A 57,671-nucleotide genomic window follows, 5' to 3' on the forward strand; every position below is an offset into this window, starting at 1 on the left:
TCCACTTCCTTCATTTCTTTCTGATAATAGGCTGTAAGTACTTCCAGCTCTTTCGCGCTCGGCGTCCGGCATACGATCTGCCTGAAAGCCTTGGTGATCTTTGCCTCCGTACTGGTCTTTTCCTGCAAAAGTTTAGTGGCCAATACCCGCGACGCTTCCAGTACCGCCGGATCGTTCATCATCACCAGTGCTTGCAGCGGTGTATTGGTTTTAAGTCGCTTCACTTCGCATAGGTCACGGTTACTGGCATCGAAAATCGCCATAGTAGGCGGTGGTACAGTACGTTTGATGAGCGTGTACATGCCCCGCCGGTACAAACTGGGCCCATGATCCTGGTTGTAGACAGAAAGCAGCCCGCGCCCCGAAGTTGCGCCTTCCCAGAGCCCGGCAGGTTGGTAAGGCTTCACACTAGGTCCTCCGATGGTTCTGTTCAGCAAGCCGCTGCTCGCCAGGACCAGGTCTTTGATAAACTCGGCATGAATGCGGTAACGCGGCCCGCGTGCCAGAAGAATGTTATCGGGATCAACGGCCAGCTTCTCCTTCGTCACCACGGCCGACTGCCGGTAGGTGGCCGATGTCACCATTTGTTTGACCAGCCGTTTGATATCCCAGTTATGTTCCATAAAATCGACCGCCAGCCAGTCAAGCAAAGCGGGATGGGAAGGCAATTCGCCCTGCATACCGAAGTCACCGGAAGTCTTGACAATGCCCTTTCCAAAGAACTCCTGCCACAGGATATTGACATACACCCGGGCTGTCAGCGGATTGCGCTTATCAAACAACCATTGCGAAAGTCCCAGCCTGTTTTTAGGGTATTTTTTATCAAAAGGAAGGATCGCATTGGGTGTGCCTGCCTGGACCTCGTCGCCCGGCGCATCGTATACTCCTCTTTTGAGCACATAAGTTTTACGCAAAGTATCCAGATCACCCATTACCGATACAATCAGCCGGTTGGTGTCGGGCTTATTGACAAACGTCAGGATATTCTTCACATCTTCACTGCTGATCTCCATCAATGGCTTCTTGGCGTAGGTCTCAGGCCCGCCGATTACCGATTCGATACCCACTTCACTGACATTATTGAAGAATGCGAACATCTGATAATATTCCTTCTGCGAGAACGGGTCATATTTATGGTCATGGCAATGCGCACATTCAAGCGTAACGCCGAGCAACCCCTTGCCAAAAAGGTCATTGCGATCCGTCACATACATAATGCGGTATTCCTCCGGGATCACACCGCCTTCTTCGGTGATTTTGTGATTCCGGTTAAAACCCGTCGCCAGCAGCTGCTCCTTTGTGGAATTCGGAAGCAGGTCACCAGCCATTTGCCAGGTCACGAAATCGTTGTAATGCATATTCTTGTTGAACGCATGGATCACCCAGTCGCGCCACGGCCATTGGGTCCGGTAACCATCGTCCTGGTAACCGTGCGAGTCTGCGTACCGGGCGAGATCGAGCCAGTGGATTGCCATCTTTTCGCCGTATGACGGGTTCGCCAGCAACTTGTCTACCATTTTCTCGTAGGCTTTGGGACTCTGGTCTGCGAGGAACTCGTCCATCATCTGCAAGGTTGGCGGCAGCCCGTTCAGGTCCAGGCTCAGGCGTTTGAGCAATCGCTCCTTATCTGCTTCGGCACTGGGTTCGAGACCTTTTTGCTCCTGCTTCTCGAGAATAAAATAGTCGATCTCGTTGCGGGGCCAATCCTTGTGGTCAATTTCCGGAAGCGCCGGCTTTCTGGGTGCGACAAACGCCCAGTGCTTTTCATATTTAGCGCCCTGTCTAATCCATTTGCCGATCAGATCGACTTCGCGCTGGGTAAGTTTAAGATTAGACGAAGGCGGCGGCATCCGCAGCGAGGTATCCTCGGTGGTAATCCGGAGATATGCCTGTGAAAGTTCGGGTTTGCCTGCAACCAATGCGTGCGCTTTGGGATTTTCCTGCAGGGCTTTGAACGCGCTTTGCGGGTCATCGAGCCGCAGACCTGCCTCGCGCTTGTTGGCATCGGGGCCGTGACAAGCCAGACATTTATCCGAAAGAATAGGTCTGATATCGAAATTATAACTGACCTGTTCCGGCAATTTCTCTTCGGCGGGGCTTCCCGGGCTGGTATTGCACGACTGGAACCCCGGTACAGAGGCAATAACCCCTGCCAGCAACAAAAAACAATTCCTGAAATTCATCATTTTGGGTTCAGAATACCTGGCACATTTTTTAATTAGCACATATTAATAACTAAAAAAATGTACATTTATTGAAGCAATAATGCCAATTACTGTATAGTTAACTATCCTGTTCTATACTGTTCCTGCCTTTTATTTTCTACAATGAAACAAAGAATAATTTTACCTATTCTACTGACAATAATTGTGTTGGCAAGTTTTGCGCCAGCGCAAATCGGCGTTTTTGAGCAAAGCAGGGACATAGGTAACCCAAAATTGCAGGGTTCATCCTCATTCGACACGCGAAGTAAGGTATATACGATGAAGGGGGGAGGCTACAATATCTGGTTTGAACGTGACGAATTCCAGTACCTTTTCAAGGAGCTCGAAGGCGATTTTACGGTTACCGCCGACTTTGAATTCGTCGGCGTCGGCAAGGATGCACACCGCAAAGTCGGCTGGATGGTGAGAGAATCGACCGACGACAGTGCGTCGCACCTGAGTGCCGTCATCCACGGCGACGGGCTTACCGTTTTGCAATGGCGCGTCAAAAAGGGCGATCAAATGCGCGACCCGGAAGATGAGATTTTCAGCAAGGAGAAAGACATCCGCACGATACAGATAGTGCGAAAAGGCGATGCCTACACCATGCTGACGGCAGCAAAAGGGGCACCGCTGCAACCCGTAGGTTCCCATGCGATGCCCCATTTCGGACCAAAAATCCTGGTAGGCCTTTTTGTTTGCTCACACAACCCCGATGTGATCGAGACTGCCCGCGTGAGCAATGTTAAAATTATTTCTTTGAAGCCATCCAGGCATTAATTTTATCTTCGAGCAACTTCAACGGAACGCAGCCCGATTCCAGTACCAGTTTGTAAAATTCCCGAATATCGAACTTCGCGGCCATTTCCTTTTCCGCTTTCGACCGCAGTTCCCTGATTTTCAACTGGCCGATTTTGTAAGATAAGGCTTGCCCTGCGCCGGCCATATATCTTTCGATTTCGGCGGTAATGCTTTCCTCCGACTCCGCTTCATGATCCAGCGAGTACTGAATGGCCTGCTCCCGGGTCCATCCTTTGGAATGGATGCCGGTATCCACGACCAACCGGATCGCCCGGTGCATCTCGGCGCTCAGCATTCCAAAATACTGGTAGGGATCCGTGTATAAGCCAAGTTCCTTGCCGAGGGATTCGGTGTACAACGCCCATCCCTCACCATAAGCACTGTACCACAGGTTTTTCCTGAATTCGGGTAGCGCCTTGTTTTCCTGTTGCAGCGAGATCTGGTAATGGTGCCCGGGAATGGCTTCGTGTAAAAACAGGCTTTCATCAGAAACGATATTGTATGCCTTCGCATCGGGCACAGGCACGTAGAACACGCCCGGCCGCGAGCCGTCGGGTAGCCCCGGATTGTATTCAGCCGATGCCGAAGCTTCGCGGAAGGCCTCGGTCCTTCGTACCTCGAACGGGGTTTTCGGTGTGAGTTCGAACAACTTTTTGAGATTAGGCTTCATCCGTTCGTGGATCTCGTTGAAATGCGTAATCACCTGCTCCGGTTTTGTAAAGGGCATCAGCTTTCGGTTCGTCCTGACGTCATTGAAGAACGATTTGAGGTCGCCCCGGTAGCCCACCTGCGCCTTCACCTTCTCCATTTCGGCCGAAATCCTGGCGACTTCTCTCAATCCCAGTTGATGAATTTCCTCCGCCGTCATTTCAGTGGTCGTAAAATACTTGATATAGTAGTTGTAGAGCGCCTTCCCGTTAGGCAACGCGTCGAAACCATTGGTGCTGCGACCAGCCGGTAAATATTCCTTTTCCATGAAAACATGCATTTTCCGGAATGCAGGAATGATCTTCGATTCGACCATCGCCGCGTACGCCTTTTCCAGCCTCGCTTTATCTTCGGGAGAAAAATCTTCCGGGAATTTTTTGGCAGGCGAATAAAACAAATGATCTGTCACAGGCCCATGGTCCAAGTCTGCCAACTGAGGGATCACCTTTTTAATGAGGGAGGTTGGTAAAACATAACCCGTTTTGATTCCTTTCCGCATATTTACGACGGCAGTATCGCACCATACCACAAAGCCATCCGCCCGTTTCAGCCAGTTTTCATAATCCTTGACCGTTTTAAAAGGCTGAACGCTTCCCCCGCTCGCCATTTGGCCGATCATGAGGTGGGTCGAAAAAATCTGGTTGATGGGCATCAGCTCTGTAGGGAATTTGAGTCCTTCCAGATTAATATCACATTCCCATTGGAGCAGGTCCCAGCTCACTTGCTCCTCACCGGTAAGCTTCTCCCGGTCGTACTTGGCCAGTTCGTCCTGATACTTCTTATAAAATGCAGTTGCCTTCGACTTCCCCGATTGGGTAAGGTCGTCGGACATCCGGTCGTTGTAACGGTTGTCGCCGTTCATCGTGGCTTCCAACGGGTACAGCGGGAGCCTTTCTTCATAGTAACGTGCAAATACTTCCTGGATCGGTGGCATTGTTTGGTCTGTTTTTTCTGATTTCTGCCCGCAGGACTGTATGAGCAGGCCAGCCATGGCAAAGGTATAATAGATCAGTTTTCTCATGGACGAAGCTGTTTGAAGGATCCGTAAAATAAATGAAATTTCCCGATAAGCTATGAATCCGTTACGTACGGCATTAATTTGCGCACACAACGTTTCGAAAAGCCATGGGATTAAGAACTTACATCAGAGATCATTTTATTGAAGACATCCGCCCTTACAAGCCCCGCCATCTCTACAAACCCGAAAAAATGCTGGAAGTGACTTCCGCCTGGAAGGGACTTGAAATGATTATCGGCGACATCATAACTCAATTTGGGCTCAATGGAGGCAAGTGCATTGAATTTGGTGTTGAATTCGGCTATTCTGCGGTTGTGTTCTCCAATTATTTCAAATCGGTGACCGGGGTCGATACTTTTGAAGGAGATATTCATACCCATAACAAACAGGAACATTTCCAGCAGACAAGCGAACGCCTGAGCGTCTATCCCAACATTCAGCTTTTTAAGTCCGATTACAGGGACTGGATCGTACAGGATCACAATCGCTACGACCTGGCCCATGTAGACATCGTGCATAATTACGAAGATACGTTCCAATGCGGGCTCTGGGCAGCGCAGCACAGCGACTGCACCATTTTTCACGACACCGAGAGCTTCCCGGACGTGAGAAGGGCCGTGAAAGATATTGCCAAGGCCACGGGGCAACACCTTTATAACTATCCCCACCATTTCGGCCTGGGCATTCTGGTGGATAAAAAAACCATCGCGAAACGAAAATGACACAGGCGGTCCTCGTTATCGGCAGTTCCAATACCGACATGGTGGTCAAAACCGACCAATTCCCCAAACCGGGCGAAACCGTGCTGGGTGGCACTTTCCTGATGAATCCGGGGGGGAAAGGTGCAAACCAGGCCGTGGCCGCGGCGCGCCTCGGCGCCAGGGTACGCTTTATCACCAAAACCGGGAGTGACATTTTTGGAAAGCAAGCCCGGGAAGGTTTTGAAAAGGAAGGTATCGACATTCAATTCTCGGGAGAATCTGCTGATCTGGCCTCGGGCGTGGCATTGATAACCGTGAACGAACGAGGTCAGAATCAGATCGTCGTCGCATCGGGTGCTAATATGGATCTCATGCCCGGAGATCTCCCCGACACCGCATTCAAAGAGGTGGCCATGGCGTTACTGCAACTTGAAATACCCATTGAAACGGTGCGCCGGGCCATCGGCAAGTGCGCCGAACTGGGCATTCCGGTCATCCTCAACCCTGCTCCTGGCAGGCCGCTTGAACGGAATTTACTACAAGGACTATTCCTTATCACACCCAACGAGACAGAAACCGAACTCATTACCGGCATCGCAGTCGAAAGCATGGAATCTCTGGAAGCAGCCGCCCGGCATCTGCTCGGTCTGGGTATCCAAAATGTAGTGATCACGCTGGGTAGTAAAGGTGTTTACCTCGCTGGCGACGGATTCACAGGCATTATTCCCGCTCCGGTCGTCGAAGCCGTCGACTCCACTGCGGCTGGCGATGTATTCAATGGCGCAATACTGAAATCCCTGGCCGGCGGTACGTCGCTTCCCGAGGCCTGCCGCTTCGCATGTCGCGCAGCCGCCCTATCCGTTACACGCATGGGCGCCCAGAGCTCAGCACCCTATCAACACGAACTAGCCTGATTTGAAATGGATAAAATACCCGTTATCATCGATTGCGATCCCGGACTCGACGACGCCCTGATGCTGATGCTCGCCCATGGAAGCGGACGATTTGATATCAAGGCGGTAACGGTTTCTGCCGGTAATCAAACCCAGGAGAAAACCTTACTGAATGCGCTGAAAATACTTACATTGATCGGAGCCACCAATATTCCGGTCTACCGCGGTGCCGAAAAGCCGCTTTTCCATGAACTTGTCATCTCGGACGAAGTACATGGCGAAACCGGGCTCGATGGCCCATCCCTGCCCATGCCGGTCATGCAACCGCAGCCTGTAAATGCAGTGGGGGGTATTGCCTCAATCCTTTTTGCTGCGGAATCCCCCATTACCATTGTTCCGACCGGCCCTTTGACGAACATCGCCACGGTCCTGCTTGCGTATCCGCATTTGAAAAGTAAAATTGAACGGATTTGCCTCATGGGCGGCGGCATTTTCAGGGGCAATATGACACCATTGGCCGAGTTCAACATTCATGCAGATCCGGAGGCTGCGGCCATTGTTTTCAATGCAGGGATCCCAATCACGATGTGCGGACTTGATGTCACCCACAAAGCGCTCATTTTCCAGAAGGATATCGACCTGTTCCGGGCGTTGGGCAACAAAACTGCTCTGGCAGCAGCGGATTTTATGGACTTCTTCTCGATTTTTTACCGGCAGAACCGGACTGAACTGGAAGGCGGAGCCGCCTTGCACGATCCATGCGCTATCGCGTGGCTGATGAATCCCGGGATTTTCAAGACCAAACCCTGCTATGTAGATGTGGAAACCAAAGGCGAACTGACGCGTGGCGCCACCGTAGTCGATTTTTACAATGTTCTGCAAAAAGAGCCCAATGCCATTGTTGCTTACGATATCGACCGCGAAGCATTTTTGGATATGCTTTTCAACGCGATCAAGCTATTACCGTAGTCGGGGTCAAAGCAGGACGGAAACCTCGTCTTCTACTTCGGAATGACTCGCCCGGTGACGAACCACCGTTTGCCCTGCGTGCAAAATCAGCAAGCCGCCGAACGAACAGAATGCCATCATGCCTACCATGGGCATCGGCGTATTGTTGTGCAGAAAGCTCACAATAGCAGAAATAACGGCACCCGCGCCCATGCGCCAGCTGCCCATCAGCGCGGACGCACTTCCGGTGTGTTTACGGAATGGTGCCAGCGAAAGTGCCGAGGCATTCGGACCTGTCAATCCCTGCCCGGTCAGGAAAACGAACATGATGGCGATCAGAGAAAACAGACCGAACCAGTTGTTGTAAACGCCGACAATCATCAATAATCCGACAATGCTTTGATAATAAAGCGTAAACCGGATGATCTGCTCGCTCGTAAATTTTTTGAGCAGGAAGTGGTTCAATTGGGTCGAACCGATCATGGCTACCGCAAGGAAAGCGAAAATCCATCCGTACTGCTGCTCGGACACCTTGTAGATATTCATGAAAACATCCGAAGAACCTGATATATACGCAAATGGAGCCGCGGTAGCCAGGCCGCCCGCCAGCGTGTAAATCAAAAACTGAGGCTGTGTGATGACAGTAAGATACCCATCCACAACCGCCGCTGGGCGCAGGGACACCGATTCATCTGCACTTTTGCCCGTTGGAAGGAAAAAATAGATCGCAGCGATGATAAGGCTCACAATGCCTGCCAGAATAATGAAAATCCAGTGCCATGCGATAGATGCCGTCACGTAACCGCCCACAGTCGGTGCGATCATCGGCGAAACCGCAATAACGAGCGTAATCAGCGAAAAAACTTCTGCACGCTTGTCGGCCGGAAAAAGGTCGCTGACCAATGCCTGCGAAGCAACCAAACCTACACAACCACCCATTGCCTGAAAAAAACGCATGGCGATCAATGCATCTACGGAAGAAGTCATCGCACAACCAAAAGAAGCAATCACATAGAGAATGAGACCGATGTAGAGCGGCTTCTTGCGGCCAAAGCGGTCCAGCAGAGGGCCATACACCAACTGACCGATACAAATACCAACGAGATAGCTCGTCAGGGAAAGCTGCACTTTATCGATCGTCGTTTGCAGGTCGGACGCGATCCGGGGAAATCCCGGCAGGTACATGTCAATAGAAAAAGGGCTGACGGTAGCCAGCGACCCGAGGATCAGGATAATAAAAAAATATTGCTTGCGACTCATGGACTAACATTCACATACTTATAAAATAACGGGTCTGTCGGGACATTAAGTTCCTGCTTTTCAATAAGTACAATATTTTCACCAATCATCCATAATTCACTGCGCAACCACTGGTTCCTGTTCAGCCGTATTTTGTCTATATTTAATATAACGTTCCTATTTGTTCACTTCTAATCCGCCATTATGAGAGCTCTTTTTATCCTGATTACCATTGTTCTTTTCAGAGTGAACCTGCCCGAGCCGGAATCGACACCGAACGCAATTCCAATCTGTCATACACCCGGCAATGCGATGTCCGACCTCGCTGCCAACCCCGATTTCGCAATGCTGCATGAAACTCCGCTGGGATTTACTTACCAGGGTGCGGGAGAAACCGTCAGTTTCCCCACACCCGATGGTAAAACCGCAACCGGCTTCTTACTGAAATCGCCGAAAAAATCGGACAAGTGGCTATTTGTCTATCAGGAATGGTGGGGTTTGAACGATTATATCAAACAGGAGGCCGCCAGGTTGCATAAGGACCTTGGTGATGTGAATGTACTGGCTTTGGATATGTATGACGGTAAAGTAGGCACCACACGTGAAGAAGCCGGCAAACTTATGCAGGGAGCCTCGGCGGAGCGGCTGGCAGCTATTACCAAAGGCGGCGTCACGTACGCGGGCAACAGTGCGAAGATCGCGAGCATCGGCTGGTGCTTCGGGGGTATGCTGTCCCTTCAGAACGCAATTGCGGGCGGCAAGCAGATTGTGGGATGCGTGATGTATTATGGGCGACCCGAAAGTGACATCGAAAAGCTCAAAATGCTGAATACGGATGTACTGGGTATTTTTGGCAGCCAGGATCAGGGAATCCCTCCCGCCACGGTAAATAAATTTGAGGAAGACATGAAAGCCGCCGGCAAAAAAGTGACGATCAAAATGTACGATGCCGTTCACGCATTCGCCAACCCCAGCAATCCCAAATACGACGCCACCGCGGCAGCCGACGCATACAAATCATCGCTGGATTATCTGAAAAAGAAACTGGGCTAATCCCCTTTAAGCAAAACAGCCCGGCGCTTGCCGGGCTGTTTTGCTTAAAAATCTTCTTTTGTGAGGAACTCCGTCAAACTCAAAATTTCGATTTCTCCGAACCTCCTTAGCGCCAGGAGGTCTATTTTGTTTCCGGTTATCAGATAACGCGAAGAACTATCCAGGCACAATGCCAATAAAAAGTCGTCCTTGGGATCAGGACTATAATGCACTTCTGATTTTGTCACAACTTGGATACATCTTTCCCTTAGCAGTAATAGAAAGGACTCAATTTGACCTTTTGACACCATACGAGCGAATTTCGGTCGATAGATCACTTCCTCAATCTCGGCAAAAAGCATAACATCCATCACAATTTCGTACCGCGAATCTTCCAAAATACGATTTAACCGAACCCTGGAATTTTCGTTGATCAAGGCACTCACGTACAAGTTTGTATCTATGACAATGCGGATCAATGAGGTTTTCGACTATTTCGGACAACAGCAATTTCGTCGAGAATATCCTCTTCAGTCACCTCATTTGAATCAGGAAGGGTTTTGGATAACTCTGCCCAACGGTCATTCCACGATTCTTTGGTTTCCTTAAGCGATATCAATCCCAGATCAACCAAATCGTCAATCAGACGCCTCGCTTTTGGATTAGTTATTTCAATAGTTAGTACTTCCATCGGATTGATCTTTTTAACTAAAGTACACCTGATAAAACTGAAAAACAAATACGACTGGCGCTTGGCGTAAGCAAAACAGCCCGGCAAGCGCCGGGCTGTTTTGTATTTTATCTACCTCTTAATATTACTTTGCTTTTCTATCCAACCTGTAAACTGGTACGGTCGAGCCGGCATTTTCGGCTAGCTGTTTGCTTGCGACCGACACTACTGTTTCCTGCCTGTCGATACTCCGGCTTCCCGTTTCGTGGTTTTTAACACTGATATGCGGTGCGATGACAAGAGAAACGATCGACATCAGCTTAATCAGGATATTCATGGATGGTCCTGACGTGTCCTTAAACGGGTCACCTACTGTGTCACCGGTTACCGCAGCCTTGTGCGGTTCAGACTTTTTGTAATAGGTCTGCCCGTTAATAACCGCTCCCTTTTCGAACGATTTTTTGGCATTATCCCAGGCCCCACCTGCATTGTTCTGAAAAATACCCATCAAAACACCAGAAACTGTAACCCCTGCCAGCGTTCCGCCAAGTACTTCCGGACCAAACAGAAAACCAACCAGCACCGGCACGATCAGCGCGATAAGGCCCGGAGCAACCATTTCCCGGATCGAAGCTTGTGTCGAAATCGCTACGCATTTGTCGTATTCGGGCTTGGTTGTGCCTTCCATAATGCCCGGCAGCTCGCGGAACTGGCGGCGTACTTCTTCCACCATCTTCATGGCGGCGCGGCCCACTGCCGCAATGGCGAGCGAAGAGAAAATAAACGGTATCATCGCACCTACGAAGAGGCCGGCCAGTACATTGGCTTTATAAATATCAATCGAATTGATGCCCGCAACGCCACAGAATGCCGCAAATAATGCGAGCGAAGTCAATGCTGCGGAAGCAATAGCAAAACCTTTGCCGGTGGCGGCTGTTGTGTTACCCACAGCATCCAGGATGTCGGTACGGCCACGAACTTCCTCCGGTAAGTGCGCCATTTCCGCAATACCTCCCGCGTTATCGGCAATGGGTCCGAATGCATCGATCGCCAGCTGCATGGCCGTTGTTGCCATCATACCTGCCGCGGCGATCGCCACGCCATACAGCCCTGCCACCTCGTAGCTCAGGAAAATACCCGCCGCCAACACCAGCGTCGGGATCACCGTCGATTCCATTCCTACCGAAAGACCTCCGATAATGTTCGTGGCGTGGCCTGTTGATGACTGGTTCACAATGGATTGCACAGGACGCTTGCCCATGGCGGTATAATACTCAGTAACCATCGACATAATCGCACCCACCACAGAGCCCAGCAGGATCGCCAGGTATACGTCCATTGCCGTGAAATCTACCCCGCGGATATTGAGTGTACCTTCGGGCAACATCCACATGGTCAATGGATAACTGATAATAAGTACCAAAATGATCGATCCCCAGTTACCACGGTTCAATGCTCCCTGCACGTTACCGTGATCGTCGCTGACGCGAACCAGCAGCATCCCGATAATGGAAGACACCAGGCCTATTCCCGCAATAACCATCGGCAACAGAATAGGTGCAATGCCTCCGAAATTATCTGTTCCCTGCGCCACGATCTCACGTCCCAATACCATGGTGGCCAGAATTGTGGCCACATACGAACCAAAAAGGTCGGCACCCATACCTGCCACGTCACCCACATTATCACCTACGTTATCCGCAATGGTGGCGGGGTTGCGCGGATCGTCCTCCGGAATACCGGCTTCCACCTTTCCCACGAGGTCGGCACCCACATCAGCAGCCTTGGTATAAATTCCTCCGCCTACGCGCGCAAACAATGCGATCGACTCGGCACCAAGCGAGAAACCCGCCAGCACTTCGAGGACCCGCTCCATGGGCAGGCCGTTGACGTCGGCGCTGTCACCGATAAAAACTGAATATAATACGATAAATAGCCCACCAAGTCCCAGCACCGCCAAACTCGCCACGCCGATTCCCATCACGGAGCCGCCGGTGAAAGACACTTCGAGGGCCTTGGTGAGACTGGTGCGCGCAGCCTGAGTGGTGCGTACATTGGATTTCGTGGCGATCGTCATCCCGATATAGCCCGCAAAAGCAGAGATAAACGCACCTACTAGGAACGAGATCCCGATAAAAGCACTTGAATTTTCAACCAGCGTGCCGGAGTAGCCCAACAAAACACTGACAATCAGACCAAAGACAATGAGTACACGCCATTCGGCTTTCAGAAAGGCCAGGGCGCCATCTGCTATCGCATCCGCTATGACTTTCATTTCAGGAGTCCCTGCATCCTGCCGGACAACCCAGCCTCTTTTGATGAACATAACCAGCAAGCCAAGAAGGCCTAATGCCGGCACTAAATAGGTAATGTTACTCATGCTCTGATCAATAATTAAGGTTAAATGGTTTTATAATTCTCGTAAATATAGAGAAAGGCACCACACTACAAAATCGCAAAACCCTTATTTTTGATCAATTCGTATAGATTTTATGAAAATTCTGAGAGTTTTATAGTTTTCAAGAATACTACTTCACGCTAACAAGCTGTCTCTCAAGGACTAATATAACCCCATCAAAGGAGCCCGATTCAGCCCCATTTATATTACTATAAAATGAATAAACTGTGATAATCCTTGAAAATAAGGCAAATGTCCGGGCTAGGCGTGTCTTGGACGGAGTATGGAAAGAAGTAGGAAACTGATGACAAAACCGGTTGCCCCGGCCACTAATGCAAGGAGTGTACCACCTAAAAAATATTGTACAAAGTTGACATGAATCGATTTAAATGTCAGGTTCTCGGCGGAGGTCAGCTGTACGCCATTCCTGTAAAACAGCCCTCCGAACCGGTAACTTGCGAAGATGATAAACGGGATCATCGGCGGAATGCTGATGTTTGCCGCCGTCAGGAACAGCACCTTGTTCATCCTAAAATACACGGATAACGGAATTCCTACGAGCAATTGAAATCCCCAGATCGGAACAATGCCCATGAAAAATCCGAAGCCTATCGACTTGGCCTTGCTGAAATTGCTTTCATCGGGCTTTACGGCCTCATCACGGATAATCTTCCATAATCCCTTCTCTTGAATATACCGGAAGAGCCGTTTAGGAAGATAATAAAGCAATGTAAGCGTGACCAGCCAGGTGTTGAGGATGCTGATACGCGTAAAATCGCGGAATGGCCGGAAATGCGTCACCCGCTCACTTTTATCATAAATAACCTGGATATTAATGGGTACAACCGGCACATCCTTCCAGGCCATTTTGACAATCACTTCAATTTCCGTCTCGAATTTGGTCGTAAACAGACTGATCTTTTTCAATGGCTCCAGCGGGTAGAGGCGAAAACCGGTTTGTGTATCGGGCAGCGTAAGGCCTGTTTCGAATTTAAACCAAAAATTGGAAAACTTATTACCAAAAGAACTCTTGCCAGGCACTCCCTCCTGTTCCATATTCCGTGAACCCATGAGCAATGCGCCCGGCATGCTGAGCGCTGCGTCGATAAAAAGGGGAATATCCGACGGTAGATGTTGGCCGTCGGAGTCGATGGTGATGGCATTTCGGAATCCCAATCGTATGGCCTCTGCAAAGCCCTTGCGGAGTGAAAAACCTTTCCCGCTGTTCCTAGCATTATGTAAAATCCGGATCTTGTCTTTATAGCCTGCCAGGATCGAGGGGGTGTCGTCGGTAGATCCGTCGTTCACCACAATGATTTCCTTGGCATTCGCATATTGCAAAACACCGTCGATCACCCGTTTGAGCGTATTCCTGTTGTTATACGTGGGTATGATGATGCAGCATTGAATGTCGGACAGGGCCATTGCAATATTCCTGGATTTAGGGTAAAATTTTAACGGTAACTGGCCCTGAGTTTGAAAAATGTACTGGCACCATCGCTGCCCGTGGCTGTGACATCGAGGGTCGTTTCCCCTTTGAAACGGATGTCGAGGGTCATTGCGGGACTTTCCACCGGGTTGAGGACTTCCAGAAATTTGCAGGTAGTCAGTTCCGCCATGGCCAGCTTCCTTCCCAGTGCATTCGAAACCGATTCTCTAACCATTTCGAGCTGGATGACACCCGGCAGTACCGGCGAACCCGGAAAATGTCCCTGGAATACAGGATGTGCAGGATCGATACGGACTTCTGAAACAATGCAGTCGGCACTTTGGTCCAGGATCGAGATCGTGTATAAATCTTTTACAGGCATATCGCAGCGTGATCAGAGGTCTTTGAAAAGGTTGTCAGCAATCGGCTGGTTGAATTTCTCCTGCTGGAACTTCATGATACTTTTGTCACCGCCTTTTTCCAAAAATGATAACTCTTTCAACCGGAGTGTGCTTTTTGAAAAATTCATGGAGATTTTAACATAAATGTTCTTCAAACGCCGGTTCAGCGGTGTCAGCACGATCTGGTACTGATCGTCATTTTCAAGACAAGCCATTGAAAAGCCCTTATTCTCCTGAAAATCACCATTGACCAGCCCGATCATCAGCTCTTTGATCTGCGCAGCCATGCGTCCGGCCTGGCCCACATTCTTCTCCTTCCCCCCTTCCTGAATACGGAGCTTGTCGCCATTGATAAGGATCACGTACCGGGCTGGCGTGCGTTGTTCCCAGCGCATTTTGTCCTGCTGCCGGTAATAGAACAGCCCGGATGATTTCTCCGGCTCTTTCAGCACCGCCAGGTATTTTTCTTCCGTAAATACGGCCTGAATAGATGTCGTCGCCCGCGACGTTTTTCGCAGATCGGCAAGCACCTTTTCCGGATTGGCAACCGGCTTGAAAGACTGTGCCTGTGCAAGGGTGAATCCCATTACAAGCCACAGGGTCATGAGAGATTTAATGCTTTTCATAAGGTTCCTTTACGATCAGTCGAGGGAGCGGTTCTATTTTGATACCCATTTCACGGCAATGGCCGATGATGTCCGCCAGCGAGTCGGCAGTAAGGGGCAGATGGTCGTGTAGTAAAACGATGTCCCTGGGTCGCAACTTCGAAATGATCTTCTGGATGATCTGGTACTTGTTGCGCGCGCGCGTATCCATGCTCCTGAGCGACCAACCTACCGAATGCATTTGCAGTTCCTTCAAAACCGCCGCATACCGCGGGTTCGTCACCCCGAACGGTGGCCTGAACAGCACAGGGGTCTTGCCTGTAATGTCACGGATCGTCTCATTGCAATGCGCGATATCCGATCGGAGCTTCTTTTTCGAGAACAATCCGATCAGGTAGTGGTGGCTGTAAGAATGATTGCCGATCACATGGCCTTCCTCCACCATCTGCTTCAAAAGATCCGGATACTTTGCAGCTTTTTTACCGATCACAAAGAAAGCCGCTTTCAGGTCGTTTTCCCGCAGTGTTTCCAGTATACGGGGCGTCGACTCCGGATCGGGGCCGTCGTCGAAAGTGAGTGCTATGGATTTGACACGCCCTTTATTAATTGATTTGACAAAATAGTTGGCCTGGATCTGAGAGGAGCCGTAGGCTGTTACCGCTACAAAAAACAAAGCGATTCCGGCTATGACGAGCCACAGATAGTCCGTCTCCCAGAAAATGATGGAGGAAAGGGCCGTCGCCGTAATGCAGAAAAATGTAAGAATGTTATGCTTCAACGGCTTGAATGAGCATCAGCCCCAGGTTATTTTTCAGCAGGGAATTACAAATCAAAACATTACGAACACTGCCGTCTGTCGTGAGCAAATCGACGGCATAATGCAATGCAAATGCGGAGGCCGTGGCATAGACGCCCGCCAGCGGCAGATAGTTAACATTCCGGCCTGCACCTTCCAGTTCACTTCCGGCATAGAGCACCAGATCGACGTCCTCTTCCTCCATTCCATTCCGGGCCAGAAATGCGCCCACCTCTTCATCGGTACCATCCGTTAGTCCGGCGGTATGTACGTCTATCAGTTGCGCCACCGTATTTCCTTTCTTTTCAGCTGACAAGATAAAAAACGAAGCAGCAGATGTCAGCGCAGCCGTTGCTTCGAATCCCAGCCGATCCGCTATGTTGTCCAGGATATCGATGTGTTCGTCCGCCGCTCCTACCAGCACATTTCCATGCCCTTCGGCTAAGAGCATCGTCGCGTCCAGCAATGCGTGTTCAAACGACAGCGTATTCTGGGTATGCGTCATGTTATAACCGTGGTTCCCGATACTCAGTGATATCTGGCCTGCCATGGTATTGTGTGTGGATTGTATAAATGAGGTCGGCGGCAGCAGGCCTTCCACCGTCAGTGAAGTATTCAAGAACTTTTCAGTATCCTGCAGGCATCCCAGTCCCGTGCCAACAATAATGGCATCCGGCTGCCGGCCGCCTGCCTGTTGGATGCAGTCTTTGGAGCATGCAACCGACATACGCAGAATCTTACTCATCCGTCGCAGCAGGCCAGAATCTATATATGCCTTGTAATCCGGACTGATCAGTGTATGTGCGGCATCAAGTGGTTCCAGAGACGCCGAGAAACCCGGATTACCGAAGGTGGGCTGGTGTGAAACGGTCGACGCAGCCTTGATATACCATGCAGGTTTACTCATAGCGTGTAAAAACCAGGGATGAATTATTTCCTCCAAAACCGAACGAATTGGAAAGCACCGCTGTAACCTCGCGCCCGGTTTCCAGGCTGGTCACGGGTTCCAGACCTGCCTCTGTAATCGGGGTGCGGTAATTCAGATTTGGGTAAATGAGGTTGTGTTGAATAGCCAGGATGGAAAAAACCGCTTCGATCGCCCCGGCAGCTGCCAGCGTATGACCTGTGAATGCTTTGGTAGAACTGAAAGGCGGCACTTCAACCCCGAAAACGTTTTTCAATGCGACAGATTCAGAAAGATCGTTGTTCTTCGTACCTGTCCCGTGCGCGTTCACATACGAGATCCGGTCGGCGGTCAGCCCCGAAACCCGGATCGCATGCTCGATCGCCATGGTCGCGCCCTTACCGTCGGGCGAAGAGGCTGTCTGATGGTAAGCGTCGGCCGCATTGGCCCAGCCACTTACCAGGCCGATTGGCCTGCGGCCCGTCAGCTCCATGCTCTTTTCATTTTCAAGCAACAGAAAACCCGCACCCTCTCCTAGATTGAGCCCGGCACGCGAGTCATCGAATGGCCTGCACCACTGGTCGTCGTAAATCATCAATGATCGGAAACCGTCGATGGTAAAGCCACTCAACGCGTCGGATCCGCCTACAAGCACACGATCAAGCCTGCCTTGAAGAATCAATCGTGCACCGAGCATGATGGCATTCGCACCGGATGAGCACGCGGTGGAAAGGGTATTGATATAACCCGAAATTCCCATTTCTCTGGCAATTCGCTCTGTCGTACTGCCGCTGTCATGGGTTCGGAGCAATTGATAATCCGGTCCGGTTTCGGCGAGGTAATCTCTATAAAAAACTTCACTCCGGTCCATCCCGCCCACCGAAGTAGCGGAGATGATCCCGGTTCGGATCACGCCCGACCGCTTGCTATCGCCCCAGGCTTCACGCGCGGCTTTCAAGCCGAGCAGTGCGGTCCTGGAAACATATTCCGTACCCACATTCAGCTGCGTCCTCAGCGCATCATTGGAAGCCTCCACTTCCCCAGCCAGAGAAGCTTTGGTACCCCTCAGGTGGTTCAACGGACCGATCCCGGACCTGCCCTCCCGCAAAGCCAGCAGATTTTCCTCCACCGACATTCCGATCGCCGAAACAACACCGATACCGGTAATGCAAACGCTCATCCAGTTTTGTGATTAGGCTGCTTTTCTTTTGCGGATATACTCAGCCATCGTGTCGATGGATTTAAACGCTTCCTTGCCCTCCTCGGGGTTTGTCAGCTGGATGCCGTGGTATTTTTCGAGCAGCACGATGAGTTCGAGCGCATCGATCGAATCCAGGCCCAGGCCCTGATCATTGAAAAGCAGCGCATCGTCGGCAATGTCTTCCACTGAAATTTCTTCCAGATTGAGCTGTTCGATAATCTGTTTTTTAAGGTCTTCTTTTAAACTATCCATGCGTTGTATTAATTGAGCTTCTGTTAAGCTGTCTGTTCCTGAATATTCCCCGACAGCGCGTAGAGGTTTTCTTCATTAAATTCCATGCCCTTCCCTTTTTCCTCTACCAAAAAAAGAAGCACGTCGATGCTGTCGTTTGTTACTTCCAGCCAGCCGCATAGTAATGCCTTAGAGCCGGTCGACAGCAGTATTTTACCATAGTCGAGATAAAAGCCAGGGGCGAATTTAGGCAAAACAGCAAACATATTTTCACCGTACCATTTGTTCAGAATGGCGATTTCCCCCAAAACGATATTGGGTAGTGTATATACGAAAAGCGAAGGGCTTGGCGCTCCGTTTTGTTCGTAAGACTGGATAAAGCGGCTGTCGGTTCCCGCACTCGAAGAGGCGTTCGCAAATACCAGCGCGATTTCATCATCCCCATAGACCTGTACCCATTCAGGGCTGGCCCTTTTGATCAGTTCGGAGGCCAGGTAACCTGCTTGCGACAGCATATCCATTTTGTAAAATTTCGGGTATCCCAGTTCATGCTGCTTGTAAATCTGTTTGAACCAGGAATCTTCCGAACCGGTATTACGACGCATTACTACCTCGCCATTGACCAGGCAAATATCGTCCAGTAACCTGCAATAACTTGTAATCACATTCATATATTCCTGATGATCAGGGATGCATTGCCTCCACCAAAGCCCGATGCCGTTTTCAGAACGGTCCGTAGCGCTTTCGGCGCATTTTCCCGTATGATATTTAGTGGCCGGGAGGTACCTTCATCGCGGTATCCCAGGCTTTTTACGAGCATTCCATGGCGCATCATCTGCATCGACACCGCCGTTTCGATCACGCCGGCGGCACCGAGCGTATGTCCGAAATAACCCTTCAGACTATTAAGCGGCACGTCCGCCATCGAGAGCCTGTCGAAAGCGATCGATTCCATTTCGTCATTAAACATCGTTCCGGTACCATGTGCCGAAACAAAGTCAATTTCCGTCGCGCCAACGCCGTGTGCAGTGAGCGTGCGATGTACGGTTCTGAAAAGCCCCTCGCCTGTGCGGGAAGGGCCCGAAATATGGTTGGCATCGTTGGCGCTGGTTCCCGGAAGCAGTTCCAATGGTTGTTCACGGTAACCCGAACGCCCGGCAGACACCAGCAAAGCTCCGCACCCCTCTCCCAGCGTAATACCGCTCCTGCCCGCGTCAAAAGGCGCACAAGGCTGATTACTTACGGCAAACAACGACTGGAAGCCAAACAGCACAAAGTCTGAAATGACGTCGCACCCTACTACGATCACGTGCTCAAACTGCCCCGCCTTGATCATGTTGCCCGCCGCATTGATCGCCAGCACACCCGAAATACAGGCATTTGATATCACCAACGGCCTGTGGACCAGCGCGAAATGCTGCATAACAGCAGCAGTAGTATCACCGAACTGATCGGGTAAATTATCATCCAGTTCACCTTTGGTAGAGCTGATCAGTACCATCGTCTTTGCAGACGACCATATTGCCATGTCGATCTTTGATGCGAGGGTAGTTAATGCCTGCAATACCAGCTGCTGGAATCGCCGTGCGCCCTTCAAACCGGCTATTTTAGATAAATGGATATCCTCACCTCCAAACCCGACCGCCTGCGTCAATGCAATGCCGCTGCGGTTCGAACTGAGTGCTTCCCAGTTGTCTTCCGCATCATTACCCAGCGGGCTGACGATCACCTCGGCACCAATGTAAATCATAGGTTGTGACGCTCTTTCCATTCCTTGTAAAAGTCCGGCGAGATCAGTTCCAGCTCACGGGAGTCCTTATCGAGAAACACCTGCATTGTTTTGCCCGTTGCGCAAAGCTGGCCGGTTGTCACATTGATCACCTCGTACTCAAACTGGATCTTCGCAGATTTGGCAGGAATGTATTTGGTAATTACTTTAATGACCTGTCCGTAGTAAACAGGCGCCTTATGGTCGATTTCCGATTTTACAATTGGCGTTACAAAACCCTTGTCGAATATAGTCAGATATTCCAGGCCGTAGGTCTTGCCAAACGCCTCACGTCCATCTTCAAAAAACTTAAGATAGTTACCATGCCAGACCACACCCATGGCATCGGTTTCACTGAATCGGATATCAATATCTATTTCGGAAGAAATCATTTACTCGGTCGTTAGGGGTTATTCGGTCACCACGATTTTCATTTCACAACCCAGCAATATACGCCCATCCAGGAAATTTTCGCCCTTTACAAGGTAAATATTTCCCAGCTGATGCAATGGGCTGACAACTGTTTGAATGGTAACCCCGACCGGAGGAAGCTCTGTTACAACCGCTTTGCTGACCGCTCCGATAAATCCTATTTTGGGTGCGCCGCCGGCTTCGCTATCAAGGTAGCCAAAAGACGCCGCGCAGGTCTGGGCGATATTTTCGATCAGTCCCGTCTCCCGAAAATAGCCGTCTTCCACCAGCATATTATCCGCGCGGATCAGGAAATCCGATTCAAACCGCTCTCTGGTAGCACTAATCAGGTTGTCGACCATCACAAATGGCTCGCGGTGGGGAATGTAGCTGGTAATAGCGTCTTTACCGACGATCATTATTGAAAGAAATTGAAATAATTAAACCATTGCTCCGGATATGCCCGGACTTTTCGTTCGAGTTCCTCCACGTACAGCTTTGCAATTTCTTCCGGTCGCATTTTGATATCGATCGGCTTAGTCGCGCTCAGGTGATAACTGTATTTTCCGTCCTTTGCCGCAAACACGAATGTGACAGGAGCATTGAACTTCGCAGCAATCACAAAAGGCCCATATGGAAATTTCGCTTTCCGGCCGAGAAAATCGAGCTCTATGAACTTGGCACCTTCGAGATAGCGATCGGCGTGAATGGCTACGAATTCATTATTAACCAATGCATTACGAATCGATATGATGTGTGAAAGGTCGTCCTTGATAGCAATTACCCGGAAACGCGAACCACCTGTGGAGAGGTCCATGTATTTTTTGATGTTCTCCACCTCGGCGTCGAGCATCACAATGTTGATAGTGGGTGTAATGCGCCCTTTCAGCAAATTGCCGGCGGTTTCCCAGTTTCCGACGTGGGCACTCAGCAAAATGCCCCCTTTTCCGGCATCCCGGATATCGATCAGGTACTGCTCGTTCTCAAAAACGTGCGAGAATTCCCGGTCCTTGCCTAGCAGGAACGCGGCCCTGTCGACGAGGGTCTGACCGAAAATATAAAAGTTCCTGCGCGCCAGTGACTTTGATTGGGCAGCGGAAATGTGAAGCGTATTCTGATAAAAATCCAGAAGCGCCCGTCTGGGCTTAGCAGCAAACAGATAGTAATAAAATGTCACTATCCGCAATAGGCCATATGCAAATTTCAGGCCTAGTGTATTGATGAAAAACAGGAAAATCTTGTAGCCCGTCAGCGATCCTTTGGTCTTACCGTCCCAACGGCCCATTCTTACAATGCCAGTTTCTTACCAACCAGCTGATAAAAATCGCCGAAGGTTACGATATCTTTAAAATCTTCGCCGGTGAGCTTGATATTTAGGTTTTCGTCGATCAAAACAACCAGATCGACATAGTCGAGACTGTCCAGATCCAAAGTATCTTTCAAACTATTTTCAGGAAGAATCAAATCCCGGTCCACCTCAAATTCCTCAGACAAAAAGTCTCTGGTCTCTTCAATAACTTCTTCCAAACTCATTTTAACATCGTTAGCATACATGGCTACAAAATTAGTTTATTCTTGCTGATAGTTTAAAAATATTCCCAAATTTTCAAATATAATCTCCTCCTTACACAATAATTTAAACTTCAAATCATTGTCAGTGCCGGATGGAATATCGGAGGTTAACAAAAATACGAAATTTCAATCGGCAGATAACCGCCGTTCACGAAGAAGTAGAAGTTGTTTGACCCCTGGTTTTCAGACTTTCCTGATAATCAGCGTGGAATTGGTGCCTCCGAAACCGAACGAATTCGAGAGAAAACAATTGATTTCCTGCTCTTTGGTTTCGGCGATAATGTTAATCCGGGCCGAGTCTTCGTCCGGGTTTTCGAAGTTGATATTTGGCGCAATGAACGAATTTTGCATCATGAGCATCGAGTAAACGATTTCACTGGCACCTGCCATCCAGCATTCGTGCCCGGTCATGGACTTGGTGGAGCTCACCGGAACGTCGCCCCCGAACACCTCGTATATCGCCCGCGCCTCGCTGCCGTCACCAACCGGCGTGGACGTGGCATGTGCATTGATATAATCGATATCGCTGGTAGAAATACCGGCCTGCTTCAATGCCATTTGCAGGGAGCGTATCTGCCCGTCAATGCTAGGATTTGAAATATGGTCACCATTAGAGGAAAATCCATAACCGATCAGCTCGGCCAGGATGGGCGCTCCTCTTTTGACGGCGGCTTCGTAGGATTCGAGGATGACCGTAGCTGCCCCTCCGCTGGGAATCAACCCGTCGCGATCCCGGTCGAACGGCCGGGAGGCTTTATCCGGCTCCGATTCCCGCACCGAAAACGTACCGAGGCCGTCGAAGCTGGCCATGGCGGCCGCGTTGATCTCCTGCGCGCCCCCACATATCACGCGCTCCTGCAACCCCTGGCTGATCATCAGGTAGCCCATGCCGATGGAATGCGAGCCTGACGCGCAAGCAGCGCTCAATGTAAAATTGATCCCTTTCAGCTTGAAGATCGTTGAAAGGTTCATGTTGACGGTGCTATTCATATTCTGGAAGATAGCACCACTTCCTATCAACGTCGTATCATGTTTTTCTTTGGCCTTGTCGACTGCTTCCATCACAGATGCCGCCGTGCTGTCGTTTCCATAAATAATGCCGGTTTCCGTCTTTTCCAGGAAATCGATATCCAGCCCCGACAGTTCCAATGCCTCGCGTGTGGCCATATAGGCGTAAACCGCGGGCTGATGCATTCCCAGGCGTTGCCTGCGGGAGAGGTAGTTTTTCAGGTCGGGCTCCTGTACCATTCCGGTCAGCGCGGATCGGAAACCAAAATCTTTCCTGACCTGATCGAAAATAATGCCACTTTTCCCGGCATACAATGACGTTGCAACCTCGCTCAGGTTCTGCCCCAGGCAAGAGTAAATGCCGATACCGGTGATGACAACCCTATGGCTCATGGATTATGAGTAAATTCCTCCGTTGATATTGATTACTTCGCCTGTAATGTACGCAGCTTTGTCGGAAACAAGGAAGCTCACCAGGTGTGCCACCTCCTCCGCTTTGCCAAAACGGTTCATCGGGATCATTTGTTTCAATTCGTCCTCGTTCAGTCCTTTCGTCATGTCGCTGGCGATAAAACCTGGTGCTACCGCATTGACAGTGATCTTCCGTTTAGCTACTTCCTGGGCCAGCGATTTCGTAGCGGCGATGATGGCACCTTTGGCTGCCGAATAATTTGTTTGCCCTGCCACGCCTTTCATCCCCGACACCGAGGCAATATTGACAATCCGGCCCGCACGCTTACGCAACATTTGCTGGATGGCATTCTGGGTCACATTGAAAAGACCCTTAGCCGAAATGTTCAGGACATCGTCCCAGTCTTTTTCAGGCATCCACATGAACAATCCATCTCGGGTAATGCCGGCATTATTCACCAGAACACCGATAAATTTATCTTCGTTCTTTTCCCGCCATCCGTTCAGCGCCTGATCCACCTCCGCTTTGTGCTGAACATTGAAATGCAGCACCTCCCCGTCCCCTCCCGCGGACCTGATCTCGGCCAGCGTTTCTTCTGCAGCCGCCTGATTGGACGCGTAATTCACTAATATATACAAACCATGGTCCTTGGCCAGCTGAACCGCAATGGCCCTGCCAAGTCCCCTGGACGCACCGGTCACCAATGCACAATTCATAAATGGAATGGGGTTTCTTTGATATACTCAAAAACGGCTGCAATGCTCTCGGACTGTGGCACATCTTCCGTTACAAAATGGGCTTTCCGGCGGATCTGCGCGTAAATGGATTGCGCGTTCGGCGACAGTTTCTCCTTTTCCTCAGGATGCAGCAGATCAATCGCCTGGCAAATTGCCATGATATGGATAGCCATCACCTGGAATGCATTTTCGAGCACCTGCTTGGCAATAACTGCGCTGTTGGTGCCCATGCTCACGATGTCCTGGTTATCATTGTTGTTCGGAATGCTATGCACGTAAACCGAGGTCGACAATGCCTGACTTTCCGCGGTGGTGGAGGTTGCGGTAAACTGCACACCCTGGAAACCGAAGTTAAGCCCCCAGGTACCTGCATTCAGAAACGGCGGAAATTTTCCGTTTAGCTTGCTGTTCATCAGGAAGTTCAGCTGACGCTCCATCAGCATGGTAAGCTTGGTCAGTACCAGTTTCACTTTATCCATTTCGAGCGAAATGTAGTCCCCGTGGAAGTTACCTCCGTGGAACACATTATCGTCATCAGGGCTGACGATCGGGTTATCATTTGTGGAATTCAACTCATTTTCAACGACTTCCTGCGCATAATGAATGGTATCGAGTACCGGACCCAGAATCTGCGGCACGCAGCGGATCGAATAGTACTCCTGTATTTTGCGCTCGAATTCCGTCTTCTGCATTGCCGTATCATCGCGAAAAAGCTCTTCGCGGCTACGGATCAGTCTGCTACCGGCTACAAAATCACGCATCAGCTGGGCGATCTGCTGCTGGCCTTTATGGTGCTTGACGGCATTCAACTGCTTGGAAAACGAATCGTCGAACGACTCGATCGCCTCGTTCAGCATTGACGATGCGGCAATGGCCCATTGAACGAGCCGCTTGGCATAAATCAGGTTGATCGCCGCCATTCCTGTCATGCAGGAAGTACCGTTGATCAGCCCCAGTCCATCACGCAATTCCATTTTCAGGGGCTTGATGTTCTTTTCCGCGAGTACTTCGGCCGTTTTCCGCCGTACGCCCTGCTGATACACATGTCCCTCCCCGATCAGGTTCAGGCCCAAATGCGAAAGTTGTACCAAATCACCACTCGCGCCTACGCTGCCGTGTTCGAATATTTCGGGCACAACTCCATGGTTCAGGAACGACACCAGCTGTTTGATCACGGCTGTACTTACACCGGAATTGGCCTGTAGAAAAGAGTTCAGGCGCGCAAGCATCACGCTACGTGCGTATACTTCATTAAGCGGCTTCCCTACCCCGCTCGAATGGCTGCGGATCAGGTTATATTGCAGATTATTGAGCTGGTCGGTTTCGATCCGGTATTGCGCCATCGGGCCAAAGCCGGTATTGATCCCGTATATGATTTTGTCTTTGGAGAAGTTCGTTAAAAAAGCAAAGGATTGGGATACTTGATGGAGGGCGTCTTCGGCTAAGATAAATTCCTTCTTTTCAAAAGCATACTGCTCGATCTGAGCTAATGAAATACGATTCATTTAGAGATGGCGAAATTAAATATGGTGTAAAATAAATCTTTTTTTGCGGTTTTGACAAACAGGAACCGGCCAACGGTAACCGGCACGGAAGTTGCCCGAGTGATACATTTCATTAATTTTGTCGGACATTCACGTTTCCCCTGCCAATGCTAGGAGATTTACTTTTAAGGCTAAACAAATTCCTTTCCAGTCACAAACCAGCGTTTTTTCTTAGCCTGCTTGTCATTGTCAGCTTCCTCCTGGCCGGAATCACACGGCTAAAAGTAACCGAAAGTATTTTCGCCACCTTACCGAAAGGTAAAAGCTTCGAAGAGTTCAACCGTTTGGTGGAAAGCAAAAATATCATCAACCAGGTTGTCTTTTCGCTGGAAATACCCGCTGAAACCAGTACCGATGATGCCAGGGAGCTGGCGGAGAGCTTTTCCGACTCGCTGGGCCGATATACCAACGGCTACATCCGCAATATCCGGGCCGAACGACCCAATGTACAGGAGGATGTATATCAATATATATATAGCCACTTTCCGCAGCTCATCGACACATCCTATTACGGGCACATCCGGGCGCGCATCGCTTCCGATTCGATCCGGGCCTCGGTGACGGCGACCTATCACCAGCTACTCACTCCAGGCGGCTCTTTCCTCAAACAGTTTGTACTTAACGATCCGCTGGGCATCACCGGGAAGTATTTCCGAGACCTGAATGCAGTGAATAGCAGCAACGGAATGGTCATGGACGACGGTGTCATGTTCACACCTGACCGCAAAAGCGTTCTCATTTTCGCATCCACCAGTTTCGATTCGGGGAGTTCAGATAAGAATGTCGAGCTTTTCGAGCTTATGGAATCTTTCCGTGTAAAATGGAACCGCCAGCACCGGTACAATAAATTCTCCTATTTCGGCACCTTCGAAATCGCGGCCCGCAATGCCATACAGGTCAAGCAGGACTCCTATTTCACCTCATTCCTGGCCCTGGCAGGGATTCTCGCATTGCTCATCGCCTATTACCGCAAGCTGCTCATTCCGATATACATAACTCTGCCGGGGATTTTCGGGGCTATTTTTGCATTGGGTATCACGGGGTACATTCGTCCGGAGATCTCGGGCATTTCCCTGGCTACCGGCGCGGTGATCTTTGGTATTCTACTCGATTACGCCTTTCACTTCTTTACCCACCTGCGGCATACGCATTCCATTCCGGTCGCCATCAGGGAGGTCAGCGGCCCGTTGCTCACCGGCAGTTTCACGACCGTCATGGCGTTCAGCGCATTGCACTTCGCCAACTCCACCGTCTTGCAGGATTTTGGCCTGTTCTCCTCGCTAAGCCTGTTCGGCGCCGCTTTGTTTACGCTCACTGCATTGCCGGTCATCCTCTCGTCCACCCGTTTTGACATCCAAAAAATACCCGGCGAACAAAGCGCATTCCGTATTCCAACGATCCCCGACCGCTGGCGCGGCGCTACGCTCGCAGGTATTGCCGTACTGACGATCATTTTCCTGTATTTCTCCCGCTACACCGAGTTCGATGCCGGCTTCGAAAACCTCAGTATCCAGGACCCCGAGCTCAGCGGGCGCGAGGAGGCATTGACGGGGATCAATCCCAGAAAACAAAAGAGGATTTATGTGTTTGCCTCAGACCCAAGCCGGGCAAAAGCGGAAAAAGTGAATTACGATGCTTATCAAAAGCTGGCCTCTTTACAGCGGGCAGGGCGCATCGATAACTTTGTGTCATCCGGTTCTTTGCTGATACCGCAAGACCTGAAACGGGAGCGCATGCGGCGGTGGCAGGCTTTCTGGACAGATGGCCGAAAAGATTCCACATTCAGCATCCTCAACCGTTCGGCCGCGCAAAATGGTTTTAATGCCTACGCATTCAACGATTTCAAAGGCTGGATCGCCGGACGCAGCCCCGCTACCCTATCACTGGACACCCTTTTTAATGAGCTGGGCATCGACAACCTGATCGACATCAAGGCTTCGGGTACCACATTCATTTCTACCGTCATCCTCAACCAGGAGCACCTGATGAGTGTCAAAGAAGAGTTGCGTGCGATACACGGACTCGAAATCTTCGACCGTGGTGAACTTGCGGGCGAGTTACTGACCATGGTCAAGGACGATTTCAATTACCTGCTGCTCATTTCAGCCTCCATCGTCTTCTTTACATTGCTGATCGTATATGGCAGGATCGAGCTCACCCTGCTATCCTTTTTGCCGATGGTGATCAGCTGGATCTGGATCCTGGGCATTGCGGCAATCCTCGGCATCAAGTTCAATTTTGTAAATGTGATCGTCACGACATTCATTTTCGGCCTGGGCGACGATTTCAGTATTTTCGTTACCGACGGTCTGCTCAGCAAATATAAATCGGGCAAAGACTCGCTCCGCTCCTACCAGGCCGCGATCGCATTGTCGGCCACCACCACGCTGATCGGCACCGGGGTGCTCATTTTTGCCAAACATCCCGCCATTCATTCCATTTCAGTGATCAGCGTGCTGGGCATCGTCTGCATCCTGTTCATCTCCTTTGTTTTCCAGCCGGTACTCTTCGATTTTTTTGTACAAAAACGCATTGCAAAGAAAAAGGCCCCGGTGACGATGCTGCCGTTCCTGATCAGCATTTCAAGTTTTACCTACTTTCTGTCGGGTTGCCTTTTCCTGCATTCAAAGCTGGTAACGATCTTGCTGATGCCAATTTCGCGAAAAAAGAAAAAGGCCGCCATCAACAACTCCCTGTCCTTCTACGCCAAAACGGTCATCTACTCCGGCCCGCATGTTAGAAAGAACTTTTCTGGCCTGGAAAACCTGGACATGAACAAGCCCGTGATTTTTATTGCCAACCATACGTCGTTCCTGGATATCCTGCTCGCCATTATGCTGCATCCTAAAATTGTACTGATGGTCAAAGGCTGGGTATATAAATCACCCTTCTTCGGACCGATCATTCGTTACGCAGGTTATGTGTACAGCGACGACGGCCCCGAGGAGAACATCGAAAAGGTAAGGGCGCTGGTCGCCGATGGCTATTCGGTTCTTATCTTTCCCGAAGGCACCCGGTCGCAGGACGGCACCATCGGCCGTTTTCACAAAGGTGCATTCTACCTGGCCGAGCAACTGGGGCTACCTATCCAGCCGATCCTCCTGCACGGGGCGCACGATGTGCTGCCGAAAAACGACTTTCTGATCCGTCCAGGCGCATTGAATGTCCGTGTATTGCCCCGCATCGACTATTCAGATTCCCGATGGGGCGCTACACTGCGCGACAAGACCAAGCAAATTGCAGCGTTTTTCAAAGAGGAGTTTACAGCATACCGGCTCGAAATGGAGGACACCAAATATCTTCAACACAAGATTTTCACCAACTATGTCTTTAAAGGGCCGGTATTGGAGTGGTATTTCAAAATCAAATGGCGGCTGGAGAGTAAAAATTACACCTATTATAATGATCAGATCGGTACACGGAAACGTATCCTGGATGTAGGGTGTGGTTATGGCTACCTCTCGTTTTACCTGCATTACAAAGACCCCGAGCGCGTTGTTACAGGTATCGATTATGACGAAGATAAGATTGCGATTGCGGAAAACAGCTATAACAAAACCGAACAGCTCCGGTTTTTGTATCAGGATATCATGGCCTCCGACCCCGGTATCCAGGATGTCATTTTTTTAAATGATGTCCTGCATTATTTATCCAGAGAAAAACAGCTTATTTTACTCGATCGTTGCGCTCTGGCCCTGCAACCCCGCGGTATACTTTTCATCCGCGACGGCATTACCGACCTGACCGCAAAACACCACAACACCCAAAAGACAGAGGCATTGTCAACAGGACTGTTCTCATTCAACCGAAAAACGGACGAATTCCATTTCTTCTCTTCGCAGGACATCCGGGATTTTGCCGCCCGGCACGGATTTGGATATGAAATGCAGGAACATTCCGAAAATACTTCCAATGTGCTGTTCGTATTGCGCAAACCCTAGCCAAACCTCCCGAGCCTGCACCGATTACTAACTAACCTGACCGATCATTTTTCCAATAGACATTTAAATGCAATCTTCCGCCGTGCAAAAGGAATATGATTTTGTGATTGTTGGGAGCGGACTCGGAGGTCTGGCTTGTGCCAATATTCTCGCCATGGAAGGTTTCAGTGTTGTCGTGCTGGAAAAGAACCACCAGATCGGCGGACATTTACAGGTTTATAGCCGGGATAAAAGCATTTTCGACACGGGTGTACATTATGTGGGAGGGCTGGATGAAGGCGAAAACCTGTATCAGTTCTTCAAGTACTTTGGCATTCTCGATAAACTTAAGATTAAACGCCTCGACGACGACCAATTCGACGTAATCCGGTTCGACGATGGCCGCGAGTATGGCTATGCACAGGGCATGGAGCATTTCGAGCAAAAGCTGATCTCGTATTTCCCCGACGAAGAAGCGGTGATCAAAGCCTATTGCAGACAGATCATCGACATCTGCAAGCGCTTCCCATTGTATAATCTGGAAATTTCCGGCGAGGGCTATCAGACCAACGGCGATATCCTCGCCCTGAATGCCTACGATTACATTGCGTCACTCACGGATAATGTCCGTTTACGCAATGTCTTAGCCGGAAACAACCTTTTATATGCCGGCGTGAAAGACAAAACGCCATTCTATGTACACGCACTGATCCTGAAAAGCTATCTGTCCGGCGCTTATAAGTTCATAGATGGCGGCTCACAGATTGCGATCCAGCTCAGCAAGTCGGTGAGGCAGCATGGCGGGGAAATTTATAAACACAAAAAGGTAGTATCCGCCCGGTATGACGACAAGGGCCATGTCACGGAAGTCGTACTCGAAAACGGGGATTCCTTCAAAGGAAAGCAATTCATCTCCAATGTTCATCCCGCCGTCTCTATCGACATTTTCGGAGCAGAAAGGTTTCTGAACATTTACAAGAACCGTGTACAGACCCTGGAAAACAGCATTTCTACATTCCTGGTGCACCTCTCATTCCTGGACAACACCTTCGAGTACCTGAATCACAATGTTTATCAACACCACATTGAGGACGTTTGGGGAGGTATCGATTATGATGCGGCAACCTGGCCTCAGACTTACTTTATTTGCACACCTTTTATCTCTAAAAAAGGCAAGTATGCGGATTCCATGTCGGTCATGACCTATATGAAAGCATCGGAAACAGCAGAATGGGCCGGGACATTCAGTACGGTCGCTGAACCAGGCAAGCGGAACGAGGCCTATACAAGGTTCAAAAAAGAAAAAGAAGCGCAGGTGATCCGAAAACTGGAAACCGTCTTTCCAGGTATTTCTTCCAAAATCAAGTCGATACACAGCGCCACACCGCTGACATTCCGCGACTACATAGGCAATCGCGACGGCTCTATGTATGGTATTGTCAAAGATTCCAATTCACCTGCGCGCACGCAGATCAATACGCGGACCAAAATACCCAATCTGCACCTGACCGGCCAGAATATATCCCTGCATGGAATTCTAGGGGTTACGGTCAGTGCATTTATAACGTGCTTCTCATTTGTAGATAAAGATAAACTCATTCAAAAAGTAAAAAACGCTTGATTATGCAAACTGTCGATGTGCTGGTCATTGGGGCCGGACCTGCCGGAACTGTCGCGGCTTCTTATTTAAAGAAACAGAGCTACGACGTCACGATACTCGAAAAAGAGAAATTCCCCCGTTTTCAGATCGGGGAAAGCCTTTTGCCTTGCTGTATGGAACATTTGACGGAATCCGGACTGCGTGAGGCGATCGAACCATTGAATTTCCAGAAAAAAACCGGTGCCGCCTTTATGCGCGGCGAGAAACGCTGCGAGTTCTTCTTTTCGGAACAGTTCACGAAAGGCTGGACCTGGACCTGGCAGGTGAAACGTGCGGATTTTGACAGCGCACTCGCGGAAGCGACCCGGGCCAAAGGCGTGGATGTTAATTTCGAATGCGAAGTGATTGCAGTAGAATGTGGTCCTGAAAAACAGCTCATCGATTACCGGGACGCCGAGGGTAACCAGCACAGGATCCAGGCCCGGTTTATCATCGATTCGAGCGGATACGGGCGTGTCCTGCCCCGTCTTTTCGACCTGAGCAAACCGTCGGCATTCACACCGCGCGGGGCGGTGTTCTCCCACCTGGAAGATAAAAAGCGTACGGAGGAGGCCAGCAACAACATATTTGTCCATTCGTTTGACAACAACAAGTCCTGGATATGGGCTATCCCGTTTTCAGACGGTTCGACGTCCGTTGGCATTGTCGGTGACAAGGAAAAAATCATCGCACTGGCCGGGAACGGCGGCGAACAATACAAGGAATTCGTTCGTAATTTTGAAGACCTGAACGGGCGTTTTGCCGACTCGGACTTCAAATTCGAACCACGGCACATCCTGGGCTATTCCATTGGTGTGAAAAAGATGTTTGGTGAAGGTTTTGTGCTCTCGGGCAACAGTACCGAGTTTCTCGACCCGATCTTTTCTTCTGGAGTCACATTTGCAACTGCCTCGGGTCTCCTCTCCGCAAAAATGACGCACAGGCACCTGCAGGGCGAAGCAGTGGACTGGACGAAGGATTATGAAGAAGTGATCCAGAAGGGGATCGACGTATTCAGAAGTTATGTAACAGGCTGGTACAGTGGCGATTTTCAGACCATAGTTTTTGCAAAGCACATCGATGAAGATATTAAAAACCAGATTTGCTCCGTATTAGCCGGCTATGTCTGGGATCAGTCCAATCCGTTTGTCAAAAAGCATGACACCATTCTGCCCACGCTGGCGAAGGTGATCCAAATGAAGGAAAAGGCAGCAAACGGGGATTCCTGACCCCAATCAGGAACTCAGCAGGATAAACCCGTGCTGTGAAGCTTTGTAATGGTTGTAGATCAGAATATGCTTCGCTGCACGGGTATTTTTTTGTTGATAAATGCAGGCTGCCGGCACCCGCTTTCCTCCGACAAGCTGTAAACCCATCCATGTAGCGAATGCGGATGCTGTCGGGTAATCGCCCACCATGTTTTTGTAGGTATAGCAATTACTCTCCTCAAACAATGCTTTTCGCAGGTTATAATACCAGTGATCGCTCCGGTTGTCTCCGCTGACGCCCAGTATTACTGTATCGACGTCCGAGGCGTTAAGATGATTGCGCCGCAGGAATGCCCTCAAAATGCTGGCAAGCTCATTTTCTTCCAGATTATTGCTCTGGAACACATCTCTGATCTGCCCGATAGCGTCCGGTTTCCTTTCTGCCCCGACTATAAACATCGCAGCGCCCTCTCCATTTGCAGAACCCGGAGAATCGAGTGTCAGCAGGTTTTCGGAAGTAAAATGGCCTGTTTTGAAAGCTCCGGAAAGCAGGTCGATATTATGGTTATAATCTGATATTTCTTCTATGCTTCCCACCAGGAACGTCTGCCCGCGCTTTTCTTCCAGCAACAGCATCGCATCCAACAGCGCTGCCTCAAAAGCCAGCCCCTTGTGAACGTGCGTGGTGTTATAGCCTGTAGTTTTGCTCATCAAAGCAAGGTTACCGGCCACGGCATTGGGAGTGCTTTGTACAAAATTGGTGGGAGTCAGTGTGCCCTCGCTGTAATCTACGATCTGGTTCAGGAATTTAAGGCAGTCTTCAAGCCCTCCGTTGGCCGTTCCCAGCACGATCCCCTCCACACTGGCTTTCTGAATAAGCGGCAGGCCCGCCCCTACACCCATTCGCACAGCTTTTCCCATTCTGCGGAGTAAACCCGCCGGGATCAGTTGCCCATAGGCTGGTTCAATGGCAATATACCTGTCGCCTTCATGTACCTTGATTCCGCCTTCAAAAAAAGTTTTGTCAAAGGTGTGCTGGGGCGATATGCAGGCTGAATCTATAATGTACATTCTTGAAAATAACTCTGAAAAAGTGGTGTCTCTTACCGGGCATCTGCAATAAAACTCCCGATTTCCGCGGCGTAGGCTTCTGTATGCTGTTGTTTTTGATCTTCGGTCCAGCCCAGTTCGCCCGCCATCAGCCCAGCAACAACGGTCAGACAATTTAAGGTTTCATTCCAATCCGTGATTTCAAAACGGATCCTTCTTGCCAGGAAGTCCCGCGGCGTCACCGCCATTTCGTTTCTGACGGTATAAACAACCTCTGCGCGAATGTAGGGATACCGGGCACTTAACCGCTGCGTCAGGGAGGGATCTTCCAAAGTCAGCGCACCGATTCGCATAGCCCGTGATCCGTATTTCCGCACGAGATGCCTGGCAATATCGTCCGGCAAGTTAAACTTTGAAACCAGTTCCTGCCACGCTTCGAAACGATACCCTTCTCCGCCGGCCAGAACGTGATCCGCTGTACTGCATACGTGCGTTTGTCCCAGCAACTGGTCCGCCTGGTCGATCGTATCTTTGGCCATCAGCCGGTAAGTCGTCCATTTGCCACCCAACAGACTGACCAGACCCGACGATTCATCCAGTTCTACCTCATGGTCGCGCACCAGACTTTTGGTTGACTTCGAAGGATCTGCCGCCAGCAATGGCCGGAGCCCGCCGAAACCGGCCCTGATTTCCCCCGTCGAAATCGGCTTGGCGAGGTAGGGGTTCAGGGTATTGGCCAGGTATTGCTTTTCCGCTCCATTCAAAGTTGGCTCATCATCAATATCGTCGCAATCCGTATCAGTGGTACCGATCATCGTTGCCCCCTCGAAAGGAATTGCAAATACCACGCGTCCATCCGATGTCTTGGGGATCAACATGGCATATTCGCTGTTCAGTGTGTTGAACGGAAGTACCAGATGCACCCCCTTACTCGGGCGGATCCGTTCGCTCAGCTCCGAATTGGCCATCTGCCGTACATGGTCGGCAAAGGGCCCGGTACAGTTGATCACCAGTTTGGTCCGGATCGTTATGGCGTTTCCGGTCAACGTGTCCGTTGCATTGACCGCATTCAGTTTCCCCGTGTTGTCTTTCTCAAATCCTTTCACTTCGATGTAATTGGCAACCGCCGCACCATTTTCTGATGCGGACTGAGCCAGGGCCAGACAATAACGGGCGTCGTCCAGTTGCCCGTCGTAATACAGAACCCCGCTATGCAGTTTCTTGCGGTCAAGGGTCGGGATTTTCTCGAGGACTTCCTTTTTATTCAGCCATTTGCTTTTAGGTAATGTATCATTGGTGGCAAACGTGTCGTAAATCTGCAAGCCGATTTTGAAGTACAGCCCTTCCAACCAGGAATTGACGGGGGTCATGAGCGCGAGCGGGCGGGCGAGATGCGGCGCATTTTTCAACACAATGTGTCGTTCTTCCAGTCCGTGCCGCACCTGCTTCAGTTGGGCGAAATCGAGCTTCTTAAATGCCTGTTCGAGGTAGCGGACGCCACCGTGGATGAGCTTTGTTGAGCGGGACGACGTTTCCGATGCAAAATCCTTTTTGTCGATCAAAGCGACCTTATATCCCCTTAAAACCGCATCGAGGGCACATCCGGCCCCGCTGGCACCTGCGCCGATGATACAGATATCGAAAGATTCATTTTGTAACCTGGCAAGCGATGTGGTGCGGTTCATTGATACTTAATGCAGAGTCAGAGTAGTTGAGACCAGCTGCAAAAGTACAAAGTTGATGCCGTAAAAAACCATATTATCAAATCAATATCCCTTGGTAAATTTGGCATAATAATTGCATCTTACCGGAAGGAAAGTTAACATTACCATTACCTTCCATTTACAACTCAAATCTTTATTAACCAAAACCTCAAAAACATGGGCTTATTATCTTTTATTAAAGGTGTAGGAGAAAAAGTATTCAAAAAGGAGGAAGTCGCTGCGGCTCCTACCCCCGAGGCGGCAGAGCCCCTGCGTGCCAGTGCATTGCTCGGACATGTAAAAGCACTCGGCCTCGCCTACAATAATCTTACAGTCAAAACATCCGGTGATAAAGTCATCCTGGAAGGCGAAGTGGCCAAGCAGGAAGATGCCGAAAAAATCGCGCTGGCAGTAGGTAATGTAGAAGGAGTGGAAGTCGTCGATAACCAGCTCAAAGTAGCAACTCCCGCGCCCGAAGCGACCTATCACACGGTTGTGAAGGGAGATACTCTTTCCAAGATCGCCCAGGTTGTGTACGGCGACATGATGAAATACCCGGTCATCTTCGAAGCCAACAAGCCCATGCTCAAAGACCCGGACCTGATTTACCCCGGGCAGGTTTTGCGTATTCCGGCGTTGTAGAGAGCAGCAGTAGGCCGTAGGCCGTAGGCTGTAATTGGCAAGACAATTGGCTTACCTATGGCCGACTGCCGAGGTTTTCCCAAAGCATAAAAAAGGCAACCCGAAAGGTTGCCTTTTTTATGCTTTTTAGAAACGATTAATCTTCCGCTGCTACTACGTTCAGCGTCAATTTGTGTTTCACTTCTTTATGAAGATCGATCAATGCGGCGTAAGTACCGATTGATTTCACGTCGTCAACCGTGATTTTCTTGCGATCGATATCGAAGCCTTTCGCTTTCAGAATGTCAGCCACTTGTGTATTGGTAACACGACCGAATATACGACCGCTTTCACCTACCACAGTTTTGATATCGATAGTCAGGTCGCCGATCGCAGTTGCGATATCTTCCGCGTCCTTTTTAAGCTTTTCAGCTTTGTGCGAAGCCTGACGCACGTTTTCAGCAACGATTTTGCGGTTGGAGGCATTTGCCAGCAATGCAAAACCTTGAGGGATCAGGTAGTTACGACCGTAACCTGCTTTCACAGTTACGATATCGTTCTTATAACCTACCCCTGCTATATCCGTTAAAAGTATGATTTCCATTGTTTGTAGCTCTTTACTGTATTATTTCAATTGGTCAGCAACAAAAGGCAACAGTGCCAGGTGGCGCGCTCTTTTGATCGCCTGTGACACTTTGCGCTGATATTTCAGGCTGGTACCGGTAAGGCGGCGCGGAAGGATTTTACCTTGCTCGTTCACAAGTTTCAGAAGGAAATCCGGATTCTTGTAATCGATGTATTTGATGCCTGCTTTTTTGAAACGGCAGTATTTTTTGCGGTTAATGTTTTTCTCAACCGGCTCATTTACGAGTGACATAGCTTATGCGTTTTCGGTTTTTGATTCAGTTGCTTCTTCTTTCTTTCTGCCTACCAGACCCTTACGTTTCTTCTCGTTGTAAGCAATCGAATGCTTATCCAGGGCGATAGTCATAAAACGCAAAACGCGCTCGTCACGACGGAACTCGGTTTCCAAAACATCCACCACGTTTCCTTCACTTGCAGTATATTCTACGATGTGATAAAAACCGGAGTTTTTCTTTTGGATGGGGTAGGCCAGCTTGCGCAATCCCCAATTTTCTTCATGTACAATCTTCGCACCGTTTGAGGTGATGATTGTCGTGAATTTTTCAACGGCGTCCTTTGCCTGGGCCTCAGACAAAATGGGAGTTAGAATGAACACCGTTTCATATTGCTTAGACATACGGTAATTGATTAATTATGATAAGTTTAAAATCCTCATCTTGACATAATCATCAAAATGAGGGTGCAAAAATAGGGCTTGGAATTTAAAATTCCAAGCCCTTCAATGACTTAGCTAAAAGTTATGACAGATTTACTTCACTGTAAAATCTCCCTGCCCGATCTTGAAACCTTCGCTATACAATTCGATGGCATACTTGCCGTCTTTCATCGCAATACCGCCACGTCCGTAGAAAATATCGATCGATTGCCCGGAGTTGGTAAAGCTAATGGTCTGTTTTGAGCTGTAAATCATCTCTTTACCGTTAAACATAAACGATCCAGAGCCTGTTGCCATATCGGAAAGTACCGCTCCGTCCGGATCCAGGATGCGCAGGTAAATGTCCTTTTCATTCTGTTTAGCGACCGCATTTTCACCCAGTTTAAAGTTCACTCTGAGTTTATCGATGCGCTTTGCTCTATACTTGCCGCCCTCCCGTTCTTTTCCTTTCGCAGAAACTGCATTCACAGTGACGCTTTCCGCACGAAGCGCAGATGCCAGCGTCACCTTGTCAGCCAATTCCTTGTTCTGAGCCGAATAGGTCGATACCGAATCCGCGAGCTGCTGCTTTTCCGTTTCCAGACCAGTCACTTTCTGGTTCAACTCTTCGTTCTTTGTAGTGGCGATACCAAGCTCCTGTTTCAAACGGGAGATTTCCCCGTCTTTCTCGGAAAGTACCAGTTCATAGGACTTGATCTTTTTATTGTAGTTGGCGGCCGAATACGTATTGGCGTTTTTCAGCTCACGTTTATCTTTCTCCAGTTGCGCCTTCAATGCCACCAGCGAATCGACACTCCCGCCGAGTTTCTGGATCTCTGCAATCTTAATGTCAAGTTCTGTGGAAATAGAGTCCAGCTTGGTTTTGATCGAAAGAACTTCCTCGGTTTTGGCGGTAATGATCTCGTCTTTGGCCAGGTTCTCCTGCTTTTCATGGTATATAAAATACACAAGCACCAAATTAAGCAATAGCAAAACGGCCAGAGCGGCCCATAGAAGTGTTTTCCTGTCTTGCTTTTGTTCCTGGTTATAGTCCATACAGAAGGTTAAATTTTGAATTTAGTTGGTAAAAGAAGTATGTTTTTTTCAATTTTGAAATACGCAAACATCTATTTATAGCGTCCGGTCGATAAATTCTTGCATTAACCGGCTAATTGTCAATTTTTTAGTCATTCTCCATGCCTTCCATAGCCGCCAACCTGGCCCAGATAGAACAACAGCTCATTCATGAAACACGGCTCGTAGCGGTGACCAAAACCAAGCCCGTTACCCTTCTGACGGAGGCTTACGATGCTGGCGCGAGACTGTTTGGAGAAAACAAGGTCCAGGAGATGGTTGCCAAGCACGAAGCCCTGCCTAAAGACATCCGTTGGCACATGATCGGGCATTTGCAGACCAATAAAGTGAAATACATGGCTTCTTTTGTGGCGTTGGTGCATTCGGTCGACAGTTTTAAGCTGCTTAAAGAAATCAATAAGGAAGCTCAGAAAAACGACCGCGTTATCGACTGTCTTTTGCAAATCTATATTGCCCGGGAGGAGACCAAATTCGGCTTATCCGAAGAAGAAGCTTTGGAAATCATCCAATCCCCGGAACTGAATGCATTGCAAAACGTGAGGATCACCGGCTTAATGGGGATGGCATCCAACACCGATGATACAAATGTGGTAAGGGCCGAATTCCGGAGCCTCAAAACCACTTTTGAATCCTTCAAGGCTTATCAGAACGCGCGGGTCATCATGCAGGAACTTTCGATGGGTATGAGCGGAGACTACCTGATCGCTATGGAAGAGGGCAGTACGCTGGTACGGGTCGGCAGCGCCATTTTTGGATCACGGTAATACCTGAAGTGCATTGTCGGTGTTTTTTTCCAATACCGATTGTACCTGATCTCTCACAAAATCAAAAGGCAATTGCGCGCAAGGCAACCCAGGTTGTTTGACGAACAACGCATTCTCTCGGCGTCCATATTTTCCGGAGTAGGGGTTGTAATTCTGAAAATTATTGAGCGCCCCCATCAGTATGACCCCAAATGTGCCGGTGGCATTGCCTAAATGGGAAGGCCCGCTGTCCAATCCAATGAAGAACGAGGCACGCCGGATCACTTCCGCCGTTTCAAGGATCGAAAGCTGGCCGCAGAGATTGCGGTATGCGTCGGTCTTCACGTTCAGGTTGCTTTCCAGTCCGATTTCGACCAACTGATAATCGTACCGCTCCGCTAACCATTCCACCAGCTGTTCCCATTTCGCGGCAGGCCAGTCTTTGGGTTCATAATTGGACCGGCAATGCATTACAATGTACTTTTTCGGCAAATTCAGTCCGTCAGCCTTTTTCTGATGTGATGGTTGCAGATATAAACGCGGCTCGTCGTCGGCAGGGAATGCGGTTTGGGCCGGTATCAGATCACCCGTCTGCGCAAACACTTCGAGCAGGTTTCCGTAATCGAAGTAGTTATAAATATTAATGTCCCGCTTTATGGCTACCGGGTTTTCCACAAAAACCTGGCATTGAGGACAGTGGTTGTTGTTCCTGAATTGCAGCTCAAAAACACGGTCGAATACCCCCGACTCCATCAGTACTTTCCGTTCCGTCACGCAAAACTCTTTAACAACTTCGTCCACATGGGGATTATGGTCTACCAGTTCATGAAAAACGGGCTTCACAAACCATACAATATATGCCTTGGGATAAAGCTCCCGCACATATCGGGAGATGGGTTCCGCGGCGACAATGTCCCCAAAGTGCTCGGTACGCACGATCCCTATCAGCTGTTGGTCTTTTTGCAAACGCCCTTTAACATTCCGGAAATGTGCTGCCGCGCGACGTCCCTTAAGATGCGCTTTGAAAATGTGTGTATACTTATGATAGCGGTGTGTCCAGAGCTGGATAAAGCGTTCTATGGTCATTGGTCAAATCTTTTCCACGATGAGCGGGACATCATTAAATGTCTCCTTCAAAGCGGGCAAGTTAATAAAATTGCCTCAAAGAGTTGGTGGCACCCCGCCGCGCACCTAACTTTACCGCTATGATTTCCGGTGATTCTATTAACCGGCAAAACCAGCTTCTTTTTCATTTCACAAATATCCAATACCTTTTAAATATGAAATTTATGATTCAGGCCGGCGGCATTCTTGGAGCACTTGCCGTAGCACTCGGCGCGTTCGGTGCGCATGCATTGAAAGGGATGCTGGAAGCCTCAGGCAGGTCAGAAACCTTTGAAACGGCTGTAAAATATCAGTTTTATCACGCGTTGGCACTCGTACTCGTAGGCATACTTATGCAGCGCGCTGGTGCAGATGCGGTTAAATTGCTTGGCTGGTCCGGAAATGCTTTTGCGGTCGGCGTGATCATTTTTTCCGGGTCGCTATACGCGATTTGCTTTACGGGAATCACCAAATTCGGGGCGACCGCGCCCATAGGCGGCGTTGCACTGATCGTGGGATGGGTGCTGCTGATCATGGCCGCGGGAAAGCTATAAACCCTGGCCGGGTGCTCCTAGCCGGGTGCCCCTAGCCTCTCGACAAGGTAAACGGGCGTTGTGCGTCGATTTTCAGGAAAATAAACAACAGAACCGAAAACGACCACAACGACGATCCCCCATAGCTAAAAAAGGGCAACGGGATACCGATCACCGGCATGAGTCCGATGGTCATTCCGACGTTGACCATGAAGTGAAAGAAGATGATCCCGGCCACACAATAGCCGTACACCCGCGCAAAGCGGCTTCGCTGTCGTTCAGCAAGCACCACCAGCCTTGAAATCAGCGCAACAAAGAGGAACACAACAATGGCCGTCCCTAAGAAGCCATGCTCCTCACCCACGGTACAAAAGATGAAGTCGGTACTTTGCTCCGGTACGAAGTCAAACTTGGTCTGCGTTCCCTGTAAAAAACCCTTTCCCGTGAGCCCGCCTGAGCCGATGGCGATCTTCGACTGAATTACATTCCAGCCGATCCCCCGCGGATCCGAGTCCGGATCGAGGAGTACCATGATCCGTCCGCGCTGGTGTTTTTGTAACACATTGTTCATAAAGAAATCCACCCCGAACACGATCCCGATCATCACCAATGCGATCACGATCGTTGCCCAGAGCCCGCCACGCCGGCGTGTCATGACCGGCATCAGCCATATTACCAGACCGGCAATAACGATGATAGCCCCGGCAATATACCATTTGACAAACAGCAATGTAATGATCAGCAACGCCGCGCCGATTATCCCGATTGCCGGAATGAAGCCGGGCATGCCCTCGCGGTACAGCACGATCGCAAATGACGCAAAAACCAGCATCGAGCCCGTCTCATTCGATAGCAGGATCAGGAATGCAGGCAATGCGATGATCCCCATGATCGGATAGTAATCCTTTAACTTGCGCGTAAGACTGATCGCCGGGTCGCTCAGATACTTTGAAATGGCCAGACTGATTGCCAGCTTTGAAAATTCAGCCGGTTGCAGAGAAAATCCTCCGAGTTTGATCCAGGATCGTGATCCATTGATATTGGAACCAGCAAACAGTACCACTACCAGCAGAAAAATCACGACCGCGTAAATCACAAAAGAGAACGTTTCATAAAACTTATAGTCTATGACCAGAATACAGATGATCAGCAGGGCCGCCGTACCGATCCACATCAGCTGTTTCCCTGCATTATTCGACATATCGAACATGCTGGTATGCGCCTCGGGATTATACACCGCTGCATAAATATTCAACCAGCCAATGCCGAGGCAAGCGATGTAAATCAACACCACCATCCAGTCCACGTTCTTGGTTATTGGCTTGCTTTCAGCCATTTCAGTATTGGTTTGTAAGTTCTTAAAGTGATTTTTGCTGATCTCCCCTCGGTAAGGTCACTATCACCGGCTTGCGCATGGCAGCCGGATTGGCCGGATGAGGTGTTCCCGGTTTACGGTCGGCAGGATTATTCGGATCCGGAACGTGCGGTTTGGTCCCATCCGTTTTCTTCTTTGTCGAATCCGCTTCGACCGGCTTCTTCTGCGTCGGCAATACAACTTTGCTCATCAGATCGAGCTTCATCATCCGTTCTTCCAGCGCCTTGTTGGTCACTTTCCTGGCCAGGTACTTCTCGATGATCAGGTTGGCGATCGGAGCCGCGGCGGAGCCCCCTGCACCTGCATTCTCAACGAAAACCGCAATCGCGATCTTGGGATCATCAACCGGTGCAAACGCAATGAAAATAGAATGGTCGTCGCCCCGTTTGTTTTGCGAAGTTCCGGTCTTTCCCGCAATGGAAATCCCCTCCACGCGTGATCTCCGCGCCGTACCGGCTTCCACCGCCCCGATCATTCCCTCAATTACCGGTTCAAAGTTGTGCGGTTCCACACCGGTTTCGTGCCTTTCCAGGAATTCCTGCTTAACAGCCTTCTTATCGCCTACTCCATGGATCACGTGCGGCGTATAAAAATAACCCCTGTTGGCGATAATGGCGGCCACATTCGCCATTTTCAGCGGTGTAATCAGCAGCTCGCCCTCTCCGATGCTCAAAGAGTAGATGTTAGAAAACTTCCAGCGGTATTCGCCGTAAAAACGGTCGTAGTATTTTTTATTAGGCAAATTCCCCTTGTATTCACTCGGCAAGTCGATGCCGAGCCGCTGACCGATCCCGAACTTGGCAATGTCGTCATGCCAGGCATCGAGCCCGACCGCGGAAGCTTTGAAGGTGTTTTTAATGTTGTTTTTATAGATCAGCCTGCGGAATACATTGTAGAAATAGGGATTACAGGAATGCGTCACGCCGAGCGCAACGGTACTCGTTGCCGGGTGGTTATGACATCCTACCGGACAGTTGGCATGTGTAAAGCCGCTTCCCGGCGTGATAACGCCTTCCTGCAAGCCAATCAATGCCTGAATCAGCTTGAACGTCGAACCCGGCCGGTAACTCGCCATAACAGGACGGTTGAACAGCGGCTTATATGGATTGCGTGCCAACGCCGCAAAGTTTTTGGAAAAATAGCGGCTCGCCAGGCTGTTCGGATCGTAAGTCGGAGCGGATACCATTGAAATAATCTGCCCTGTTTTCGGCTCTATGGCTACTACGCTGCCTACCTTATTGAGCATCAGACTATCCGCGTATTGCTGGACTTCCAGGTCCAGACCGGTGTAAAGGTTTTCGCCGGCCACAGCCATCGTATCGAGCTCTCCGTTCTTCCAGGGACCTTTGTAAACGCCATTCACATTCTGCATGACAAACTTGGTACCTCTTTTTCCCCTCAGTTCATTTTCATAAATACGCTCTACCCCGCTCTGGCCAATGTAGTCACCCTGACGGTAATAGGGCTCCTCTTGCTTATCCAGCTGGCCTTTCGTGATCTCACTCACATATCCGAGTGTGTTCGCGAGCGTGGGTGCGGTATAGGTACGCAGGGAGCTTTTGGCAAATTCAAATCCTGAGTAGTCCACCATGATGTCCTGAATAGAGGCAAAATCCTCCTTCGACAACTGCCGCAGAAACAGCGAAGGTTTCACCCGGCTGTACGCGCTCGCAGCAGTCATGAGACTATCGAAATCACGTCTTTCGATGCCCAAAACCTGGCAAAAACGGAGCGTATCGTCCACCCTGACCTTATAAGGCGTCACCAGCAAATCATAAACGGGAGTATTATATACGATCAGTTTTCCGTAGCGATCGTAAATCTGGCCACGGAACGGAATTTCGGTTACACGCTTAATGGAGTTGCTGGACGATTCAATAGAATAGCTTTCATCCAGCACCTGGAGGTAGAAAAGTCGCAATAAGTATATGACACCTACTAAAGCAAAAAATCCAATGATGACAAATCGACGACTTTCGAGCATTCTGCACTAAAAATTCCGGTTCTCAAATTTCACACGAAGTTCGCAATAGCAAAAGATTAATCAAAGGGCCGTTCCGTCTATTAAACAATAAAAACTTCATTTTTAGCACCATATCCTCCGCTTATTCGCCTTTGGCGACCACCATCACAATATGCTCCTTGTCTATAAGCACCAAACCATCGGGTACGCCTTTGGGTTTACGGATAAATTTCTTGGGAGTCACGATCACCGGGCACAAAGAATCGTTTTTTCGTTTGGAATAGAATGCTGCCAGCTCCGCTGCGCGCTCGATCACCGGTGCGGGAAACTTCCGCCCGGGCTGGTTCTTCACCACGACGTGGGAGCCCGTCACATCTTTGGCGTGCAGCCACAGATCCTCCTTATGCGCCTGCTTCGTCAGCAAATCGCTGTTCTTCGCATTCCGGCCGATCAGTATCGTGTAACCCATAAAATCAATGCGCTTAAAAAGCTCTTCAAGCGCCGGTGCGGCGTTACCCTGTTCCAATTTGTTTGTCTTAATGTAAGCCCGTAAATCTCTGAGCGACTCAATGCTTTCAATGTGCTCCAAATGTTCATGAAACCGTTCCCGCTCCGTTTCGCGTGCGGCCAGGCTGTCGTTCAGCCGGTCTATTTCTATCTTTTCATTTTTGGCTTTACGGTAGTAGCCTTCCGCATTCTTTTGTGCCGAAAGGTCTTTTTTTAGTTTGATCAAAATAGGTTTTTCACGGTAAAAATCGTACAGCTCCACTTTCTCAGCACGCTCGGGAATGACGTGCAGATTGGCCATGATAATGTTCGCCAGCTCGTCATTTTTGGTCGCGCTTTCCAGATCAACCAGCTTTTGAAAGGTATTTTCCAGGTAATTGTCTGTCTGCTGAATACGTTTTTTCAACAATCGCAAAATATCCGCTTTCTCCTTCTCGATCCCGCTTAGCCGGATGTACGCCAGATAATAGGCATTCAAAGCTTCTATCGGGTCATGCAAAACCAGCACCACCTCACCCGTTTCGAAGAGCGTCAGCGCCGGTATATTGTCAATGCGGGTAATGTAGAACACCGGCGACTCCAACTCCTTCAGAACCTCCTGTAAGATTTCCCATCGCTCAGCCAAATCGTCCCTCCCGGCCAGTTTACCGGAAAGATATTTGTTCACGACCTTTCCAAATGTGGGAAACAACGACTCAAAACGGCCACCATTTGACACAAAAGCCTCCCAGGACTGATCAATATCACGGTTAAGCGTGGCTACCGTCAGGCCGCGATCGGTAACCAGTTTATTGCTGAACAACTGCGTCACCACGCCCTCTTCATTCAATGCAATAAAGTTGGAGCGATTACCGAACAGCTTGAATATCAAATCCCTGCCACTCGAAAAATGCACTTGAATGGCGCGTTCGTTCTTGCAAACTTTTACAAAATCAACTTTATCCCCCGCAAAATCAGTGAAAAGGTTCACACTGTTCCGCCGCGCCCGGTCGAAACGTTCAGGGAAGCTGAGGCATGAAAAGCTCGTAGTAAGCGTCGCCTTGATAAAAAACGGCTTCACCAGTTCCTCTCCGCGTTCCTCGTCCGCAAAAACGATGATCAGTTCATCTTTTTGCTGACTGAATGCTTCCACGAAAACCTTTCCCGTGAGCTCGGAATGCAGCCGCGGGGCGAGTTGTTTTATAAAATGATAATTCTGGTGCACTATGTATTTCGGGTTGTATTCGGGCAAATGTAGGGAGGAATGGAGGAAGGAGGAAAGGGAGGCACGCAATTAATCTGGGGCCGAACAGCCGCAGAGTGGCTGCCTGTTCGTAACAACCGCGTTACGATCACATCATCTGGGCTCGGCAGGAGGCTCTTACGGAGCCAAAACATCCGTACAATTTGGGTTTCTACAAACAGGACGGCCCGGCGGGCCGATGCCTCTTCCTCCCCTCCCTTTCTCCTTTCTCCTTTCTCCTTTCTCCTTTCTCCTTTCTCCTTTCTCCTTTCTCCTTTCTCCTTTCTCCTTTCTCCTTTCTCCTTTCCTCCTTCCTTCATCCTTTCCCAAAAACAAGAGAAGCCCCCCGATGTCGGGAAGCTTCTTCTGTAATACTACTACACTTAAAAACACTAGTGCACGGCCGAAGCGTCGACTTTCGTTTTTCCGCTCCGGGTCCATAACACAAAGGGAACACAAATCAAAAACATCACGCCCAGGTACAGGAACACATCCATGTATGACATTACCTGCGCCTGCTTCGAAATGCTATAATCCAGCATTTTATATCCACTGTTCAAAGCTACATCCGGGGTCATTCCTTTGCCCATAAAAGTATGCTGCAAACCCTCTACGCGCTGTTGTACAGCAGGGTTATTGATATCAAGCTTGCTTACCAGGTCGTTGCGGTGCGACATGTTCTGACGAGCGATGAAAGTTGTGATCACCGCCACCCCGAACGAGCCGCCCAACTGGCGCATCATCCCGGTAAATGCCGCCCCTTCTCCGATCTCTCGCCCTTTCAATGTCGACAATGCGAGGGTCGTGATCGGTACAAACAGAAGCCCCAAACCAATCCCCCGGACGATCAGCATATTAAAAAAAGCATCCTTTCCGGTATCGGGTGTCAGAATCAGATATCCCCAGTAACTATACACAAAGAAGAATACCATCCCGATGGCCACCAGGTATTGTTGCTTCACACCCCGTTGGAGCAACTGCCCGACGACCGGCATCATCATCGCCGTAACAATGGCCGCGGGGACCATGAGCATCCCCGATTGAGTGGCCGTCCAGCCCAAAGTAGCCTGGGTATACAGCGGAATAATAAATGTAGAACCATACAAACCGAAACCAAGGATAAACGACAACACCGTTCCGACCCGGAGGTTTCCATTAGCGAGCACGCGCAGGTTCACAATCGGATTTTTGTAAGTCCATTCCCTCCATATAAAGAAGAAGAATGAGAATACGCTCGTTACGGAGAGGATCACGATGATCCCGTCGTTGAACCAGTCTTCCTCCTGCCCTTTTTCGAGGACGTATTGCAGTGAACCTACCGCCACCGCCAGCAGGAGAATGCCCCACCAGTCGATTTCGTTGGCCGACTTTTTATTTGCGAACTTTGGACTTCTTACAAATTCCATTGTCAGCATCGCGGCAATGATACCCAGTGGAATGTTGATGTAAAAAATGTAAGGCCAGCTGTAATTATCGACAATATAACCACCCAGCGGCGGGCCCAGTGTAGGACCTACAATCACCCCCAAGCCGTAAATGGCCTGTGCGATCCCCCGTTTTTCGGGCGGGTAACTTTCAGTGATCAGCGTTTGCGCCGTTACGAGCAATGCACCGCCGCCAAAACCTTGTATCAGCCTGAAAAACACCAGCTCCCAGATATTATCGGCATTACCGCAAAGAAAAGATGCCACAGTAAATATGATGATCGAAGCGGCAAAGTAGTTCCGCCGGCCAAATTGCTGCGAGAGCCAGCTGGTCATCGGCACGATGATCACGTTACCGATCGCGTAAGCGGTAATCACCCAGCTCACCTCCGACAATGTGCCGCCCAGGTTTCCCCGCATGTCGTTGAGCGCCACATTCACGATCGTGGTATCCACTATTTCCAGCAGCGCACACAACACGGCAGTGATCGTAATGATAATCCTGCGGTAGCCGTATTCGACGAGTGATTCCTGTAATTCCATTGATATTTGGTTTTTAGAATCAAAAAATTCCGTTCAGAACCTTAGTTTAGCTCCACATCCACAAATACATTCATACCCGGGCGCAGCTGCGAAATCATCTCATCCTTGATCTTGGTGAATTCAATTCTCACCGGCAGGCGCTGCACCACTTTCACAAAGTTACCGCTGGCGTTGTCCGGGGGAAGCAAAGCAAAACGGGCACCTGTCGCTGGCGAAAACGAAGCGACTGTGGCCTCAAATTCATGATCAGGAAAAGCGTCCACATGTATTTTCACTTTTTGACCCAGTTTCATTTTAGTAAGCTGGGTTTCCTTGAAGTTCGCCACCACCCATGGTTCGGATGTCGAGATGATGCTGAACAGGGATTGACCTGCCTGCAAATACTGCCCCAATTGTGCATTCACCTTCGAAACGCGGCCGTCGGTAGGAGCGGTAATGATCGTGTACGACAGGTTGAGCTGTGCATTTGCGATCTCCGCTTCACGCGCTTTGATATTCGCATTCGCCACAGTTGTCTGCACCGAAGTAGCACGTGTTTGCTTACCTGCCGCCTTGGCCTGCCGTTCCGCAGCGCCCTTTTGTGCCTGCAATACGGCCAGTGCGCGTTCCGCTTTTTGTTTTGTAGCCGAAGCCTGTTCAAATTCCTGTTGGGTAATCGAATGATCTTTGATCAGGTTTTCGTAACGTGCGTAGTCCTGGTTAGCTCTCCACACATTTACTTTCGCCTCCTCAATTTGCGCATCCACTACCGAAACGTTAGCTTCATAGGTAATGCCGCTCGCCTGTGAGGCATTCGTTGTTGCATTGGCAACGACCAGGCTGCCTTCCGATCCGGCCAATGCCGCTTTCGCTTGTTCCAGTTTAATCACCTGGTCACGGTTGTCGAGCACAATCAGCGTGTCTCCCTTTTTGACAAACTGGTTGTCTTTTACTTTAATCTCCGTCACATAACCCGATATCCTCGGGATGACAGGACTGATATTGGCGTCGATCTGCGCGTCGTCCGTTTCTTCATGGTGTAGCCCGTGGTTATATTTGGTAAAACCCCAGGTGCCGCTGCCGGCGATCAGGAGGCCCAATATGATCAGGAAGCGATAATTTTTCTTTTTAGGTGCTTCCTCCGTTGCCAATGTGTTTTGTTTGGTTTCCATTTTATGGATCAATTTTGAATGATTGAATGACTGAATGTTTCCGGAGTGGAATCTGAATGAATGAATCTGCCAACGAAAGAGAACAAAGCTCTCTCCTCCCTCCTCCCATTTCTCCACCCTCCCTTTCTTCCCTTTCCTCCTAATTAATAACTCCCGCTGTTTGCTCTAATTTCTTATACGCCACTACTGCGTCCGCTTTGGCGGCTTCGTAATCGATCCGTGACTGGACTTGTGCTACATCGGCATCGAGAAGTTCGGTGGTCGTTACGAGGCTGTTGTCGTATTTATTTTTCGTGATGCGGTAGTTCTCGTTGGCTTGTTCAACAGCCTTTGCATACACATCGATCTTCCTTTTACTCAATACATAATTGTAATAGGCGGTGTTGACTTCCAAATGGATCTTGTCGAGGATAATTTGCTCGTTGGTCCGTAACTGATAGGCGCGGGTCCGTGCCTGGGCGATTTTCGCACCCGACTTCCAGAGTGAACCGACGTCGTATTTAAACCCAATCCCTGCATTGACCGCATTCGGAACCGTTACGACGCCTGGGATGTTCAGCGCCACATAACCTGCCGACAATGCGACACTTGGATACAGGTCCGCTTTGGCCACCTTGATATCGGTGTCCGCGGCTTTCTGACGGATGCCGTTCGCGGCAAAGTCTTTCCGGTGCGTCAGTGCTGTTTGCTCCCATTCGGCCGCGTTGCCCTCTGCCTTCAGCTCAATAAAACTATTGGAATCGGCTTCGATTACCGTTTCTTCCGGCAGACCCAGTAGCAGGTTTACATTAATGGTCGTGATTTTGAGGTCGTTCTGCGCATTCAGGAGCGCGAGCTCTACATTGGATTCCTGTAACTTCGCCTTCATGAGGTCATTGCGGGCAAGCATACCATTTTTTTCACGGTTGGTAAACTCCTGCACGCGCTCACGCTCGCTCGCCAGGTTTTCGGTTACCAGGTCCACCGCCTTCCTTGCCTTGTACAGGTTACCGTAAGCAGCAACGGTATTCTGGATCACCGCTTCACGATCTCCGTCTGCGTCCAGCCTGGTGGCTTGCTCTACATATTTTGCCGATTCCAGTCCGTATTTGTAACGGAAGCCGGAAAACAGCGGCAGTGATGCGCTTGCCATACCGTACATCGCCTGGTGGACATTGGGCATCCCACCCGAGTTACCGGTACTGTCATTACCCTCCTGTTTGATTTTCAGGTTGACATTAGGGCTATTTACGCGAAGGTAAGAACCGGAAACGCTCAGACTTGGCAGCTGATTTTCCTTCACCTGACGAATGCTTAGTCCCGCGAGATCGATATTGGATTGACTCAATTTCAGCTGTTTGCTGTTTTTCAGGCTCATATCAATGGCCTCTTCCAGCTTGATCGTGCGTGCAGTCTGGGCGTAGGATTGGCCGGCGGCAATCCAAGCAATCCCAACTGCCATACAAACCATTGTCTTAATTCTGGCTGTGGTGTTCATTGCTTACTGTCGATTTAAATAGGCTTTTTAGATGCTGACTTAGTTTTCGTTTGAGGTATTTCTGAAACTCCTCCTCGCCCATATGTTCCAGGTTGTTGATTTTCTTGTAAAAATCCTGTGTAGCTATGGCGTAGTTGACGGTTCCATAAAGCGTGGTAGTCATAAGGCTCAGGTCGATGGTCTTTCTGAATGCACCGGAATCCTGTCCCTCTTGGATCATACGCTGCATAAGTTCCACATTGCGCATTTTCAGGTTCCGGATATGCTCGGAAATGATCGGCGTCCGCTCGGAGGAAAGCTGCTCGCGCATCATAATATTATGGAAGCATTGATTGCCCATAAGACGGTCCACGACACTATCGATAAAGACGTATATTTTCTGGATCGGGGAAAGCTCTTCCGCTGTCAGCAGCATTTCGAGCCGCGAGCGGGATTCGGTCATCCGGAGCTGAAACAGTGCCTCGATCAGCTTCTCTTTCGAGCCGAAATAATAGGAAATCATGGAGACGTTTACATCCGCCTCCTGTGCGATGTCCCTAACCGAAGTTCCTGCAAAACCCTTCTGTGAAAACAGCCGCTCTGCCACCTCGATTATCTGCAATTGTTTTGCGTTGTATTCCATTTAAGTAGTTCACCACCAAGGGTTATCTCTTATTTTTTGATAGTGACGATACAAAGGTAAAAGGCCAATAAACAAAAATCAAACGATCGTTTGATTTTATTAAACAAACGTTTGATTAGTAAAATGAATTGTTGGATTATTACCATTAAAGTTTTTTAATACTGAGATTAAAAAAGCAACAACAGCGGCGGTTCAGGTGTCGTATCAGCAAAACCGTCCGCAATAGAAACTCAGCCACCCTTACCATATGAAACCAGATACACTATTTAAGTACTTGATTATAAACTTATTAGTCGCAACACTTAGTTCTGGATACGGTCAACAGGCAGTGCCCTATTGCGGCACCGCCGATTCGGTGTCTGACGCTTATATTCAAAAGCTCTCCAAACAGGTCGATCTCACCAAAGCCAGGGCTAATGCGGGCGAAATGCTCGAATACCGGCTGGGTATCGACGTCGATTATAAAACCGCTATGCTTTACGGGCAGAACCAGGAGAAGATCAGGAGCACCATTTACCGGATATTTGCCGAAGCATCGGCTATTTTCGAGCGGGAAATGAATATCAAGCTCACGGTCAACCACATACATATCTGGCAAGAACCGGAACCCTACGATCTGAAAACTGATTTCGACTATTTCTACGCAATCGGCGAGTACTGGAACCGGAACCGCCATGAAGAACGCGATGCGGTGGTGTCGGTATCAGTCCGCTCCGGAATGTTTCTCGGAGGGTACCGGCTATGTACATCCAACTTCCCGGCCCCGGACAACCGGTTCAATGTCGACGTTCTAACCCACGAGCTTGGTCACACCCTGGGATCACCGCACACGCACAGCTGCTACTGGCCAGGCGGCCCCATTGACAGGTGCAGCGGGCTGGAAGACCCAACCGAATTATGCCCACCGAGCCGTCAGGAATTCCTGAATGGATCGATCATGTCTTATTGCCGGTCCAAACTCACTTTCCACCCGCTTTGCAGGAATCTCATCAGAAAATTCGCCGAGGGTGAGGTTAACCCGTCGTTTTCACTCAAACCCTATAATGAAAAACCATTTGCACCCGGCGTCCTTGCCGTGCTGGGAAGCCAGGGTAATACAACAGGGTTCATGCCGTCCTTCGAATGGTATCCGTCACCGCGAACCGCACAGTACCGATTCCAGATCGCGAAGGATGAAACTTTTAGTCAGGTAGTAGAAGACACCCTGGTCAATCAGTCCTTTTTTCAGTCGGTTGGGCAAAACAAGGGCACCTACTTTGCTCGTTACCAACCGGAAAACAGTCTGGGGAGCAGTGGTTGGTCGATGGCTGTTAATTTCAGAGTGGGCGGGTTCTCCGAATCTGCCCTACCGCCCCCGCTGCAACGGGTAACCCGCGAAAGTTCCGGAATCGTTTCCGGCTCTTTCAAGAGTTTGGAGGGCATTTCTTCGTATCAGTTGCGGTTGGAAAATCCGTATGACAATGTGGTACATGAACGAACGGAACAAGTCAACAGCACCGGAATGCAATCTTTTTCAGTCACCACATCATTGCAAAACGACCTGTTGTATTCACTCCGGTACCGCGTTAACAAACAAGGGATATGGAGTCGATGGTCGGTACCGGTATGGCTCGAAACACCCCTTTCCACCCGCCATGTTTCTATTGACAGTACCCTGGTCATTTCCACGAAACCGGTCCTGGCACTCAGGCAATGGGTTCCGCTCACCATTGCGGATGCCTTCGCAGGCCAAATGGAGATCGCCACCGATGCATCCTTCAAAAACATTGTTTTCCAGCGGTCCTTTTCCAACAATGCCGTCGGCGACTGGTGTACCGACAAGGAGCTATTCTTCCCGTCGCTCCATGAGCACACCACCTATTTTACCCGTTCCCGGATGTTGTTATCCAACCAAATACGATCGGCATGGACTGTTTCGAAATTTGTCACCGGCGTTTTCGATAGCCGCTTCCGCTTCCTCGGCACCCCGTCAAAAGTGCTGCACAACGGCAGTTTTAGCGGGACAATGGTACTTTACAACAGATTTCTAAAAGCAGGCGACCACCTCTATGTGTTTAACTATCAGGGAGGATACCACCGCACCACCGATCTGCAATCCTGGCAAACGCACCTACCCTCCACAACTAACGGCAGAAGCCCCATGATCCTCAGGGCGTTTGGCGCATCACCAGATGGCAAAACGTTCACGGCCGATCCTTACCAGGGCTTCGCATTGAAAACCGGAGACACATTTGAATGGATCTCGCCCCCCACCCCGATAAACTGGAATGACACCGAAACGATGGTGTACTCCGATCGCTCCGGCTTTTTCATAAAAAATTTTGACAAAGGAATTATTCGATACCATAATGGCAACTTTCATTATTACCGTGAAGCAATACAGCTCGGAATCCCGAATTGCATTGCAAAAGACAATCAGGAGCGGGTCTGGACGGTGGACGATAGCGGCGCGGTATGGCGGTTTGAAAACGAGCAATGGACTCGCCAGCCGTCATTCCCTATCTGGCAGGGCGTTTACGGAATGGTATTTGACAAAAATGATTACTGCTATGTATACGGCGATTTCGGGGTATTCAAACTGGATGTCACTGCTGGCCGATGGGATGCGATCAAACCACTGCAACAACTCAACGTCAGGAAGCTGATATTTGACGAGGAAGGTGCTATGTGGCTGGCATCCTACCGCTTTACACCCGACCATCAAGGAATGGAAAAGTTCGCATTGATCAAATATTCCAATGGTAAGGTGAGCGTTTATTCCGATGGTCTCAATTTCCTTCGCGAGCCGTTTGATATCGAATACTTTAAAGGGCAATTAGTAATCATGACAACGGGGGGTGAGATCCACACCTTTGATGAAAGGCAAATCCTCACATTGACACCCCAACCTGCCTATTGCACAGGCCAGCAGTTAGACCTTACATTGACCACTAATTCCACTTTTGCACCCGACAACCGGATAACAGTCGAACTCCGGCAGTCGGGCTCGGACAAAACGATCCGTTGGGAGGTACCCACCCCAGCCTCTCACCGGCTTTCCGTGAACCTACCTGAGACGTTATCGCAGGGAAGGTACACGCTTTCAATTCACACAACCAACCCTGAAATCAATAGCTATGAAAGCGCACCTTTTGACATTTATCCGCTGACAACATCCGTTAAGCCAGTTATCGAGCGCAATCAATCTTTGCTTAAAATTACGCCCATGGAGGGTTACCAATATCAGTGGCTATTGAATGATGTACCCTTATTAGGAGCTACCGGCCCGTCGGTTGTCGCCAACCAGGACGGCATCTATTCGGTAACCGCTACCAATCCCGGAGGCTGCATCGTTACTTCGGAAGCATTACCTGTCGAGCTGGGAAAACCGGGAGAATTGACACTGATGCAAAACAAACCCAATCCCCTGGGTGCTTCGGGAGATATCTTGTTTTACCTCCCCAAAGCCGAAAGTATCAGGCTGGACCTGTTCAACCTCCGCGGCCAGAAAATAGCGGAACTGAAAAGCGGCGATCTGCCTGAGGGATGGCATACAGCGAACGTCAACGGGATGTTTCTTTCATCGGGCATTTATGTGTACCGGCTGAAAGCTGGTAACATTACCAAATCGCTCAAAATGATCCGGAACTGACTACTTTACCCGGCCGGGATTCTCCGTTACGAATGCCCCCCAACCGCCCTTTTTAGCTTTTTTGGAACCTGATGCGACAACCGAAGCGGGTGAATTGGCATGATACTGATGACAGATAGCAATCGCGATGCCATCGGTAGCATCCATAAACTCCCGGCTCAGCTCCATTTTCAGGATTTTTTCAAGCATATAGGCCACCTGCTCCTTGGAAGCATTGCCGCTACCCGTGACGGATTGCTTTACTTTTTTGGGGGAATACTCGACAATCGGAATGTTACGTGCCAGTGCAGCTGCCATCGCTACGCCTTGTGCGCGCCCGAGTTTGAGCATGGATTGCGCATTTTTGCCATAAAAAGGATCCTCGATCGCCATTTCATCGGGCAGATAGTCTTCGATGAGCTGGGTAAGACGTTCAAAGATTTTCTTCAACTTCAGTTCATGCGTACTATATTTGCTCAAATGAATAACCCCGTACTGAACCAGCGAGATTTGTTGTCCTTTGACCGATATCACCCCGTAACCCATCACCTGCGTGCCGGGATCGACCCCAATAATGACTTTTTCCGAAACTTCGGCTTGCTGCGTTTGTAACATGGTGCAAGATAAGGAACTCTCTCCTCCAAAAGCAAAAAGCGGTCAGGCAAAGGTTTTCTGGCTGATCAAACTCATGGTGACCGCCCTGATCCTGAGCTACATTTATCGTACTTTCCGCAACGAGCAAAAGGGTATTTCGGACATAGGAACCGTATTTACAAATATCTGGTCGGCGAAGCATCTCCCTGTGTTCATCGCAATGCTCGTACTCGTACCAGTGAACTGGGCACTTGAAAGCCTTAAATGGCAAAAACTCATCCGCCGCATTGCACCGGTATCATTCAGGGAAGCGATGCGCGGGACACTCACGGGCCTGGCCGTCGGAGTCGCGGTTCCGGCACAACTTGGCGATACCCTTGGGAGGGTCGCCTCACTCAAATCAGATCGCAGGCTTGAAGCCATTGGGGCCGCACTTATTTCCAATGGCATTCAGTTTTATGTATCGGTGCTGGCAGGTGCGGCGGGATGGGTCTTGCTAAAAGCTCGGCTCGACCTCCCCGACTCTGCGAAATCCGCCACAGACATCATCCTGATCGCCATCATCCTGCTGGGCCCCGCAGCACTGGCATTCCGGAAGCAAATCAGGCAATGGGCTCCCGTACGCCCTTTTTTATTAAAAGTAAAAGATTATCTGAATGTAATCGGACATTACACCGCTACCGATCTCGTGATCAGCACTGCTTATGGTGCCTTGCGTTATCTGGTTTTCCTCACCCAGTTTGTGCTCGCTCTTTCCTTGTTCGACTTTCCGGCGCGTGTACCACAACTTGCGGCCTGTGTCACATTGATATTTCTTGCCAAAACACTGATCCCGGCGATCAACGTACTCGGTGACCTGGGCCTGCGCGAGTTTACGGCGCTGCTGGTGTTCGCGTCTTTCCATCTCCCGCCTGAGCAAATCATCGCCGCTACCTTCCTCATCTGGGTGTTAAACGTCCTCGGTCCGATCCTCATCGGCGTATTCCTGATCTGGAAGTATAAATGGAAAAGATTTAAAGTGTAGATAGGCATGGGCTGTTTCGCATTCATTTCCTGGCTCCACGCCGCTCTCTGGATCATCCTGGGGAGCTATGCAATATTTACGCTGGGACTGACATGGCTTTGGGCAAGGATCAAAAAAACCTTAGTATCCCCTACCTTCCCCGACGACTTATTCATCACGGTGGTTATACCCGTCCGGAACGAGGCCGAAAACATTATTTTACTCCTCGAAGACCTTAACCGCCAGACATGGCCTGCATCGAAATTCGAAGTACTGGTGATGGACGACAGCTCTACCGACAATACCGCCGGAATTGTACACGCATTCGGTGCAACCGCCTCAGCGAATATCTTATTAGTGCCTTTGCCGGACGTACGGACTTCGGCTCCCAAAAAACGGGCGATCGAAACCGCCATTGGGCAAGCCAGGGGCAATCTGATCGTGACTACCGACGGCGATTGCCGCGCACAGCCTGGCTGGTTGCTCGCGATCGCTTCATGCTACGTACACACTGGTGCGAAGCTGATCAGCTCACCCGTCACTTTCACCAGTGAAACAACTCTGACCGACCATTTGCAAACCGTCGAATTCGCAAGCCTCATCGGAAGCGGCGCCGCATCGATGTCCGCGGGGTATCCGTCCATGTGCAACGGGGCCAACCTCGCATATGAAAAAGCAGCATTTCAAGAAGTGAGGGGCTACGAGGGAGTAAGACACATTGCGTCGGGTGACGACGAGTTTCTGATGCACAAGATTGCCGCGCGCTATCCGGGCGCGGTACATTTCCTTCGCCATTCCGATGCTATCATCCGCACGGAACCACACCGGCAATGGGCCAGCTTTTACCGGCAAAGGAAGCGTTGGGCCAGTAAATGGAAGCATTACCAAAGCAAGACACCGCTCGTGCTCGCGGTTTATATCTTTGCCTGCAATTTCTCACTCCTGGTATCTGGTGGCCTGGCATTGGCCGGACTCCTCAGCCCAGGCACGTTCATGGGTATGCTGGCAACCAAATGCATTCCGGAGTGGTTCTTTCTGGGCTCCGTGCTGGTTTTTCTCAAGAAACCGAAATCGCTGGCATTTATTCCGGTGACCCAATGCATTTATCCGTTATATGTATGCTTTTTCGGATTGGCTGCGCAGCAAGGAGAATATGAATGGAAGGGAAGAAAACTGGTTTGATCTCACCGCCATATAAAAAAGCTGCCAGCAAAACTTGCCGGCAGCTTTAAGTTTCACATAACGCTATATAAGATCAATTCACTACTTTTTAAGCACTTTTGAGGAATATTTACCTTCCGCATTAACCACGCTCACAATATACAAACCTTGCGCAAAACCCTGAACATTCACTTTTATTTCGGTTTCACTTTGAGCAGGCGTTATTTGATAAACCTGCTTCCCTCCCAGTGTAAATATTTCCAGTTTCTTAACAGGCGAAAAGCTCTTCACATTCATTTCGTCGTGTGTTGGGTTCGGGAAGAAATCCACTGACAATCTTGCATCACAACTTCCTCCTTCTACGCTGCGGATTGCGCTGTACTCAAATGACTCATCCGTATCCACCTGTTGCAGACGATAATAATAGTACTTGGCAGGTACAGTTTCAGAAGAAAAAGGTGCATCAGTGAAGCTGTAATTGCTCTTGTTTGAA

At 49.7% G+C, this 57,671-nt stretch carries 53 protein-coding genes (2 of these 53 running past the window's edge); 14 read left to right on the forward strand and 39 right to left on the reverse strand.

Features of this window, described 5'->3' with window-relative positions; genetic code table 11:
- Positions 1–2,183 carry the 5' portion of a PSD1 and planctomycete cytochrome C domain-containing protein gene (locus tag BP71_RS08505; RefSeq protein ID WP_496378135.1) on the reverse strand. Its footprint begins 136 nt before the window's first position, so the window shows 2,183 of its 2,319 coding nt (coding positions 1–2,183); the start codon lies at positions 2,181–2,183; the stop codon falls past the left edge of the window.
- A 144-nt stretch (positions 2,184–2,327) separates the two neighbouring features.
- Between BP71_RS08505 and BP71_RS08510 the strand changes: the two genes are divergently transcribed.
- Positions 2,328–2,984 (forward strand): DUF1349 domain-containing protein, encoded by a 657-nt coding sequence (locus BP71_RS08510; RefSeq protein WP_496378136.1) that lies wholly within the window; start codon positions 2,328–2,330, stop codon positions 2,982–2,984.
- Here the strand turns inward: BP71_RS08510 and BP71_RS08515 are convergent.
- The gene (locus BP71_RS08515) at positions 2,956–4,734 is read right to left on the reverse strand and encodes a DUF885 domain-containing protein (protein WP_496378137.1); all 1,779 of its coding nucleotides are present in this window, start codon (positions 4,732–4,734) and stop codon (positions 2,956–2,958) included. The two genes, BP71_RS08510 and BP71_RS08515, sit on opposite strands and share 29 nt — an antisense overlap.
- A 104-nt stretch (positions 4,735–4,838) precedes the next feature.
- Between BP71_RS08515 and BP71_RS08520 the strand changes: the two genes are divergently transcribed.
- The 3 genes from BP71_RS08520 to BP71_RS08530 are packed head-to-tail and all read left to right on the forward strand — an operon-like array spanning position 4,839 to position 7,294.
- Positions 4,839–5,453, forward strand: coding sequence for a class I SAM-dependent methyltransferase (locus BP71_RS08520; protein ID WP_496378138.1), 615 nt, complete (start codon positions 4,839–4,841; stop codon positions 5,451–5,453).
- Positions 5,450–6,346 (forward strand): ribokinase, encoded by an 897-nt coding sequence (gene rbsK / locus BP71_RS08525; RefSeq protein ID WP_496378139.1) that lies wholly within the window; start codon positions 5,450–5,452, stop codon positions 6,344–6,346. The genes BP71_RS08520 and rbsK overlap by 4 nt, the downstream gene beginning before the upstream one ends.
- Positions 6,347–6,352: 6 nt before the next feature.
- Positions 6,353–7,294: a nucleoside hydrolase gene (locus tag BP71_RS08530; protein ID WP_496378140.1), complete on the forward strand. Its 942-nt coding sequence runs from the start codon at positions 6,353–6,355 to the stop codon at positions 7,292–7,294.
- A gap of 6 nt (positions 7,295–7,300) precedes the next feature.
- Here the strand turns inward: BP71_RS08530 and BP71_RS08535 are convergent, their stop codons facing one another.
- Positions 7,301–8,533 (reverse strand): multidrug effflux MFS transporter, encoded by a 1,233-nt coding sequence (locus BP71_RS08535; RefSeq protein ID WP_496378141.1) that lies wholly within the window; start codon positions 8,531–8,533, stop codon positions 7,301–7,303.
- 183 nt (positions 8,534–8,716) lie between these two features.
- Between BP71_RS08535 and BP71_RS08540 the strand changes: the two genes are divergently transcribed.
- Positions 8,717–9,565: a dienelactone hydrolase family protein gene (locus BP71_RS08540; RefSeq protein ID WP_496378142.1), complete on the forward strand. Its 849-nt coding sequence runs from the start codon at positions 8,717–8,719 to the stop codon at positions 9,563–9,565.
- A 44-nt stretch (positions 9,566–9,609) separates the two neighbouring features.
- Here the strand turns inward: BP71_RS08540 and BP71_RS08545 are convergent, their stop codons facing one another.
- The 19 genes from BP71_RS08545 to flxA all read right to left on the reverse strand — a co-directional run bounded on the left by BP71_RS08545 (position 9,610) and on the right by flxA (position 25,592).
- The gene (locus tag BP71_RS08545) at positions 9,610–10,023 is read right to left on the reverse strand and encodes a putative toxin-antitoxin system toxin component, PIN family (protein WP_496378143.1); all 414 of its coding nucleotides are present in this window, start codon (positions 10,021–10,023) and stop codon (positions 9,610–9,612) included.
- Positions 10,020–10,235 carry a hypothetical protein gene (locus BP71_RS08550; RefSeq protein WP_496378144.1) on the reverse strand — a complete coding sequence of 72 codons (216 nt, stop codon included), beginning with the start codon at positions 10,233–10,235 and terminating at the stop codon, positions 10,020–10,022. Before BP71_RS08550 ends, BP71_RS08545 begins: the two co-directional genes overlap by 4 nt.
- 124 nt (positions 10,236–10,359) lie before the next feature.
- Complete coding sequence (locus BP71_RS08555; protein WP_496378145.1) at positions 10,360–12,594, reverse strand: sodium-translocating pyrophosphatase; 2,235 nt, start codon at positions 12,592–12,594, stop codon at positions 10,360–10,362.
- 279 nt (positions 12,595–12,873) lie between these two features.
- A complete protein-coding gene (locus BP71_RS08560) occupies positions 12,874–14,037 on the reverse strand; it encodes a DUF2062 domain-containing protein (RefSeq protein ID WP_496378146.1) in 1,164 nt (387 codons plus the stop codon).
- Between the two features lie 29 nt (positions 14,038–14,066).
- Positions 14,067–14,423, reverse strand: coding sequence for an ApeI family dehydratase (locus BP71_RS08565; protein WP_496378147.1), 357 nt, complete (start codon positions 14,421–14,423; stop codon positions 14,067–14,069).
- A 12-nt stretch (positions 14,424–14,435) separates the two neighbouring features.
- Complete coding sequence (lolA2, locus tag BP71_RS08570) at positions 14,436–15,068, reverse strand: flexirubin biosynthesis/transport protein LolA2 (protein WP_496378148.1); 633 nt, start codon at positions 15,066–15,068, stop codon at positions 14,436–14,438.
- On the reverse strand, positions 15,055–15,825 hold the full coding sequence (locus tag BP71_RS08575) for a polysaccharide deacetylase family protein (protein ID WP_496378149.1): 771 nt from the start codon (positions 15,823–15,825) through the stop codon (positions 15,055–15,057). Before BP71_RS08575 ends, lolA2 begins: the two co-directional genes overlap by 14 nt.
- Positions 15,815–16,750 (reverse strand): beta-ketoacyl synthase chain length factor, encoded by a 936-nt coding sequence (locus BP71_RS08580; protein ID WP_496378150.1) that lies wholly within the window; start codon positions 16,748–16,750, stop codon positions 15,815–15,817. Before BP71_RS08580 ends, BP71_RS08575 begins: the two co-directional genes overlap by 11 nt.
- Entirely contained in the window at positions 16,743–17,927 is a 1,185-nt protein-coding gene (locus BP71_RS08585) for a beta-ketoacyl-[acyl-carrier-protein] synthase family protein (RefSeq protein ID WP_496378151.1), read from the reverse strand. The genes BP71_RS08580 and BP71_RS08585 overlap by 8 nt, the downstream gene beginning before the upstream one ends.
- Before the next feature lie 12 nt (positions 17,928–17,939).
- Positions 17,940–18,200, reverse strand: coding sequence for a phosphopantetheine-binding protein (locus tag BP71_RS08590; RefSeq protein ID WP_496378152.1), 261 nt, complete (start codon positions 18,198–18,200; stop codon positions 17,940–17,942).
- Between the two features lie 23 nt (positions 18,201–18,223).
- Positions 18,224–18,850, reverse strand: coding sequence for a hypothetical protein (locus tag BP71_RS08595; RefSeq protein WP_496378153.1), 627 nt, complete (start codon positions 18,848–18,850; stop codon positions 18,224–18,226).
- The gene (locus tag BP71_RS08600; RefSeq protein ID WP_496378154.1) at positions 18,847–19,929 is read right to left on the reverse strand and encodes a beta-ketoacyl-[acyl-carrier-protein] synthase family protein; all 1,083 of its coding nucleotides are present in this window, start codon (positions 19,927–19,929) and stop codon (positions 18,847–18,849) included. The genes BP71_RS08595 and BP71_RS08600 overlap by 4 nt, the downstream gene beginning before the upstream one ends.
- Entirely contained in the window at positions 19,926–20,339 is a 414-nt protein-coding gene (locus BP71_RS08605; protein WP_496378155.1) for an acyl-CoA thioesterase, read from the reverse strand. The genes BP71_RS08600 and BP71_RS08605 overlap by 4 nt, the downstream gene beginning before the upstream one ends.
- Before the next feature lie 18 nt (positions 20,340–20,357).
- Positions 20,358–20,777, reverse strand: a complete 420-nt coding sequence (locus BP71_RS08610) for a hotdog family protein (RefSeq protein ID WP_496378156.1) — start codon at positions 20,775–20,777, stop codon at positions 20,358–20,360.
- Entirely contained in the window at positions 20,777–21,643 is an 867-nt protein-coding gene (locus BP71_RS08615) for a lysophospholipid acyltransferase family protein (RefSeq protein ID WP_496378157.1), read from the reverse strand. Before BP71_RS08615 ends, BP71_RS08610 begins: the two co-directional genes overlap by 1 nt.
- A 2-nt stretch (positions 21,644–21,645) precedes the next feature.
- Entirely contained in the window at positions 21,646–21,912 is a 267-nt protein-coding gene (locus BP71_RS08620; RefSeq protein WP_295923605.1) for a phosphopantetheine-binding protein, read from the reverse strand.
- A gap of 201 nt (positions 21,913–22,113) precedes the next feature.
- A complete protein-coding gene (locus tag BP71_RS08625; protein WP_496378158.1) occupies positions 22,114–23,331 on the reverse strand; it encodes a beta-ketoacyl-[acyl-carrier-protein] synthase family protein in 1,218 nt (405 codons plus the stop codon).
- Between the two features lie 3 nt (positions 23,332–23,334).
- Positions 23,335–24,066, reverse strand: a complete 732-nt coding sequence (flxB, locus tag BP71_RS08630) for a flexirubin biosynthesis SDR family reductase FlxB (protein WP_496378159.1) — start codon at positions 24,064–24,066, stop codon at positions 23,335–23,337.
- Positions 24,063–25,592 (reverse strand): flexirubin biosynthesis tyrosine ammonia-lyase FlxA, encoded by a 1,530-nt coding sequence (gene flxA, locus BP71_RS08635; protein WP_496378160.1) that lies wholly within the window; start codon positions 25,590–25,592, stop codon positions 24,063–24,065. The genes flxB and flxA overlap by 4 nt, the downstream gene beginning before the upstream one ends.
- A gap of 146 nt (positions 25,593–25,738) precedes the next feature.
- On the opposite strand from flxA, the gene BP71_RS08640 reads away from it, so the two are divergent.
- The 3 genes from BP71_RS08640 (at position 25,739) to BP71_RS08650 (ending at position 32,419) form a co-directional block, all read left to right on the forward strand.
- The gene (locus tag BP71_RS08640) at positions 25,739–29,572 is read left to right on the forward strand and encodes a 1-acyl-sn-glycerol-3-phosphate acyltransferase (protein ID WP_496378161.1); all 3,834 of its coding nucleotides are present in this window, start codon (positions 25,739–25,741) and stop codon (positions 29,570–29,572) included.
- A 67-nt stretch (positions 29,573–29,639) separates the two neighbouring features.
- Positions 29,640–31,172: a phytoene desaturase family protein gene (locus BP71_RS08645; RefSeq protein ID WP_496378162.1), complete on the forward strand. Its 1,533-nt coding sequence runs from the start codon at positions 29,640–29,642 to the stop codon at positions 31,170–31,172.
- A 2-nt stretch (positions 31,173–31,174) separates the two neighbouring features.
- On the forward strand, positions 31,175–32,419 hold the full coding sequence (locus tag BP71_RS08650; RefSeq protein ID WP_496378163.1) for an NAD(P)/FAD-dependent oxidoreductase: 1,245 nt from the start codon (positions 31,175–31,177) through the stop codon (positions 32,417–32,419).
- A gap of 6 nt (positions 32,420–32,425) precedes the next feature.
- On the opposite strand, the gene BP71_RS08655 is transcribed toward BP71_RS08650, so the two are convergent.
- Both BP71_RS08655 and BP71_RS08660 read right to left on the reverse strand, forming a co-directional pair.
- Entirely contained in the window at positions 32,426–33,469 is a 1,044-nt protein-coding gene (locus BP71_RS08655; RefSeq protein ID WP_496378164.1) for a beta-ketoacyl synthase chain length factor, read from the reverse strand.
- A gap of 32 nt (positions 33,470–33,501) precedes the next feature.
- Entirely contained in the window at positions 33,502–35,133 is a 1,632-nt protein-coding gene (locus BP71_RS08660) for a glycerol-3-phosphate dehydrogenase/oxidase (protein WP_496378165.1), read from the reverse strand.
- 195 nt (positions 35,134–35,328) lie between these two features.
- Between BP71_RS08660 and lysM the strand changes: the two genes are divergently transcribed.
- Positions 35,329–35,793, forward strand: coding sequence for a peptidoglycan-binding protein LysM (gene lysM, locus BP71_RS08665; protein WP_496378166.1), 465 nt, complete (start codon positions 35,329–35,331; stop codon positions 35,791–35,793).
- Positions 35,794–35,929: 136 nt separating this feature from the next.
- Here the strand turns inward: lysM and rplI are convergent, their stop codons facing one another.
- The 4 genes from rplI to BP71_RS08685 form a co-directional block, all read right to left on the reverse strand.
- Positions 35,930–36,376 (reverse strand): 50S ribosomal protein L9, encoded by a 447-nt coding sequence (gene rplI / locus BP71_RS08670; RefSeq protein WP_496378167.1) that lies wholly within the window; start codon positions 36,374–36,376, stop codon positions 35,930–35,932.
- Positions 36,377–36,397: 21 nt separating this feature from the next.
- On the reverse strand, positions 36,398–36,649 hold the full coding sequence (gene rpsR / locus BP71_RS08675) for a 30S ribosomal protein S18 (protein WP_015811483.1): 252 nt from the start codon (positions 36,647–36,649) through the stop codon (positions 36,398–36,400).
- 3 nt (positions 36,650–36,652) lie between these two features.
- On the reverse strand, positions 36,653–37,033 hold the full coding sequence (rpsF, locus tag BP71_RS08680; protein WP_496378168.1) for a 30S ribosomal protein S6: 381 nt from the start codon (positions 37,031–37,033) through the stop codon (positions 36,653–36,655).
- A 132-nt stretch (positions 37,034–37,165) separates the two neighbouring features.
- Positions 37,166–38,107 carry a DUF8428 domain-containing protein gene (locus tag BP71_RS08685; protein ID WP_496378169.1) on the reverse strand — a complete coding sequence of 314 codons (942 nt, stop codon included), beginning with the start codon at positions 38,105–38,107 and terminating at the stop codon, positions 37,166–37,168.
- Positions 38,108–38,247: 140 nt separating this feature from the next.
- Here BP71_RS08685 and BP71_RS08690 point away from each other — a divergent pair, with 140 nt between their 5' ends.
- Positions 38,248–38,910 (forward strand): YggS family pyridoxal phosphate-dependent enzyme, encoded by a 663-nt coding sequence (locus BP71_RS08690; RefSeq protein WP_496378170.1) that lies wholly within the window; start codon positions 38,248–38,250, stop codon positions 38,908–38,910.
- Here BP71_RS08690 and BP71_RS08695 read toward each other — a convergent pair.
- Positions 38,902–39,975: a glycosyltransferase family 9 protein gene (locus BP71_RS08695; protein WP_496378171.1), complete on the reverse strand. Its 1,074-nt coding sequence runs from the start codon at positions 39,973–39,975 to the stop codon at positions 38,902–38,904. The two genes, BP71_RS08690 and BP71_RS08695, sit on opposite strands and share 9 nt — an antisense overlap.
- Positions 39,976–40,169: 194 nt before the next feature.
- Here BP71_RS08695 and BP71_RS08700 point away from each other — a divergent pair, with 194 nt between their 5' ends.
- The gene (locus BP71_RS08700; RefSeq protein ID WP_496378172.1) at positions 40,170–40,547 is read left to right on the forward strand and encodes a DUF423 domain-containing protein; all 378 of its coding nucleotides are present in this window, start codon (positions 40,170–40,172) and stop codon (positions 40,545–40,547) included.
- A gap of 31 nt (positions 40,548–40,578) precedes the next feature.
- On the opposite strand, the gene rodA is transcribed toward BP71_RS08700, so the two are convergent.
- The 8 genes from rodA to BP71_RS08740 form a co-directional block, all read right to left on the reverse strand.
- A complete protein-coding gene (gene rodA, locus BP71_RS08705; protein ID WP_496378173.1) occupies positions 40,579–41,862 on the reverse strand; it encodes a rod shape-determining protein RodA in 1,284 nt (427 codons plus the stop codon).
- Positions 41,863–41,884: 22 nt separating this feature from the next.
- Positions 41,885–43,885, reverse strand: a complete 2,001-nt coding sequence (locus BP71_RS08710; protein WP_496378174.1) for a penicillin-binding transpeptidase domain-containing protein — start codon at positions 43,883–43,885, stop codon at positions 41,885–41,887.
- Between the two features lie 121 nt (positions 43,886–44,006).
- Positions 44,007–45,575, reverse strand: a complete 1,569-nt coding sequence (locus BP71_RS08715) for an NFACT RNA binding domain-containing protein (RefSeq protein WP_496378175.1) — start codon at positions 45,573–45,575, stop codon at positions 44,007–44,009.
- The gene (locus BP71_RS08720) at positions 45,575–45,913 is read right to left on the reverse strand and encodes a hypothetical protein (RefSeq protein ID WP_496378176.1); all 339 of its coding nucleotides are present in this window, start codon (positions 45,911–45,913) and stop codon (positions 45,575–45,577) included. Before BP71_RS08720 ends, BP71_RS08715 begins: the two co-directional genes overlap by 1 nt.
- 72 nt (positions 45,914–45,985) lie before the next feature.
- Complete coding sequence (locus BP71_RS08725; RefSeq protein ID WP_496378177.1) at positions 45,986–47,560, reverse strand: DHA2 family efflux MFS transporter permease subunit; 1,575 nt, start codon at positions 47,558–47,560, stop codon at positions 45,986–45,988.
- A gap of 41 nt (positions 47,561–47,601) precedes the next feature.
- Positions 47,602–48,711: an HlyD family secretion protein gene (locus BP71_RS08730; RefSeq protein WP_496378178.1), complete on the reverse strand. Its 1,110-nt coding sequence runs from the start codon at positions 48,709–48,711 to the stop codon at positions 47,602–47,604.
- A 139-nt stretch (positions 48,712–48,850) separates the two neighbouring features.
- A complete protein-coding gene (locus tag BP71_RS08735) occupies positions 48,851–50,152 on the reverse strand; it encodes a TolC family protein (protein WP_496378179.1) in 1,302 nt (433 codons plus the stop codon).
- A 13-nt stretch (positions 50,153–50,165) separates the two neighbouring features.
- Positions 50,166–50,810, reverse strand: a complete 645-nt coding sequence (locus BP71_RS08740; protein ID WP_496378180.1) for a TetR/AcrR family transcriptional regulator — start codon at positions 50,808–50,810, stop codon at positions 50,166–50,168.
- Between the two features lie 274 nt (positions 50,811–51,084).
- Here BP71_RS08740 and BP71_RS08745 point away from each other — a divergent pair, with 274 nt between their 5' ends.
- Positions 51,085–54,441, forward strand: a complete 3,357-nt coding sequence (locus tag BP71_RS08745) for a zinc-dependent metalloprotease (RefSeq protein ID WP_496378181.1) — start codon at positions 51,085–51,087, stop codon at positions 54,439–54,441.
- Here BP71_RS08745 and ruvC read toward each other — a convergent pair whose 3' ends face one another.
- Positions 54,442–55,035: a crossover junction endodeoxyribonuclease RuvC gene (ruvC, locus tag BP71_RS08750; protein WP_496378182.1), complete on the reverse strand. Its 594-nt coding sequence runs from the start codon at positions 55,033–55,035 to the stop codon at positions 54,442–54,444.
- Here ruvC and BP71_RS08755 point away from each other — a divergent pair.
- Together BP71_RS08755 and BP71_RS08760 are read left to right on the forward strand one after the other, a co-directional pair.
- The gene (locus BP71_RS08755) at positions 55,034–56,038 is read left to right on the forward strand and encodes a lysylphosphatidylglycerol synthase domain-containing protein (RefSeq protein WP_496378183.1); all 1,005 of its coding nucleotides are present in this window, start codon (positions 55,034–55,036) and stop codon (positions 56,036–56,038) included. The genes ruvC and BP71_RS08755 overlap by 2 nt on opposite strands.
- Before the next feature lie 6 nt (positions 56,039–56,044).
- Positions 56,045–57,199 (forward strand): glycosyltransferase, encoded by a 1,155-nt coding sequence (locus tag BP71_RS08760; RefSeq protein ID WP_496378185.1) that lies wholly within the window; start codon positions 56,045–56,047, stop codon positions 57,197–57,199.
- An 81-nt stretch (positions 57,200–57,280) separates the two neighbouring features.
- Here BP71_RS08760 and BP71_RS08765 read toward each other — a convergent pair whose 3' ends face one another.
- Positions 57,281–57,671: the end of a choice-of-anchor A family protein gene (locus tag BP71_RS08765; protein WP_496378187.1), read on the reverse strand. The gene runs 1,691 nt beyond the window's last position; the window shows 391 of its 2,082 coding nt (coding positions 1,692–2,082); the start codon falls outside the window, past its right edge; it ends in the stop codon at positions 57,281–57,283.

The organism is Dyadobacter ginsengisoli DSM 21015 (genome assembly GCF_059568735.1).

What these genes read in the sequence shown, in the direction of transcription:
- BP71_RS08595 (WP_496378153.1), bottom strand. Translation starts at nt 18,850, where the DNA reads ATGAATGTGATTACAAGTTATTGCAGGTTACTGGACGATATTTGCCTG.
- BP71_RS08580 (WP_496378150.1), bottom strand. Translation starts at nt 16,750, where the DNA reads ATGAGTAAACCTGCATGGTATATCAAGGCTGCGTCGACCGTTTCACAC.
- BP71_RS08760 (WP_496378185.1), top strand. Translation starts at nt 56,045, where the DNA reads ATGGGCTGTTTCGCATTCATTTCCTGGCTCCACGCCGCTCTCTGGATC.
- BP71_RS08740 (WP_496378180.1), bottom strand. Translation starts at nt 50,810, where the DNA reads ATGGAATACAACGCAAAACAATTGCAGATAATCGAGGTGGCAGAGCGG.
- BP71_RS08645 (WP_496378162.1), top strand. Translation starts at nt 29,640, where the DNA reads ATGCAATCTTCCGCCGTGCAAAAGGAATATGATTTTGTGATTGTTGGG.
- flxA (WP_496378160.1), bottom strand. Translation starts at nt 25,592, where the DNA reads ATGAATCGTATTTCATTAGCTCAGATCGAGCAGTATGCTTTTGAAAAG.
- BP71_RS08605 (WP_496378155.1), bottom strand. Translation starts at nt 20,339, where the DNA reads ATGATTTCTTCCGAAATAGATATTGATATCCGATTCAGTGAAACCGAT.
- BP71_RS08660 (WP_496378165.1), bottom strand. Translation starts at nt 35,133, where the DNA reads ATGAACCGCACCACATCGCTTGCCAGGTTACAAAATGAATCTTTCGAT.
- BP71_RS08755 (WP_496378183.1), top strand. Translation starts at nt 55,034, where the DNA reads ATGGTGCAAGATAAGGAACTCTCTCCTCCAAAAGCAAAAAGCGGTCAG.
- BP71_RS08620 (WP_295923605.1), bottom strand. Translation starts at nt 21,912, where the DNA reads ATGTATGCTAACGATGTTAAAATGAGTTTGGAAGAAGTTATTGAAGAG.
- BP71_RS08650 (WP_496378163.1), top strand. Translation starts at nt 31,175, where the DNA reads ATGCAAACTGTCGATGTGCTGGTCATTGGGGCCGGACCTGCCGGAACT.
- BP71_RS08540 (WP_496378142.1), top strand. Translation starts at nt 8,717, where the DNA reads ATGAGAGCTCTTTTTATCCTGATTACCATTGTTCTTTTCAGAGTGAAC.
- BP71_RS08725 (WP_496378177.1), bottom strand. Translation starts at nt 47,560, where the DNA reads ATGGAATTACAGGAATCACTCGTCGAATACGGCTACCGCAGGATTATC.
- BP71_RS08685 (WP_496378169.1), bottom strand. Translation starts at nt 38,107, where the DNA reads ATGGACTATAACCAGGAACAAAAGCAAGACAGGAAAACACTTCTATGG.
- lysM (WP_496378166.1), top strand. Translation starts at nt 35,329, where the DNA reads ATGGGCTTATTATCTTTTATTAAAGGTGTAGGAGAAAAAGTATTCAAA.
- BP71_RS08555 (WP_496378145.1), bottom strand. Translation starts at nt 12,594, where the DNA reads ATGAGTAACATTACCTATTTAGTGCCGGCATTAGGCCTTCTTGGCTTG.
- BP71_RS08530 (WP_496378140.1), top strand. Translation starts at nt 6,353, where the DNA reads ATGGATAAAATACCCGTTATCATCGATTGCGATCCCGGACTCGACGAC.
- BP71_RS08610 (WP_496378156.1), bottom strand. Translation starts at nt 20,777, where the DNA reads ATGATCGTCGGTAAAGACGCTATTACCAGCTACATTCCCCACCGCGAG.
- rodA (WP_496378173.1), bottom strand. Translation starts at nt 41,862, where the DNA reads ATGGCTGAAAGCAAGCCAATAACCAAGAACGTGGACTGGATGGTGGTG.
- BP71_RS08625 (WP_496378158.1), bottom strand. Translation starts at nt 23,331, where the DNA reads ATGAGCCATAGGGTTGTCATCACCGGTATCGGCATTTACTCTTGCCTG.
- BP71_RS08585 (WP_496378151.1), bottom strand. Translation starts at nt 17,927, where the DNA reads ATGAGCGTTTGCATTACCGGTATCGGTGTTGTTTCGGCGATCGGAATG.
- BP71_RS08730 (WP_496378178.1), bottom strand. Translation starts at nt 48,711, where the DNA reads ATGGAAACCAAACAAAACACATTGGCAACGGAGGAAGCACCTAAAAAG.
- rbsK (WP_496378139.1), top strand. Translation starts at nt 5,450, where the DNA reads ATGACACAGGCGGTCCTCGTTATCGGCAGTTCCAATACCGACATGGTG.
- BP71_RS08695 (WP_496378171.1), bottom strand. Translation starts at nt 39,975, where the DNA reads ATGACCATAGAACGCTTTATCCAGCTCTGGACACACCGCTATCATAAG.
- rpsR (WP_015811483.1), bottom strand. Translation starts at nt 36,649, where the DNA reads ATGTCACTCGTAAATGAGCCGGTTGAGAAAAACATTAACCGCAAAAAA.
- BP71_RS08515 (WP_496378137.1), bottom strand. Translation starts at nt 4,734, where the DNA reads ATGAGAAAACTGATCTATTATACCTTTGCCATGGCTGGCCTGCTCATA.
- BP71_RS08600 (WP_496378154.1), bottom strand. Translation starts at nt 19,929, where the DNA reads ATGATTTACATTGGTGCCGAGGTGATCGTCAGCCCGCTGGGTAATGAT.
- BP71_RS08720 (WP_496378176.1), bottom strand. Translation starts at nt 45,913, where the DNA reads ATGAAGGAAGGAGGAAAGGAGAAAGGAGAAAGGAGAAAGGAGAAAGGA.
- flxB (WP_496378159.1), bottom strand. Translation starts at nt 24,066, where the DNA reads ATGAATTGTGCATTGGTGACCGGTGCGTCCAGGGGACTTGGCAGGGCC.
- lolA2 (WP_496378148.1), bottom strand. Translation starts at nt 15,068, where the DNA reads ATGAAAAGCATTAAATCTCTCATGACCCTGTGGCTTGTAATGGGATTC.
- BP71_RS08535 (WP_496378141.1), bottom strand. Translation starts at nt 8,533, where the DNA reads ATGAGTCGCAAGCAATATTTTTTTATTATCCTGATCCTCGGGTCGCTG.
- BP71_RS08550 (WP_496378144.1), bottom strand. Translation starts at nt 10,235, where the DNA reads ATGGAAGTACTAACTATTGAAATAACTAATCCAAAAGCGAGGCGTCTG.
- BP71_RS08690 (WP_496378170.1), top strand. Translation starts at nt 38,248, where the DNA reads ATGCCTTCCATAGCCGCCAACCTGGCCCAGATAGAACAACAGCTCATT.
- BP71_RS08615 (WP_496378157.1), bottom strand. Translation starts at nt 21,643, where the DNA reads ATGGGCCGTTGGGACGGTAAGACCAAAGGATCGCTGACGGGCTACAAG.
- BP71_RS08700 (WP_496378172.1), top strand. Translation starts at nt 40,170, where the DNA reads ATGAAATTTATGATTCAGGCCGGCGGCATTCTTGGAGCACTTGCCGTA.
- BP71_RS08510 (WP_496378136.1), top strand. Translation starts at nt 2,328, where the DNA reads ATGAAACAAAGAATAATTTTACCTATTCTACTGACAATAATTGTGTTG.
- BP71_RS08735 (WP_496378179.1), bottom strand. Translation starts at nt 50,152, where the DNA reads ATGGCAGTTGGGATTGCTTGGATTGCCGCCGGCCAATCCTACGCCCAG.
- BP71_RS08590 (WP_496378152.1), bottom strand. Translation starts at nt 18,200, where the DNA reads ATGGATAGTTTAAAAGAAGACCTTAAAAAACAGATTATCGAACAGCTC.
- BP71_RS08640 (WP_496378161.1), top strand. Translation starts at nt 25,739, where the DNA reads ATGCTAGGAGATTTACTTTTAAGGCTAAACAAATTCCTTTCCAGTCAC.
- rplI (WP_496378167.1), bottom strand. Translation starts at nt 36,376, where the DNA reads ATGGAAATCATACTTTTAACGGATATAGCAGGGGTAGGTTATAAGAAC.
- BP71_RS08710 (WP_496378174.1), bottom strand. Translation starts at nt 43,885, where the DNA reads ATGCTCGAAAGTCGTCGATTTGTCATCATTGGATTTTTTGCTTTAGTA.
- rpsF (WP_496378168.1), bottom strand. Translation starts at nt 37,033, where the DNA reads ATGTCTAAGCAATATGAAACGGTGTTCATTCTAACTCCCATTTTGTCT.
- BP71_RS08655 (WP_496378164.1), bottom strand. Translation starts at nt 33,469, where the DNA reads ATGTACATTATAGATTCAGCCTGCATATCGCCCCAGCACACCTTTGAC.
- BP71_RS08560 (WP_496378146.1), bottom strand. Translation starts at nt 14,037, where the DNA reads ATGGCCCTGTCCGACATTCAATGCTGCATCATCATACCCACGTATAAC.
- BP71_RS08520 (WP_496378138.1), top strand. Translation starts at nt 4,839, where the DNA reads ATGGGATTAAGAACTTACATCAGAGATCATTTTATTGAAGACATCCGC.
- BP71_RS08565 (WP_496378147.1), bottom strand. Translation starts at nt 14,423, where the DNA reads ATGCCTGTAAAAGATTTATACACGATCTCGATCCTGGACCAAAGTGCC.
- ruvC (WP_496378182.1), bottom strand. Translation starts at nt 55,035, where the DNA reads ATGTTACAAACGCAGCAAGCCGAAGTTTCGGAAAAAGTCATTATTGGG.